Below are 57671 nucleotides of genomic sequence, written 5' to 3'. Positions count from 1 at the left end.
GCACCGTGTACGAGCGCGCCCTCGGGCGGGTACTGGGGTCGGACCCGGAGGTCGTCCACGCCGCCCGCGACGCCGCCCGCCGTCTGTACGTCACGCTCGCCCGCCGCATGGGAGCCGACGCCGCCGCCGGCGGCTTCCGCGTCGCCTCGGGGGCCGAGCTGGAACGGCTGCTCGGCGAGGACTCGGAGTGGACGCTCCAGGACGTCATGACCGGGATCCACGAGGCGGTCCACTACCACCACGCGGCCCTGACCGAACTGTGGAAGGACGTCCCGCACGCCCGGGAGCAGCGCAGCGACGAGTGGCGCACCGAGATGCGCGACGTCCGCGGCTACCAGGTGCATCTCCTGCCCCCCGACCAGACCGAATGGCTGCTCCGCGTCTACCGGCGGCTCGGCTTCGGACCGGAACACCGACGGCTGTTCCTCCAGGCGGCCATCTCCTGGGGCACGGCCACGTCGCAGCCGCTGTTCGACGTGCTGCGGGCCTGGCGCTGGGCGGGCCTCGGCGGTGACTCCCGCTCCACGGTGCCCAAGAAGGTGCTGTCCGGCGAGGCGGCGGACCAGTACGCCTGGACCGACGAGGAGTTCGGCCCACGCGAGCGCACCGATGACCGGGAGCTGCTCGCCGACCTGACACCGCCGCACCTGCTGACGTACGACGTGCCGGCTCCCGCCCCGGCCGAAGGCGCCGGCGAGCGGGACCTGACGACGCGGGCGTCCTGGACGCCGACCTCGCGCAGGCGGATCTTCACCGCCGCACCGGGCGAGGAACCGTGGCAGCGCATCACGGACTCCGACGGGGAACTCGTCGGGTTGCACCTCTTCCCGTCGTTCGACTGGTCCCTCCGCGCGTCGTTCTACGGCGGGCTGCGCGAGATGACCGGCATCGTCTGGCGCTGGTCGGAGGGACGGCTGCAGGGAGCGCGGTTCACCCCGCCGCTCACGAACCCGGGACGGACCGCGTTCACCGCGGGCCACGGCGTCGACCTGGCGTGGCGCGTGGACCTCGTCAAGGCGGCGGCGCGGCGGCTCGCGAGCCTGGGGTACACCGACAACGTGGTCCTGGTCTGCACTCCCGTGCGGACGGGCCGGGACGACCTCGACTCGACGGCCCACGAGACCGGCATGGTCATGCACCGGGTGACCCACGGCGTCGCGGTGACGGCGTCCGGGCACTTCCACCTCGCGCCGCAGGCCGATGGCCGGCCCAGCGCGTGGCGGGTCGTCCATCCCGACGGCCGTACGGAGGACTTCCCCGCGCAGGAGACGCTGACCTGGGACGTGCCGGCGTCGGAGTATCCGGACGCGCCCTACTTCAATACGGCCGGCGGTGCGCCCGGCGGCGTGGGGACGTATGGGCCGCCGTCCGGGATTCCCTCGGGCTCCGAGGGGTCGGCCGACGGTGGTCTCACACCACCCCACACCCTCACCGACGACGCGTTGCCCCCCGTATCCGCCGAGACCGACCGGGGGATGCTGCTGAGCTGGACCGACCCGACCGGCCGGCACCGGTTCTTCGGCCATGAGCCGGGTACGGGCGAGAGCACGGGGATCCCCGGGTTCGAGCGGGGCGCTCGCGCGGCGTGGGCGGCCGCGCACCGGGACACGCTCACCGCCCCGCACGAGAGCGCGCGGCCGGCCGGACCGAGGAATCCGATGGCGGCCCCGGGATACCGGCTGCGCACCGGCGAGGTCGTGCCGGCCCGCGACGGCGAGTCGTCCGGCGAGAGCCTGCCGGTCCACACCGGCGAGTCGTCCGGCGAGGTCGCGTCGGTCCATGAACGCGGTCCGGCCGGCCGGACCGCGCGCCCGGCGGCCGGGATCCGGAAGGGGTACGGGGCCGGCAACGCGATGACGTTCACCGACCTGTACTCGCGCGAGCAGGCGCCGGAGACCGGCGCGGTCTCCTCGCCCGGCCGGAGACTCGGCGGGAACGACGCGGACGCTCACCTCGCGGGCCTGGCCAAGACCTTCACCGACCCGGTGATCGCCGAGCGGCCCCGGCCGTCGAGGGACCCGTTCGCGGGCCCCGGCCACATGCTCGGCGAGGGGGACGGCAGGGGCGCGGGCATTCCGGGCCTGGACAACGACGTCCGCGCGGAGTCCCAGCGACTGCGGGCGGAACGCGGGCCTGCGAGGGTCCAGCCCCCTGCGCTGTTCGCCAAGGCCAGGATCGTCACCCTCGGACAGGTCACCGACACGCGGACCGAGGGCGGCGGCCGCGCGCCGTCGGCGGGCGGCACCGGCGGGCTGCTGGAGACGCGCTCCGGCGACGGCACCGTCACGATGCTCGAAGAGCCGACGCGGCCGACGTCCGCGCCGGAGACGAGCACGGAGGCGGACGCCTCCGTGACCGAGCGCCCGCCCGCGCCTCAGGGCACCACCGCCGAGCCCGAACCTCCGGCCACCGTCCCGCCGACCGAGCAGGCCGGGGGCGAGGTCGAACCGCCGGCCACCGTCCCGCCGACCTCGAGGATCGAGGCCGAGGAGACGGCCACCTCTCCCGCGTCCGCGGGGACGCTCACGCCTCCCGCGCCCGAGGAGTCGGTCACCTCTCCCGCGATCGAGGAGACGGTCACGCTCCCCGCCCCCGAGGAGACGGTCGTCCCTCCCGCGTCCGTCGCTCCGCCCGCGCCGACCACCGCGCTCGGCCGGGCGCGGGAGGTGCTGGCCGGGCTGTCGGAGGAACGGCGTGCCGAGGTCATGGCGCAGGCGTCGACGCTCGTGGGCGACCTGAGCGGCCGGGTGCCCTCGCTCCAGGACCCCGGGGGCCGGGTGCCGTGGGAGGACTGGGCCGGGCTGCGCGTCGCGGCCGAGATCGCCCGGTCCGGTCCGGAGGCCGGTGAGCGCCTGGCCCGCGACCTGGACGCCTCGTACCGCGAGCGCGCCCGGAGGGCGACCAACGCGGGGGAGACCGTGCCCTCGACCCCGCTCGGCCGCGCGCGGCAGGTCCTGGCCGGGCTGTCGGAGCGGAGCCGTGCCGAGGTCATGGGGCAGGCGTCGATGTTCGTGGGCGACCTGAGCGGCCGGGGCCCCTCGGTGCGGGACTCCGGTGGCGAGGTCTCGCGGGTCGACCAGGCGGGCCTGTTGGTGGCGGCCGAGATCGCCCGATCGGGCACGGCGGCCGGTGAGGCTCTGGCGCGGGACCTGATGCACGACCTCGACGAGCCGCTCGTGCCGCGGGTCCTCATCGACGAGGCCCGGGAGAACGTCGCCCGGACCACGGCCGGCCTGCTGCGGAACAACGAAGAGGCCGACCACCCGCGGATTCGCCACGAGGCCCGGCTCATCATCCGGCAGCTCACCGGGATCACCCTGGACGACGAGAGCGCGGCGGCGCGGGGCCTTCAGCGGGTCCTGCTGGTGACGGAGGCGGAGATCGCCTGGGCGGGTCACCGGGCCGCCGCCGACCTGGCGGCCGACATCCTCGGCCTGCCGCGCCTCCCGGACACCCGGCTCCTCGACGAGTTGACCGGCGCCGCCCGGTTCGATCTCGGCCGGGCACGCGCGACGCTCGGCCTGCTGTCCGACGTCCGGCGCGCGCAGCTCCGGCGGGAGACCGACGCCATCGTCCGGGCGGCGCTCAGCGGGTCGGCCCTCGAACGGGCGCCGCGGGAATGGCGGGAACTGGTCGCCGCCGAGATCGCCCGGTCCGGCCACACGGCGGGCGAGGACCTCGCGCGCGACCTCGTGCTGCGCGAGCAGTCGGCGGCCGAGACGGTCGCGAAGACCCGGTGGGGCAGGGCCGGCGACCGGACGGTGGCGCTGTGGCTGCCCGGCCAGGGCAGGTCCGCGCTGCCACGGGACGCCGAGACGCTCTCCCGGCTGAGCGAGGTCGTGCCCGAGGGGATGGTGCTGGTCGTCGGGGAAGCGCAGGACGGCCTGGCCACGGCCCGTGAGCAGGAGCTCAAGGCCTACGCGATGGCGAAGGCCGTCGAGCGGCTGGCACCCGGCCTGCACCCGCTCCTGGTCATGGACAACGGCGCGAGCCTCGCCGAGCCCGTGTCGCGGGCGCTGAACGGGCCGGTGGTGGCCACTCCGCACGAGGCGGTGTTCGACCGGGGGACCGGCGACCTGGTCTCGCGTCCCTCCGGAGACACCGGGACGGAGGAAACCCGCCGGGAGGCGTGGTTCCGGATGTTCATCCCGGGAGACCGGGAGGGCCTGCCGGTCACCCCGGGGCTGCTCACCTCGGTCGAGGGCGAGCATGAGATCACCCCGGAGCCGCTCACCTCGGTCGACAGCGGGCGCGAGGCGGAGTCCGTCGTCGAGCCGGATCCGCTGCCGTTCCCCCCGGACGCCGAGGCCGAGACCGAGGGCGAGGCGCCGCCCGCCCCGCCGGGACCGCCCGTGCCGACGGAGCCGTCGGATCCGCCGGCACCGGCGCGGTCGGCGGGGATGACCCCGGTCACCGTGGACCCGATGGTCGTCCGGGCCGGTGTTCCGCGCGAGGACCTCCCGCAGATTCTGGAGGTCGTCGCCCGTATCCGGCAGGAGCTGGACCGGGCCGGAGCGCGTTACACCCAGGAGGACGTCGACCTGCTCCCGCAGCGGCTGCTGGCCAACTTCCCGCACCTGCTCGGGGGGCTGCAGGTGCCGATGGGCGACGCCGAGGTGCTGGTCAGGCTCGACGCGACCGATCCACAGAAGGTGGAGAATCCGGCCGGTTCGACGCGGAAGGTGTCGAACCTGCCGCCGGTCGAGGGCGAGCACAAGGCCGGCGGCACGGTGAACTCGGTCTTCGCGACCGGCGCGCACACCCAGAGCGTGTCCGGGCAGACCGGCGCGACGCGTGGGGCGATCTCGCTGTCCTTCGGCATCGGCGCGACGCCCTTCGCGCTCCAGGTCGTCAGGGTCGGCGTCTCGCTGTCCGGCACCGCCAACCAGTCCAACCGGTCCACCACCCACATCGCCGACGCCGAGGGTGGTCACGTCGAGGTCGCCGACGGCGCCCACACGCTCCTCGCGTACACCGGGCAGTGGTCGTTCCAGGTCCGCGTCGGGTCGGCCCGAGGCTGGGACACCGTTCCGGTGCACCGGATCGACGACCCGACCGACGAGAAGCTGCTCGTGTGGGTTCCCGACAGCTACCTCGCGACCGCGCCGGCCCAGGTCACCGCGACCGGTGCCGCGGTGAAGACCGGGAGGCTGCCGGCCTTCTTCTTCGCCTCCGGCCTGTCGCACCTCCCCGAGGTGTTCGACGCGACAGTGGCGGAGCTGCGGCAGCGCGGACTGGACCTGCCGGTGGGCGGCCAACTGCGCAAGGAACTGCTCCAGAAGCTGTGGAACCTCAACATGCATCTGGACGCGGCCGTCAACAACGCCGACGGCGGGTACCAGTTCGACCTGCACAACGAGCACGGGCGGCCGGTGGCCACGGTGTCGGTCCGCTCCGAGCTGCCGGCCGGCGCGGTCCGGGTCGGTGCCACCAGCAAAGAGTCCGCCGTCGAGAACGTGCGGACCCTCATCTCCGGCTCCAGCGGCGGTCACGGCCTCACGAACAGCAGCACCCTGACGCTCCCGAGCCTCGACTTCGGCCTGCAGCCGTTCCACAACACCGACGTCGGCATGGGCGTGTCCGTCAACCTGTCCTACACGTCGTCGAACACGGACTCGATCTCGGCGGGCAAGGTCGGCCTCTACGTCGTGGTGCCGCGCTACGTCGGCCACACCGGCGCGTACCGGATGTCGTTCCGGCACCGGGTCACGGTCAGCGTCCGCGGCAGCGCCCAGCCGGGGACGACCCGCCCGATCGACGGGAACGCGCTGGTCCGGGTGCCGGAGCCGATGGCGTACGAGCACGGTCTGCCGGTGGACGCGGAGGCGCTGAAGGGGGCGCAGACGGGCGGCACCCGGCCGTACGTCGAGGGCGACATCCGCCGTCGCGGCCAGCGTGCGATGCCGGCGAATCCCGCCGATCACCCGGCGCCGCCGCCGTGGCTCGCGCAGGCCAAGGGCGTCGGGACGGGCCTGCCCTTCTGGTCCGAGGGCACCGTCCAGCGGGTGCGGAACGCGATCAAGACGGTGGCCCGCGCGCACGGGTTCCTGCCCGCCCGGGACGACCACCCGTTCGCCGACTACTCCCTGCTCGGCCACGGCAACAAGCTCGACAGCCAGGCCGACATCCGCCGGCAGATCGAGAAGTTCGCCTCCGACCGCGGCCTGAGCACCCACTTCGACCAGGTCCACCAGGACGGCATGGTCTTCACGCTGAAGAAGCGGCGTGGCGGCATGGGAGTCGACTGGGACGTCGACTCCATGAAGATCACTATCAAGGCGCGCGGGACCGGCTCGGCGCCGCGGTACCTCGGCACCGCGGAGGACTACCGCATCGTCAACCTGGTGATGGGCATGAGCAGCGCCGGCATGTCCGTCTCCCACTCGCGCAAGATCGCGCTGGGTTTCAAGGTGCGGGGCCTCTACCAGGTGCTCAAGGGCGCCGTCATGGGCCTGGAGTACCAGCGGAGCGCCGGCGCGAGCGACGCGATGAACGTCCTCACCAACCTTCCCCAGCTCATGGAGTTCGACGGGCCCACCCACGAGTTCGAGGTGACGCGGGACCTGGAGATCGGCTTCGAGCTCCAGCACTCGGGAAAGCAGGGCCGGGTCCTCGCGGGCCGGCGCAACCCGCCGCCGATCACGCTCCCGGGGGAGACCGCACGGGTGTTCACGCTGCCGGTCACCGAGGAGGGCGGCCCCACGTCGAGCGGTCCGACGCCGGCGCGCGTGCTGGAGCAGGGCGTCGTGACCTTCCTCGACACCACCGGCGTCCGCGACGCGGTCCAGGGGCTCGGCCACCTGACCGATCCGGCGGGAACGGCGTCCTCGCTGCGGGACACCTTCGCCGGCACGGACTCCATGCGGTCGTACTTCAAGGAGCTCCTGGGCGGTCAGTACACCACCGAGAACGCCTTCGAGTCCCGCCTGATCCGCGACCGGCTCGGCGCGATCGACATCCGCGGCAAGCTGGGACCCGCCAGCTTCGCGGGCGCCAGCGCCCACAAGGCGGTCACCGGCATCATCAAGCTCCAGCTGATGGAGGGCAAGGCCACCGCCACGAGCTCCCACGGCGTGACCTGGGAGCAGCTCGACCTCGCGGCCGGCGGGGACGCGGGGCCTGCCCACCTGACCGGGGAGACGGACCTCAACCGGCACTGGCAGTTCAACCGTTCGCGCACGAGTGGCCGCACGGGCGGCAAGGAGCTCCTGCAGCTCGATTTCAACCGGGTGTACTTCTTCCGGAGCACGGTGAACTTCGACGTGCGGAGCCGCCTGGAGAAGCACTCCAAACTGCTGCCCAGCGGCAGCACGCACCACAGTGAGACCGTGGGGCCCCGCCTGGTGGAGTTCGCGCTGCCCGAGCCGGAGGCCCTGACGCAGTACGCCGACGGTCACCTGCCGATCTCCGACCGCCAGCTCAGGGACGCCATGCTCCGCTGGCACATCGGCAGGCTGAAGCTCAGCGGGGACCTCGCGGCGAAGATCCTGATGCGCTGGCACAGCGAGGTGCCCACCCTCCCGAAGGACGCCAGGGTAGGGCGCGACAAGCTGGTCCGCACGCTCGTCCGGCTGCACGAGGTCGGCGCGGCCCCGATCCTGGACGAGCGGGTCCGGGACCGGTTCAACACCGCGTTCGGGCGGCGGCTCGGCGCCCCGCACGACCCGTTCACCGCGCCCGACATGCCGGAGGACGTCGTCGCGTACGCCGAGGACCGGGCGCCGCTCACCGACCAGCGGCTCGGCGAGGTGCTGAGGGGCTGGCTCGACGGCGATCTGCGGCTCAGCGGCGACGTGGTGGCGCGCCTCCTGATGCGCTGGCACGCCGAGGTCCCCGAGCCGCCCTCCGGGCTGCCGGTGAACCGGGCGCCGCTCGTGGGCATCCTGGCCGGCCTGCACACGGTCGGCGCGGTGCCGATCACGTCCCTGGAGATCCGCGACCGGTTCAACGCGACGTTCCGCCAGAAGCTGTCGCACCCGCGCCTTCCGTTCGACCGGATGACGCTGCCGGAGTACCTCACCAGGACGGACCCGGGCGGCTTCTTCCTCGGTCACCACGGCGTCCACCGCTGGACCCACGACGACGGCCGGACGACGGAGCAGATCGTCCGGCAGCAGATCGACCGGGCGGCCCCGGGCCTGCTGGGGGCCGACCCGCTCCTCTGGGACGGGAAGGGCCGCCGGATCGGCCGTATGCAGGGCGGGGTGGACCTGCTGCAGGCGATCCTGGCGGAGGGACGCGACCAGATGCTCTGGGAGGAACTGCCCTCCCAGAACGGCTTCACCTTCTACCTGGTCAACCCCGTCGGCCCGGTGCTGACCGACGTCGTCAGGGTCCGGCTGAGGGCCGAGCGCATCTCCGAGCCGGAGGTGCACGACTACCGGTGGAACACCGGCCTCGCGGTCTACTCGCACGGCTACGTCGGCACCGCCCAGTCCAGGTCAAGGGACGGTTCGCAGGCACTCGTCCTGCCCAAGTTCAGCGCCGGCGGCACCAACGCCAGCGGCTCGGCCGACATCAAGACGGCCGAAGGGCACCACCGTGGCACGACCCGCGCGGAGAACGCGGTCAGCGAGATGACCGACTACGACTGGGCGAACCACTACGGCGTACGGGTCCGTCAGCGGCTGATCGTGGAGGTCGACCGGCTCGACATGGCCGGCCGCCCCCTGGACAACCTGCTCCTCGGCGGACTGGACCGGTGGACGCACCACAGCGCGACCGCCCGGGCCACCGTGGACGGCACGCTGGACTTCCAGTTGCCGCACGCCCTCGCCGAGAGCGGCACGCTGCACGGCCCGGAGCAGGTGCGGAACCTCCTCCCGCTGCCGAAGCTGAACCGCAACCTGGCCGTCGTCGGCATGACGGCGGACGGCCTGCTGCCCGCCGCCCGGAAGCTGCTGGACGGCCTGCTGGGGCCGCGCTGGTACGAGAAGGCGCTCGGCGCCGAGGCCGGCGATCCCGGCGTACGGTCCTTCCAGTCGCTGCCGTTCCTGCTGTCGCGGTCGCACCTGGTCAACCACGTGCTCGAGGCCACCGGCGGCGGCAAGTACCGGCTGCCGCCCGACCTGTTCCGGGCCGGCGACTCCGACCTGCGCGCGGCGATGTCGCTGCAGGGGGAGCTGTTCGACGCGCAGGTCGTCATGCGGATGGCCGACGGCAGCGGCGTCGGCCGCTACATCAAGCACCAGAGCGGGACCACCGCGAACAACAGCAGCGACCTGACGCGCGGCACCGGCGACTACGGCCTCGGTGGCACCGACACGATCAACCCGCAGCCCGCTCCGCCGCCCGGCACCGAGGCGCCGCCGCACCGTCCGGACGACTCGTGGGCGCTGAACCACGGGGGCAGCCGTGTCACGTCGGCCAACCAGAACAGCGCCGGCACCGAGAACTACCGGCGCGAGCAGGACGTCAAGGAGTACGGCTCGAAGCTGCTGGTGCGCCTGCGCGGCCAGTTCCGGCTGGAGGCGCAGAAGATGCGCCACCACCTCCTCACGCCGAACAAGCCCAAGCCCGTCGGCGCCCCGGTCCGCAGCGACCCGGTCACCGGCGACGTGTACGTGGAGATGTTCGAGGCGCAGTACGAGGAGCTGCGCGCGGAGCTGGCCGCGAACGAGCGGCAGGCCCGGCAGGCGCTGCGCGACCGGGTCGACCCGAACGCCTGGGCCCGCCTGAACACCGCGCCCCGCTTCGACCTGGCCCCGCTGCTCGCCGACGCGGCCGTGTACCGCCCGGACCCGACCCACCCGCAGCCCGGGCCGCGGCCGAAGTACGCCGCCTCCCAGGCCCACCAGGCCCTGGTGAGCCACCTCCGGGAGCAGGGCGGCGCCCGCGGCCCGCTCGTGCTGACCCACGGCGCGAACACGCGGGTCCTGCACTACCGGGCGATCCTCGACTGGGCCGCGCGGACGATCCGCGACGACCTGGCCGCCGCGCGCGCGGCGGACCCGTACCTGCCGTCGCCGGCCGTCCCCGAGGTCTACGAGCAGCGGAGCGCCAGGCCGGACGCCCGCCTGTTCGACGGCCTGACCGGCTCGGTCGACGACGAGATCACCGCGATCATCAACGAGGTGAACCGGGTCCACGCGCTCCGCCCGGACAACCCCGCCGGCGCGCCCGCCGCGCTGCCGCCGGAGGCCGCGCTGCTCTCGCTCGACCCGGTCCACCTGGCCCGCGACGTGGCGCGGGAGCTGGCCACGCACGTCCGGCTGGACGTCACCCGGCCCGACGGCACGGTGCGCAGCCACTGGGCCGACCCGAGCGGCCGGCTGTACGCCTTCGACCCCACCACGTTCAACGATCTGACGCTGACCGCCGACGACGCGTCGAACGCCGGGCTCTGGACCGACGACACCCGGCAGGCCGCCGCCGACCACGGGCTCGACCCGATCGACCTCGCCCGGCTGTACCGCACCTCCTGGGCGCACCAGCGGACCTTCGAGCAGGCGGTGCTGGCCGAGATCGCCGAGCGCCAGGAGCGCATGGGCGCGGCGCACCCGGCGCTGCCCGGCCTGTTCGGCCGGGCCGTGCGGGCCGCCGCCGCCTGGCGGGGGATCGTCGCCCGGATCGAGACGGAGCACGCCGCGGCGGCCGGGGAGACGACCCGGGCCCAGCGGGTGCTCGACGACCTCCAGCGTGCCCTGGACGACCTCTACACGCAGCGGACGCGGCTGATCCTGGACCTGTCCCCGGACCGGACCGCGCTGGACGGCCTGCGGACCCGGATCTCGGATCTGGAGGCCCGGCAGGCCGAGCAGCGGGAGCTGCTGGAGCGGCACGAGGAGTCGACGGCCTACCTGACGCCGCTCCTCGAGGACGCGCGTCACGGGCACCGGGAGACGGAGGAGGTCCTCGCCGACCTGCGCGTCACCGGGCGGGGTGCCGGGGCCGGCGACGCGGCGCGCTGGACGGCGGAGGCCGTGCAGGAGGCCATGGACCGCCTCACCGCGTCGGAGTCCGCCCTGGACGGGCGGCGGGTGAACCTGGCGTACCGGCGGCGGCCGGCGCCGTCGATCGAGCAGGCGGTCCAGGGGCTGCACGACACGCTGTCGGCGGCCGGGGACGGCGCGGTCGCCCTGGCCGTCACCACACGCGCGGACGGCACCGCCGGGCGGTTCACCGTGGTCGCCGACCGAGGCGAGATCCGGTGGTTCGAGGCCGTGTCCGGACTCCCCGTGCGGCCCCCGGAGAACGCCGGGCGGCTGTACTCCCTCGACCTCGACCGGAACGGCCTGCTGCTCGACCCGCCCGCCGGGCTGGACGGGCCACGGTCACAGGTCAGGTCGTTCACCTCGGTGCGCGACCTCGCGCTCGCCTCCGTCACGGACCACCTGAGCTCCGGCCTGGCCGGGCAGGTCGCGCGGCGGACGGAGGCGCATTCGCGGCCCACGCTCGACCAGGCCCTGCTCGCGTTCGAGAACCGGCTCGTCGACCGGAGCGCGAGCATCGCCGCGCTGACGGACACCCCCCGGCCGCCCATCGTCAGCCTGGACACCGCGCGGCGCGGCGGCGTGCCGGACGACGCCTACCTCTACCGGAACGAGCAGGGCCACCACGGGATCGGGCCGTCCGACGCGGAGGTGGAGGGCTGGACGCCGCTGGGCCCGCTGGCGGACTTCATCCCGGTCTTCTGGCTCACCCACGGCGCGCCGGCCCGGCCCGTGACCGTTCAGGACGTCGCCCGCGGCGGGTTGGGCGCGGCGGTCCGGTTCCTGGCGGAGGCCGGCGACCGGACCTGGGAGGAAGACGTCCTGCGGGCGATCGAGGAACGACCCGACCGGCTGGCCGAGGAGGTCGACCGGATCCCCGACGACCTGCCGCCCGGGACGTGGATCTGGTTCATCGGCCCGTCCCGGATGGGGGCCGTGGCGGTGGTCTCGGACCCGGCGGGCGCCACCAGGTACCGCGTCCTCCTGGCAGGCTCGGCCGCCCCGCGCGAGACGCGTTCCCGGGTGGGACTGGCGCCGCTCGACAACGGCCGGCACACGCTCGTCGTCGCCCGGCCCCGCACCGCCGACGACGCTCAGCCGTCTTCGCCCTACCGGAGCCTGCGGCAGCGGACCGAGGTGTCCGACTTCCACGTCATCGAGGTCAACGCCGTCCTCCGCACCTTGGGGTACACCGGCGGCCCGGTGGATCGCGCCCGGGTCGAGCAGGCGCTGCGCGACCCCGAGCTGCCGCCCGGCCCCACGGACCCCAGGGGCCTGGCGAACGACCTCGCCCACTGGATCGCCTTCGACGGGGACCTGGCGAAGATGCCCAGGCTGCGGGGCGGCTCGGACGCCGCGGGAGGCATCCCGGGCGTGACCGGGATCTCGGGGGCGTCGTCGAGCGGCAACCCCATGCCGGTGACGGTGGTGCGGGGGCCGGTCGAGGAGATCTCCGAGGAGGAGCCGGCGGAGGACCTCTCCTCCGAGTCCTCCGAGGACGAGGTCGAGAGCGTGACCGGCGACCACCGGCAGGTCGCGCCGCCCGCCCCCGTGCGGCACGTCCGGTGGGCCGACCAGCAGGGCGACACCACCGCCTCGGAGGAGAGCGGCGCGGAGTTCGAATCGGAGGAGTCCGAGGACGAAGCGGAGCCGCTGTCCCTGGACGAGCTGCTCGGACAGGCGCGCGTGGGCGTGGTGGACGACCGCCCGGTGGCGCTCTGGCTGCCCGGAGCGCCCAGGGACGTGGCCTTCGACGAGGCGACGGTCGCGCTGCTGGGTGACCTGGTGCCGCCGCAGACGGTGTTCGTCCTGGGCCGGGTGGAGAACGGCGCGCTGATGGCCGGGGGCCGGCCGATCGAGCCGACCACGCTGATGGGGCTGCTGGCCGCCCGCGCCTCCGGGCATCAGCCGTTCCTGCTGATGCCCGGCTCCGGTGAGGTCGCCACGTCGCTGGCGGACCTGAGCGGCGGGCCGGTGCTGGCCGCGCCGCGCGGCGTGCGCTTCGACCCGGCCAAGGGCACGCTGACGGCCGTCGGCAGCGGCAAGGAGGCGATGCGGGGACCGGAGTCCGCGTCCTCCTCGCGTGACGGGGCCTACGTCGGGCGGTTCCGGATGTACCTGCCGGGCGAGTCCGCGAGCACGCCGATCCACTCGGAGCTGACCGGCCCGGCGGCCGGGGCGCACGGCACGCCTCCGGCCCCACCGGAGCGGGCGGTGATGCGGCCGGTGATGGTGGATCCGGCGGCCCGGTCCATCGGGGTGCCGCGGGTGGGCCTGCCGTACATGGCGCAGGTGCTCACGGCGGTCCGGCGCGCGCTCACCGCGTACGGGTTCCCCCCGTCCGAGAAGGACATGGCGGGGCTGGTGCAGCGGCTGGTGAGCAACTTCACGTACACGCTGGGCGACAGCGGCGACGACGCCAACACCAGCGGCCTGATGGTGCCGTTCGGGGACGTCGAGCTGCTGGTGACGTTCGACCCCACGGACCCGTACACCGTCGACAACATGGCGGGCTCCACGACCCGGCCGTCCACCCTGCCCGCGCCGGAGGGCGAGAACGTCGGCTACGAGACGATCAACGCCGCGTACGCGACCGGCGCGCACGTCGAGACCCACGCCGGCCAGACGGGGGCGACGCGAGGCGCGCTGTCGCTGACGTTCGGGATCGGCGCGGCGCCGTACCTCGTGCTGCAGGTCGTCAAGGTCGGCGTCGGGGTGTCGGGCGTCGCGAACCAGTCGAACCGCAGCACGAGCCACATCGCCGACGCCGAGGGCGGCCACGTGGAGGACGCCCGGATCGACTCGAACCTGGTGGCCTACACGCCGAACATCGCGCTCAAGATCCGGGCCAACCCGAAGAAGGGGCTGGCCCAGGACTGGGAGCACATCAGGCCGTTCCGGATCCAGGATCCGGGCACCGAGAAGCTGCTGCTGTGGATGCCCGAGCCGTACCTGAAGGCGACGGCGCCCGACCAGGTGACCGCGACCGGTGCGGGCGTGAAGTCGACCAAGCTGCCGCCGCACTTCTACGCCTCGGGCCTGACGAACCTGCCGAAGCTGTTCGACGAGGTCATCGGCGTCCTGGCGGCACAGGGGCTGCAGTTGAGGATCGGCAGTGAGCCACGCGCGGAACTGCTGCAGAAGCTGTGGAACCTGAACACCCACCTCGACAAGGCGATCAACGACCGGAAGCAGGGCTATCCGTTCACGCTGCACGACAAGCGCGGCTCGGTGCTCGCGGTCGTACGGCTCCACGGCGACCGGCTGCCCCAGGCGCGCCGGGTCGGCGCGACCAGCGACAAGGTCCACATCGAGAACGTCCGCACCGGCATCCGCGGCATGAGCAGCGGCCACAGCCTCTCCAACTCGACCAGGTGGACGGTGCCGAGCGTCGAGTTCGACCTGGCACCGCTGCCGCTGCAGGCCGACGAGTTCGGTCTGGGGATCAGCGTGGCGGCGCCGTTCACCGACGCGAACTCCGAGTCGCTCTCCGGCGGCCGCGTTGGCCTGAACGTCGTGGTGCCGAGGGCCACGGGGCACACCACCGGGAACGACATGCAGTTCGGTCTCTACGGCGTGGCCCACGTCCGCGGCGCCACGACGTCGCCCTCGAGCCTGACGAGGACGCCGGTGGTCCGCAGCCGCGCGCTCGTCCGGGCCACCGAGACGGAGGCGTTCGAGCACGGGTTGCCGGTCGACAGGGAGGCGTTCAAGACGGCGCCCGAGGGCAGGACGGTGCCCTACCGCGCCGACGCGCTCCGCGACACCGGCCGGCGGACGGAGGATCCCGAGACCAAGCGGCCACCGGCGTACCTGCTGAAGCGCACGGGCATCGGCACCGGCTGGGCGCAGCCCGAAGAGTCGACCGTCGAGGCCCTGTACGACGCGCTCGCGACGCGGCTCAAGGCCCACGGCTTCCTGCCGGAGAACGACGATGACCCGTTCGCCGGGGAGCACTTCTATACCCACGGCAACAAGGTGCTCAGCAGGCTGGACGGCCAGGACCAGCTCCGCAAGTGGATCTCGCTCTGGGGGCTGAGCTCCTACTGGGACGTGGCGCACCAGGACAAGTACACGTTCACCCTGCGCCTGCGCCGCGGCGGCGCGGGCATGGACCTCGACGTCGACTCGGCCAAGGTGACGATCGGGATCACGGAGCGGGTGGAGGCGCCGCCGAAGTACCTCCGGTCGACGGACGCCTACACGACGGCGAACCTGCCGATGGCCATGGACAGCGCCGGGCAGTCGGTGACCCACACGCGCAAGATCGCGATCGGCATCAAGTTCAAGACGCTGTTCCGGTTCCTGAAGACGGCCCTCCTAGGGGTGGAGTACCAGCGCACCGTCGGGGCCACCGACGCCGTGAGCTTCCTGAGCAACGTCCCGCAACTCCTCGAGATCCCCGGGCTGCTGGACGTGTGGGAGGTGACCTACGACCTCCACGCGAAGATCGAGTTCCAGCACTCCGGCCGGATCGGGAACATCGCCAAGGGACGGCGCGACGTCACCCTGCCGCCCCTGCGCGGGCAGAAGGCCACGGCGTACCTGATGCCGTTCACGGAGGCCGAACAGCCCTCGGCCACCGACCTGTCGCCCCGCGAGGTGATGCTCCGCGAGAAGTGGACGCCGGCCGAGGCCCTGGAGCAGGCCGTGGTCTTCCATCTGGACGCGACCGGCCTGACGCCGGCGGCGGCCGCGCTGCTGAAGGACTTCACCGGCCCGGCGGGAGTCGCGGACCGCGAGGTGAGCGCGTTCGCCGGCCTGTTCATGGTCAAGGCGCACCTCAAGGAGATCCTGAACGGCGAGTACACCACCGACGGGCCGTTCGATCCGGGGTGGCTCCGCGACCTCTTCGGCGCCCTGGACCTGTCCGGCGACCTCGGGCCGTCCCGGTTCATGGGCGCCACCTCCGATCCGTTCGTGCTCGGTCTCATCTACCTGTTCCTGCTGGAGAACAGGATCAGCACCAAGGACTCCCACGGTTTCGGCTGGGAACAGCTCGACCTGGCGTTCGGGAACGTGGCGGGGGAGGCGAGCCTCACCGGCGAGTGGGACTTCAGCCGGAGCTGGCAGTGGAACACCTCGCGAGGGTTCGGGCGCGGAGCCGCCAAGGAGCTCATCCAGATCAAGGTCGGGCGCGCGTTCCTCTACGTGGCGCCCGCGAACTTCACGGTGCGGGCGCGGCAGGAGGCGCACGCCAAGCTCCTGCCCTCCAGCCTTCACCGGCCGGCCCCGCGCCAGGTGAACGGCCGTGACGCCATCTACATCCTGGTCGAGCCGGACGGGCTGGCGCAGTACGCCGACACGGTCCTGCCCGTCTCCGACGCCCAGCTCACCGACTCGCTCACCCGTTGGAGCAGGGGTGAGCTGCGGCTGCCCGGCGACGTCGCCGCCGGCGTGCTGACCCGCTGGAAGAACGATCTGGCCGAGCGGCCGAGCCCGCCGAAGGACCTTCTGCGCTTCGTCGCCGCGCGGGCCACCGAGCTGGCCGACGTGCACGACTCCGGCGGTGTCCGGGTGACGGACCCGGGCGTCAGGCGCGCCTTCACCGACGCGTTCGAGCTGCCGCTGGCCGAACCCCGGGCCGCCGATCCGTACATCGAGATGCCCGATGACCTGGTCGCCTACGCGGAGGGCGGCGCGTCGCTGCCCGGGGAGCGCCTGGCCGAGGCGCTGAACTCCTGGCAGGCCGGCGACCTCGCGCTCAGCGGCGACGTGGCGGCGGGGATCCTGCACCGCTGGATGACCGACGGGTCGTACACCCCGGAGACGCTGCCGGGGGTGGACGGCGGCGAACTGGTACGAACGGTGGCCTTCCTGCACACCCAGGGGGCCGCGCCCGTACGGGACGGCGACGTGCGGACACGGTTCAAGGAGACCTTCGGGCAGGAGCTGGGGGAGCCGCCGATCCCGTTCGAGGAGATCGAGCTGCCGGAGTACCTGGAGCGGGAGGACCCCGGCCTCGGCTTCCACGGCGTCGAGAGCTTCCGCTTCGCGAACGGCAAGTCGACCTACCAGATCGTCCGGGAACAGGTCGACAAGGTCGCCCCCGGCCTGCTGACGGCCGGCGCCGCGCTGTGGGACGCCAAGCACCGGGTCATCGGGCGGATGCAGGGCGGAGTCGACGCCCTGCAGGGGCTGCTGGGCAAGGGCCGGGACCACGCGCTGCTGGCGAACCTGCTCGCCAAGGGCCGGGACCAGGCCCTCCTGGGACCCTCGCCGGCCGAGGACGGGTACTCCTTCTACCTGGTGAACCCGATCGGCTGGCTGCTGTCGGACATCGTCGAGATCAACCTCGACCTGCGCATCGCGTCGCCGAAGGTGCGGGACTTCGTGCCGAACACCGCGACCGAGGTGTACGAGCACCAGTACCGCACCACGGCCGAATCCCACTCCCGGGACGGATCGCAGTCCTTCACCTTCGCCAAGCTCGGCACCGGCGGGCAGCAGCAGACCACCGGTGGGGACGCCGTCGACGCGAAGACCTCCGAGGGCCACCACCGCGGAACGACCCGGACGGACCAGGGAGTCGTCGAGCAGACGGTCTACGGCGGCGCGCACTATCTGGTCGGGATGGAACACGAGCTGACCGTGACGGTCCGGCGGCTGGACCCGACCGGCCGACCGCTGGTCAAGACGCTGAACACGCAGTTCGACCACTTGACCCACCACAGCGCGACCAGCACCGTCACCGAGTCGGGCACGCTGGTGATCCAGATGCCGCGCTCCCTCGCCGAGGGCCGGCGCCTGCGGGGCCCGCATCCGCTGCCCGACCTGACGCGGCTTCCGGAACTGCCGGTCAACGCCTACATCACCGAGGCGATGATCGACGATGCCCTGCCGATCGGTCTGAAGCTGCTCAACCAGATGTTCCAGCCGGGCCGGATCGAGGTGCTCATGGGCGCCACCGCCGACGACCCTCGCACCCGCAAGAGCCTGTCCCTGCCCGTGCTGCTGTCCCGCCTGCACATCGTCAACAACGTCCGCGAGGCGTCCGGTGCGGCACCGCTCAAGCTGGCCGAGAACATGTTCGTTCCCGGCCATTCCGAGGAGCGGGCCGAGATGTGGCTGCACGGCGACCTGAGCGGGCTCGAGGTGATCGGGCGGATGAAGGAGGGGACCGGCACCGGCCGCTACAACAAGCACCAGAGCGGCACCACCGTCAGCGCGAGCAGCGACCACACGCGGGTCGTGGGGGACGCCTCGTTGAGCGTGCACGGCCCGATGGGGGACCACACGCCGGCCCACTCCTGGGAGACGGGGACCTCGAACAACCGCGTCACCTCGTTCAACGACGCGATGGCGGGCACCGAGAACTACCGCCGCGAGCAGCACGGCAAGGAACGCAGTCCGCTCTTCCTCGTTCGGATGCGCTTCCGCGGGCGCCTGTTCGCCGACCGGGCGGATCACCACCTGTTCCGCAGGCCGACGCCGACGGGGGAGTTCGTCAGCGATCCGTTCTTCGGCGACGTCTACGCGGAGATCTCCCAGGCGCAGATCGAGGACCTGCTCGCCCGGCGCGAGGAGGCACGGATCCGCCTCCAGGCCCGGCCGGAGTCGCTGAACTGGCCCTCGATGGACCAGGCGCCGCGGTTCGACCTCGCCCCGCTCCTGACCGACGCGGCGAGCCGACACACCGATCCGGTCCGGGCGTACCAGACCGTCGCCCGCCACATCCGCCGGCAGGCCGGCCCCGGCCGGCCGATCGTCCTCACCGCGGACGCGCCGGCCCTGGCCGCACAGACTCACGAGGCGGTGCTGCGCTGGGCGGTGCGGACGATGACCGCCGACCTGGCCGCGATCCGGCAGATCGACCCGATCGCGAAACCCGCCGCCCTCGCCCGCTACGAGCGGCAGGTCGACGGGGCCCGGCCGGTCACCGGTTCGGTCGACTCCATTCAGCAGGCCACGACCGACGTCATCAGGACCGTCAACGCGCTGCACGCCCAGCGGCCGGACAACCCCGAGGGCCGGCCCGCCGGACTTCCGCCCGCCGTCGCGGACCTGGGACTGCATCCCGTCTACGTCGGACGGGACACCGCCTACGCGCTCGCCGCGCACGTACGCGTGGACATCACCCGGGGCGACGGCTCGGTGCACCAGACCTGGATCGACCCGAACGGCGGCATGTACGCCTTCGACCCGGTCCTCACACGACCGGACTGGGGAACCCGCGCGACGCGCGTCTTCTCGCCGATCACCTCGCGGACCCACTTCTTCAGCGCCGCCGTCGCCGAGACCCACGGGCTGCTGTCGTCGGCGCAGCGGGCCGAGGCGGACGTGTACGGGCTGGACCGCGGCGAGATGGGCCGGATCTACCTGACCGCCCCGGTCCGCCAGCAGACGTTCGAGCAGGCGTTCAACGCCGAGATCACCGCCCGCCGGGAGCGCCTGGCCGACCTGAACCTCGAGCTGCCGGGACTGCTGCACGACGCGGCGGCCGTCCACGCGTTCTGGCGGCAGGAGACGGAGGCGCGCCGGCGGCGGCAGAACGCGGACGACCCGCTCGGCGGCCTCCTGGAGCTGTCCGAGCAGATCCACGAGGCCGAGTGGAACGAGGAGGACGCCGCCCGGATCGTCGAGTCGCTGCGCACCGCGGCCCGCGGCGGGCACGGTGGCCACGCCTGGACGCCGGAGGAGGTGTCGGAGCTCGGCGACCGGCTCGCCGCGCTGGCCGCCGCCCAGGAAGCCGCGACCTCCGTTGCGGACACGCGGACACCGGCCCCCGGGACCGGCACGACGAACCCGTCCGCGGGCACCGGCCGGACGAGCACGGTCATCGGTACCCCTCCCACGGGTACGGTCGTCCGCCCTGGTGGGACGGGTACCGTCGCGGACACCCGCCGGACGGGTACGGACGCCGGCACCGAACCGGCTCCTGGATTCCGCACGGCCGACCCGGTCCTGCGCACGAGCCGGACGGCTCCGGTCGCCGGCCGGTCGGACACGCGCAGCGCCGGCGGGCGGGAGATCGAGCGCGCGGCCGCGCGGGCACTGAGGACGGAGGCGGAGGCGTTCGACCAGGCGCGGCTGAACGCGGAGCTCAACGCCCGAAGCCTTCGGCCGATCGAGGTGCCCGCGGATGACAACTGCTTCTACCACAGCCTCATCGCCCTGGCCGGTCCGTACCTCGCCCGGGAGATCCCCGGCCTGCGGAGCACCCGGCCCGGCAGCCGCGAGGCCGTACAGGTGGTGCGGAACTGGCTGGCGGACCGGCTGGAGGCGGATCTCGCGGTGGCGGGCGAGGGCCTGCTCTCGCGGTACGCCGGCTTCTTCCACGAGTCGGGGGACGGGACCTCCTTCGCGGACTGGGGACGTGCGCTGGTGGACCAGATCCGCCGGATGGACGGCTGGCGCAACGAGACGGGCGACCTCGTCGCGCACCTGGCGGCGAACGAACTCGGCCTGCCCGTCACGGTGATCCAGGACCGGTACGTCACCCGGCTCGGGCCGGCCGGCGCCGCGCGGGTCAACTTCATCCGTACCCCGGGCCACTTCAGAGGCGCCGAGAGCACGGACGAGGACGCGCCGGAGATCCCGTGGGACCGGCTCCGCCCGGCGCCGCCGACGCCCGCCGACCGGTCGGCCCGCCAGTTCGAGGTCATCCGCGGGTCGGTGGAACGACGGGTCGATCGTGCGGGCACCGACTACCGGTATCTGCGGGAGCGCCTCGATCCGGACGTCAGGCCCGCGATCGACGCGCAGGCACGGGAGATGGTCGACCGCTTCTGGACCGCCCACGCGGCGGGCGGCCACGTCGACGTGCCGGCGCACCGCCGCGCACAGCACCGGCTCGACGGCATGCGGCGCGCGGCGGCCGACCTCGAAGGGCTGATCCGGAACCTCCGCGGGCAGCTCGGTGACCCGCCGGCTCCGGAACCGTCGAACCAGGGCGTACGGGCCGGCACCACCGTGTCGGACCAGCTCGTGAGCGAGGTCAACTCCCAGCTGGCCCGCCTCGGCGGCGCCTGGCTCGGCGGCCGGGTCGACCGCGGGGAGGTCGAACAGGCGCTGCGCGACGTCCCGCGCCACGGCCCCACGGACCACCGAGGACTGGCCACCGACCTCGCCCATCAGATCGCCCTCGATGAGGCACCCCGGGTGCTCGGGGGCGGACAGGGCACCGAGCATGAGCGGCCCTTCATCGTCCACGTCCACCGGGGCGGGCGGTTCGGGGACAGCAGAGAGGTCCTCGTCTACAACCGGAGGACCGGCGTCAAGGTGGAGACCGACACCGGCGGCATCTACATGGCCGGCGGTCGTTACCTCGCGTCGCGACAGTCGGCGCGGGCCTCGGGACGGGGACGGGTCAGGGACCAGAACGTCACGATCACCGAAGTGGTCACCGCGATCGAACGGGTGCTGCCGGGCGAGGAGAATCGCCACGACCCCGAGGTCGTGGACGCCGGGCTCCACGACGTGGAGCGTCGGCTGAACAACGCCGTGCGCCTCCGGGACGGCGAGGGCGGGCGCGATGCGCGCGGCAGCACCCTGAGGGAGCTGTTCGGCGACGATCCCGACTACGAGTACGGGCCCAGGGCGGACGACGTGACCATTCTCCGGCCACCCGGATCCGTCGAGACGGCCGGTCTGCACCTCACCGAGGGGGTACCGGTCGCGTTCACCCCCGCCTTCCTGGTCGAGGCCCAGAGGTTCGCGAACCACCGGGACATGACCGGCGCGCTGCGGGCCGGCCTGCGGTTCGGCGCCGAGGTGACGCGGGCCTACCTGAACGAAGACCTGGGGCAGCGCGTGGGCCGGTTCGCCGTGCCGGCGATGGAACACGTGCCGGGCGTCGCGGACGTGCGGACGGCGGCGATGCTGCTGAACACGCACGCGTACGCCGTGGCCCACGGGTTCCTTCGCGACGAGGAGCTGGCGAAGAACCTCGTGTACGGGGTCCTGCGCACGTCCTTCGCCGGCATCCGCGAATCATTCTGGGACGAGGTCCAGGAGTTCCTCGAGGGCGGCCGCGACCAGATCCGTGCCCGGCTGAAGGAGGACCTCAGGAAACGGCTCGCCTCGGCCATCAGCCGCTACGAGCGACGCCGACGCGCGTCGAACGAGCAGCCGCTCGACCTGTTCGACTACACGCTGAACGACAAGACGATGACCGTCGGCGACTACGCCGACAACATGCTGCTGCCGCAGAGCCGGGCCCGCGTCCTCGTCGAGCAGTACGACGCGATGAACGTCCGCACGGACTTCCGCAGCACGGACGACAACCGCGGCGCCCTCGCGATCGACCTGGCCGTGCTGGAGATGCGCGAGGTCGGTCCGCCGGGACCGAGCCTCCGGGTGGAGATGCGCACCGCCCGTGCGTTCGCCGCACTCGCACGGCGGTTCTACGCGTGGGCCGAGCGGGTGGACCGCAACATCCGGACCGCCGAGGGCCGGGCCTTCAACGATGACCTGGCCGAGGCGGTGCGGGCGGTCAGCGCTCACCATTCCTCCGGCGGGGACCTGGTGACGACCGTTCGTGACCTCCTCGACTCGATCGCGCGCAGGACCCCCGAGGTGGTCGTCGATCCGATCTTCCGCGGGAACGTGACCAGCAACCTGCAGGCCGACGCGGTCGTGGCGCTGCGCGACCTCATCCGCCATCCCGGCGCCGAGGCCGCCCGCGACGTACGGCACGCGCTCGCCGCGATCCGGAACGCCCTCGTCGACGAGCGGAACGCGGGCCCGGTGCGCGCCGGCCGCCGTGACCTGGAACACGTGCGCCGGGGCGTTGACGAGGTGATCGGGGACCTGCGCGCGTACGAACGCCGGCACCGGGTCCCGCGCTCGGAGTACGTGAACGACGCGGCGCTCACCGTCACCGAGCCCGTCCACGCCGATGGCCTCACCGGCCTCGGGACGGCCGTGCCGGCCGCGCCTGTGGGTCGGCCGCAGTGGCGGGAGATCCGCTCAACGGATGGGCGGGATGTCGGGCGCGCGTACTTCGGTGACGCGGATTGGCGGCTTCGCTCGCCGTTCTATGGCGGGTTGCAGGGCGCGGAGTTGCGGTCCTGGTCGGGGGAGCCGGGTGGTGAGGTGAGTGCGCCGGTGGAGGTTTCGGTCGGTGACCGTGCCGGCGTGTACGTCCTGGCGTGGCACGCCTCGCAGCCGCCGTCGGACGCGGCGGCCGTTGTCGCGACGACGGCGCGGGAGATCGTCGGTCGTGGTTTCACCACGTTGTTCCTTCTGCGGTGCACGGACGCCGGCGTGACCGCTTCGCCCGAGCTGGGGCGGGTGGCCCGGGACCACAGCCTGACGATCATCGAGGGGACGGGTCGGGTCGCGCCGACGCCGGGTGTGATCCACTTCCTGCCGGACGCCGCCGGTCGGGCCCTGCCGGTGCGCGTCTACCGCCCCGACGGAGGCGTCGACCACGGGATTCGCCTGGGAGCGGGCACCCCCGGGAGAGCTCTCGCGGCGAAACGTACGGAAGCCGTTGAGGACGCCTTCCGCGAGTACCTGAACGATGAGCCGCAGCCGGAGCCGGTGTCCTCGGAGGACGCGCGGTCCGGCGCGCTCACCGGCCGGCCGCCGGCGGACGATGAGCTGTACGCCGCTTACCGGACCTTCTGGGAGGCGCTGGAAGGTTCCGGCGATACGGAGGCGCGAGGCTCGGACGCGATACCGCTCGTGCCCTGGTACGTGGAGCAGGGCGGGCTCGGCGACGGTTCCGTGGCGTCGGTCGCCGAGGTGGTGGACAGGTCGCTGCCGGGCGGCCGACCGGACGAGTCGGTCACCCGCTGGATCGACGGCGTCACCTCCGGCCTGTCATCGTCCGTGGCGCGTGCGGTCCGCAAGAAGATCCTCGCGCTGCTGGCCGACAACGACCCCGTGCGGTGGGAGCGGCTGCTGCTCCACGGCACGTTGATCAAGGAGAAGGACGCACGGGTCAGGCTGTCCTTCTCGGTGGAGCAGACGGAGTTCGCGCCGCCGGAGGACGCGGGCACCGATCCGGGCCACCAGACGTACTTCAGCAAGTACGGCGACACGACGTACGCCGAGGAGGTCGCGCGCCAAACCCTGAGCGGGAGGAGCGCGCAGGTCGAGCCGATCCTGTTCCTCTCGGTGGGGCTGCAGGCAGGGCTGTCGCACGTCTCACCGGTGTTCAAGGCCGGGACGGAGCGCGGCCGCGGTTCCTGGCACACCATCCTGATGGAGGTCCAGTCGGGGAACCGGGTCATCGCCAACGCCACCCACGGTCACGCGGCACGGATCCGGGTGCGGGCCACCGTCAACCGGGCCGAGCGTCCGGATCTCCTGCTCCCGGGCAGGGCGCGACTGGCGTTCCCCACGGTCTACTCGTCCGCCGCCGAGGCCGCGGCCCTCGCGATGCGGCCCGGTGACGGCGGGCACCCGGTCGTGCGGGTCGTGGACCCGGCCGTGCTGGACGGCCTCGATCACGCGGTCACCGCGATCGTGCCCGAGGCGCTGCTGACGAGGCTGCGGAGCGTCCTCGACCGTCTCGGGCTCCCGGCGAAGGACGTCGATGAGATCGTGCAGGACATCGCCGAGGAGTACGTCAACGAGAAGACGTTCAAGGACCGCAGCCAGTGGTGGCTGACCGGCAGCTGGGTGACGGGCCTGATCGCCAAGAGGCTGTCCGCCCTGTCCACGTTCCAGGGACACCTGGAGGTCAGCGGCCGGCCGCACACCGTGCGTTACGTGACGACCACCAGCGAGGAGGTCCTGCTCCGCAACGACATCGCGGACACGGTGCGGATCGGCGACGGTGAGAAGCACAGCTCCGGGGCGAGCGCCACTCCGGGCGTCGCCTTCGGCATCGAGCTCGGCTCCCATCTGGCCACGCCCAGTGTGGATCTGCCGAAGCTGGGGTCCTCGCGCGAGTACGGGCGCACCCTGACCTCCGGAGGCCAGGTCAAGAACGCCACCATGCGCAAGGACCGGCTGGTCCGCTATCAGACCGAGTTCCTGGTGACGATCTCGGTCAAGTCCGACCACGGCGACGTCCCGTTCACCCTCCCGGTCGTCGGCGAGCTGGGCATCGGTCTCGCGCACGCCAAGGAGTTCGAGCGCGGCGCTTTGGGCGGAGTGCCCACCGGCTCCGGACTCATCCCCGCGGAGGAACTGAAGAAGTCGGAGGAGCCGCCGGAGGATCTCGAAGCGCCCGCCGGGTCGCACACGCTCGCTGAGGAGCCGCCGGCGGAGACGGAGGCGCTCGACGAGGGTGCGCCGGCCCGGTCGGAGATACCCGCCGGTCCGGAAGTGCGGGAGGCGGAGACGGTCGCCGTGCCGGAGCCCACGGCAGGGCGCTCGGTGCCGTCCTGGGCCGACTTCGGGCGGTGGCTGCGGTCGCGGTTCACGGACGGAGGCCCGCCCGAGCCCTTCCCCCGCGGCGGGGTGCGGGACGTCGGCGACCTCCTCGCGTTGGCCTCCCGAGGGCCGATCGAGATCGTCCTTCCTCCCGCGCTGCACGACGCGCTCGTCCCCCATTGGCTGGTCGCGGAGGACGGCTGGCGGGCCCTGTACGCGCACCCTGACATCACCTGGGTGCTGCCGGTGGACGAGCACGCGATCCTCGTCTCCAGGGAGGACTCCGGCGGCTCCGGCGGCGCGGTGTGGCGATACGTGCTGGACGAGGACGAACGGGTGGTCGGCGCCCTCCTCATGGACGAGCACGAGGGCGAGCGGGAGCCCCGCTGGTACGTCCCCAACCTGGCCAGAGAGCCGGTGACGGCCCAGGCGCCGCCGCCGTGGTACGAGGATCTGCTGGCGCCGCTGCGCGCGGCGGGGCTGACGGCCGTCACCGACTTCCTGGCCTCAGGGGGGACACCGCAGGTCCAGTTGACCGAGGCGCTGCGGACCCGGCTGGAGGAGCCGGGCGAGGACCGGGCTCTGCACGACGCCGTCGACGCGCTGATGGCGGAGCCGCGGATCCAGGTGGTGGCCGCCGACGGCAGGCGCGTCCAGGAGCAGGCCGGCGGAGAGAAGGCCGGCGAGAAGCGGTTCGTCATCGATGAGCGCGGTCAGGTCCATGGTCCGCTGCGGACCTGGCGTCATGTGGTGCATCCCCGTGAGCCGCTCGCGCTGGCCACCCGCACCGGCCTGGGCCGGGGCATCGTGCGGGAGATGCCGGGCCGGGAGAAGGTCTACCGCGAACTGGCGGACGAGCTCGCGCGGCAGATGCGCGCGGCCGGTGTCGTGGGCAAGATGTCCGCCGCCGTGCGTCAGCATCTGGCGCGGGCGCTGGCCATGAAGTTCGGGTTGCCCGGCGCCCGCGGCACGGTGGCGGACGGCATCGACGGCGACATCAGCCACGAGGTGACGATCGGCGGGTACGTGTTCACCGCCGTGCTCTACACCGAGTTGCGAGCGCTGCGCCGGGATCCGGTGGCCGAGGTGAACGTCAGCCTGGACACCCAGCGCAAGAACGTCGCGGGGCTGGACACCGAGGACAAGAAGGGCCGCACCATCGGCAGCGGGTTCAAGCTCAGCTTCCGGGTCAAACTGGCCCGGCTGTTCAGCCTGGATCTGCACCTGCTCGAACTGAAGGCCGAGCGCGCCCGGCACCACAAGATCGGTAACAGCACGGGGGTCAAGGAGTACCGCCGCGAACGGACGAACGGGAACGTCACCCGTTTTGAATACGAGACCGCGTACACGACGGCGGTCACGACGAGCCGTAAGTCCGGAGACCTGGTCGCGGCCCGGGTATGGGAGCAGTCCGGCGACGAGTACTGGACCGCCGTCACCGTCTCCGACGCGCACCTGCCCGCCAAGCCGCTCCCCGCCGACGAGATCCTGGCGTACGGCGAGGTCACGGTGAAGACCGGACCGATGGACGAGGAGGGTCTCCGGCGGCTGGCCGCCCCGCTCGGGAAGGACAGGGGCGAGGAGTTCGATCTCACCAGGGAGGGCCTGACCGGCATCCAGGTCAACCTGACCGGCGTCAGCGAGATCTCGGCGCACATGGCCGAGCTGGTGGCCGCGCACAACAGGACGCCGGGGTCCAGGCCCCAGGCCGACGCGTTCAAGCAGGTGCTCGCCGCGCTCGTACCGTCCGGTCGGCGGTACGGCGCGGCGGAGCGGATCCTGCGCACCGGCACGCACACATTCCTGGAGTCCAACGCCCGGCGCCTGCTGAGCCGCCGGGGCCTGCGGATTCCGCTGCCCTCGACCGCCGGCGGATGGCGGCAGGAGCTCAGAATCCGGATGTGGACCTTCAACGCCCGCCACGAGCAGACGGTCAAGGACGCCGCCCTGGAGCAGTACACCGAGGCCGATCTCCGGTTCGGTGAGGAGAGGGCCACCGGTTACGGTCTTGACGGTTCCGCTGGCCCGGGCGGTGTGGTGCGGCTCGGCCTGCCGTCCGCGGCGAGCCACAACGAGGGCGAAGGCCACCAGACGACCGGCCAGAAGGTGGGCAACCAGATCTCGGGCGGCGTCATGGGCGGCGGCGATGTGTCCTTCCCGAGCCGCAGCGTGACCGACATGGGCGGTGCGCTGGATCTGAACCTGGGCACCTACTCGGGCGACAGCGAGCGGCTCGGCACCGATCCCGTCTACACCATCCAGTACCGGCGCTGGCGACACGTGAGCGGGGCGCGCAAGCTGCGCCGCGCCTTCTTCCGGGGCAGGGGGACCCGGGTCTCCTACCGCGTCGAACGGCACGTGAAGATCACCCGGGGGGCCGAGCTCCTCGTCCCGTACGTCCGCGCCGCCGACCACGGCCTGCCCGTACCGGCACGGGAGGACCTGCCGTCCGCCCAGGGCGAGCGTCACTACCTCAACGACGACCTGGCCCTGGCCGCCGCGCACATCGAGGACGTCGACGCGGCCGACGTCGTCGACACGATCGAGACCTTGCTCGGCGGTGACCTGGATCCGGACCTGCTCGGCGCGATCGAGACGGCCTTCGACGAGGAGGCGATCCGCGGCCAGTACAAGATCGCGCGCCGAGGCGGGATCCACCGCGTCCTCACCAGCCCCGCCCAGACGTGGGGGGAGGGCCGTGTCTGGGACTACCTGAAGATGCCCGCCCGCACGGGCGGCACCCTGCACACTGGCATCCGCGTGACCGCCATCGAGGACTCGGTCTCCTACCGGCGGCCCAGGCCCGACGTGAAGGTGACGACCGGCGGCCAGGCGTTCGTCCAGGTCGGCGAGCACCGGAGCCGCGGCCACGCCTGGCGCGGTGGCGGCTACTTCCACGGCCGGTGGGCGACGGCGCCGCTGGGCCTGCGGCCGGCCGGCGGCGCGAGCGTCAAGTACGAGCGCAGATACGGGCTCAAGGTCGGCGTCGAGTCCACCGCGCGTGACGTCCGGCGCGCCACGGCCAAGGACACCGCACAAGAGTTCCGGCACGGCACGCGGTTCCGCGTCGAGGTGTTCCACCGGTACTCGCCGAGCGAGTTCGCCCGGCGGGCCGCGCAGGTGGCGAAGGCCGTGCCCACGCTCGTGGACATCCTCTCCCTGGGCGAGAGCCGGCGGATGTGGCGGCGCCTGTTCCCCGCCACCGTCCCGGCGGCCGCCACCGAGGAGGTGACCGGCCGGGCCACGGTCCTCGTGCCCACCCACCTGACCGCGGCCGGTGAGGCCGCGGCGTCGGCCGGACAGGCCTCGGCTTCGGCCGCGGCGTCGGTCCCGGTACGGCCGATGATCACGCGCACGCGGCCGCCGGCTCCCACGGCACTGGCCATCTCGCTCGCCGAGCACATGCACGCCATGGCGACGCCCGGAATCGAGCACCTGGCCCGCTGGGCGCCGGCCGCCGCGACGCCCCGGCGCCGGATCGACGGCGCGGAGGTGGCGCGCGGTGTCGCACCGACGGTCGAGGAGTTCGACCCGACCCACCAGGACGGCCTGACCGGCGACATCGCACTGGACGAACGCGACGCCTCCGCCAACATCGACAAGCTGCTGCGCGGCACTTACCGCATCCCGCTGGTCGGCGGCGAGTACCTCACGGTGCAGTTGGTGCCCACCCGGGGACGATGGCTGACCCGGGGCGGTTTCACCGGGCTCAACTTCCCCGAGCACTCCCAGGAACCCGCGCGGGAACACGAAGTCGAACGGGGGTGGAGCGTGGACGGCGAGTTCGACCTCGGCCACGCGTTCGCCCGGCCGCTCGAGGAGCACGCCGACCAGCCCCTGTTCGACCCCGGGATGTCCTCCGGCAAGGACAACCGGACCGCTCGTACGCACAAGAACTCGGCCGGCGACTACGTCGAGTCCAACCGGCAGCGCGACGACGACTACGACTACTACACCTTCGACGCCCGGTTCCACGTCAGCGGCCCGCACGGGCACTACGTCGTCCTGGACGTCCCCGACGGTCTCATCGGCATGCTCCCGGCCGCGGTGGTCCGGCGGCTGATCACCGACTTCGGCCTGGACCTGGAACGACCGCCACTGGGCGACGCCGAGCTACCGGCCCAGTGGGCCGAGAACGGCACTCTTGCTCCCGAGGCCACCGCCGAGGTCATCGACCGGGCGGGAGGCATGACCGCGCTCCGCGGCCGGACCCTGCGGCTGTGGACCTCCGCCGGCCACCTGGCGTCGGCCTCCGTGGCGGCGGACCGGATCACCGCTCAGACCGGCGTACCGGTCGATCTGCTCGTCCGCGACGCCGACGGAACGATCAGCCGGTACCCCCAGAACGCGCGTCAGGCCCTGCGGCCGACGACCATGTCCCCCGACGAGCCGGGTGATGCCCTCAAGCCGCCGGACGGCCGGCTCACGGGTCTGACGGATGAGGACCCGCCCACCTCCGCGCCCCTCATCGACGAAGACCAGCAGGTTCCCCTCGCCGACCTCGAACGCGCCGGGATCGACCTGACGACCGCGCAACGAAGCCAGGCCATCCTGAGCGGCGGCCTACGCGGCGCGGACCTCACGCGCGACCAGCGTTCCCGACTGGCCGCGCGGACCGAGCCCGTCGTTCCCGAGGCATCGGTGGTGAAGGCCGAGCCTGTCGTTCCCGAGGTATCGGCGGTGAAGACCGAGCCCGTCGTTCCCGAGGCGTTGTCGGCGGAGATGGCCGGGGCCCTTGTGCCTGTTCGCGCCGGTGGTCTCGTCGGCCCTGGGACGGCCGTTGCGGTCGTGCCTGCGGACCGGCCGCAGTGGCGTGACATCAGTTCTTCGGACGGGCGGGATGTCGGACGCGCGTACTTCAACGACGCGGATTGGCGGCTTCGCTTGCCGTTCTATGGCGCGTCGCAGGGTGCGGAGTTCCGGTCGTGGTCGGGGGAGCCGGGTCGTGAGGTGAGCGTGCCGGTGGAGGTGCCGGTCGGTGACCGCGCCGGCGTGTATCTCCTGGCGTGGCATGGCTCGCAGCCGCCGCCGGACGCGGCGGGCATCGTCGCGACGACGGCGCGGGAGATCGTCGGGCGTGGTTTCACCACGTTGTTCCTTCTGCGGTGTTCGGATGCCGGTGTGGCGCCGTCTCCTGAGTTGGGGCGGGTGGCCCGGGACCACAGCCTGACGATCATCGAGGGGACCGGTCGGGTCGCGCCGACGCCGGGGGCGATCGACCTCCTGCCGGACGCCGCCGGTCGGGCCCTGCCGGTGCGCGTCTACCGGCCCGACGGAGGCGTCGACCACTTCGGTCCCGCGTCGGAGCGCATCGCGGAACCGCTGCCGCAGGCGTCACCCGGAGGCGAGACCGTCGCAGCCCCCGGCTCCGAAGTGCCGGAGGAGTCCGGTGGAGGCCTGGCCGAACTGCCGGTCGTCCCGCAGGAGGGCGAGGCGTTCGGCAGGGCGCTGGCACGGGCGCTGGACCGTGGAGCGTCCATCCTGCGGACCGGGGACGAACCGTCTACGGCGGGTGAGCCGTCCACGGCGACGGGCTCCCCGTTCGACCGGTTGATGGCGGGCCTGACCGAGGAGAGCCTGCCCGCGTCCGCGCCGCTCTTCGGCGAGGACGGACCCGTCCGGGTCCACGACCTGAAGAACGCCGGGATCCCGCTGACGACCGTCCAGGACACCCAGGCGGTCCTGCAGGGGGGTGCCCTGCCCGTCGCGAGCCTCACCCGTGTCCAGCGGTTCCGGCTGGCGATGGAGGATCCGCTCGCCGGTCATGAGACGCGGGCGGAGATGCTGGCGGCCGTCGACTCCGCGGCCCGGGCGCTGGGCGTACGGCTGGTGCTCGGCGAGATCCCGCAGCCGCCCGAAGCGCCGGCCTTTCCGGACCCCGCCCTCCACAACGCGTCCACCGCCACGGGCACGGACGCGGGCCGGCTGACGGCCTACGTGGAGCGCCCCGAGTTCCAGGACGCGAACGAAGACCCGGAGTCGGTTCCCGACGGCTACGGTTGGCCCCTGCAGTACGCGGACGGCACCCGCGCTCCGCTGTTCGACGGGGTGCCGACGCGCCTGCAGATCAATCAGGGCGGCCTCGACGACTGCCAGCTGATCACCCTGATCGGCGCGGTCGCGGCGCGATACCCGCAGGTCATCGCCGGTCGCGTACGAGAGACCGGGGACGGCAACTACCAGGTGTCGTTGAACGAGGCGGAATACGTGGAGGAGGGCGACCTGTACCGGCCGACCGGAAGGCTCATCACCCTCACCGTGACGCCCGACCTTCCCGTCTTCGCCGACGACCCCGGGACGCCCGCCTTCGCGCGTGGAGGGGGAACGGCATGGGCGCCGATCATGGAGAAGGCGTTCGCCGGAATCGACCAGACCTGGAGCGCCGAACGATGGCAGCGATGGATCGACGGATGGACGGCGATGGGGGGAGACGACGAAGCCGTCCCGCAGGGGTACGTCCGCCTCCACCAGGGCAACCTCCAGGAGGAGGGCGCCGAGATGCTCACCCAGCTGACCGGCCTGCCTTCGTCGTTCCTCGAGATCCCCGGCTTCTACGAACCGCCCGGTCCCGACGCGGACCAGCGGCTCCTCGACGGCTTCCGTACGCTGCTCGCCGCGAACAAGCCGATCGTGGTGGGCACACAATCGCCGGAGGACGGCGGCGATCAGCTACTCGCCGCCGGCCTTCTCGAGGGCCACTACTACGACGTCGTCCTCGTGGACGACCAAGGCTTCATCCACCTGTACAACCCGTGGAACCGACTGCATCCCCCACCGCTCACGGCTCAGGGATTCAGGTCCGCCTTCTCGGGGTTCTACATCACCTGGTTGGAATCATGACGACGGACAACATGCCCCCGATCCCGGATTCGATCCGGGAGGCCGCCCGGCTCGCCCCGGACCACTGGCTCGGGATGGTCGACCCCGCCTGGACCGGGGAGGGGGAGCCACCCTCGTGGGCGATGGTCGGCCGGTGGCGGTCGAGCCCGGAGGGCGAGGTCGTCGAGTGGCGGGAGAACGAGGACTACCGGCCGTCGCCGGCCGCCCTCGGCTGGCCCGAGCCGGCCGATGACGTGGACGCGGCGGTACAGCTCGCGGCGACCGGCTACGGACCCGGCGAGGCGGTGCCCCGGGCGCTGGCCGCCGTGAAGGAGGTGGCGGTCCTCGTCACCCCCGCCGGCGACCCGCTGGCCGCGACGGCACCGGACGGAAAGACGCCGGTGGTCCCCGTGTTCACCTCGCCCGTCTACCTCCACGCCGCAGGCCGGCTGGCGTTCGAGCTGATGGACCTGTGGGAACTGGTCGACTCGCTGCCCGAGGAGCACGTCCTCTACCTCAACCCCTCGGCTCCGGTGAGCATGACGGTGGAGACCGACATGCTCCTGGAGGCGCTGGAAGAGACCGGCGCGGACGCCGGTGGTGACGAGGATGCGGACGCCGGCGAGGTCGATGATCAGAGTGCGGATGTCGGGCCGCCGGTGCGTCCGGCCACCGTGGGCGGCGGCCCGGCCGCCGAGGAGGCCTGATCCCGCGTTCCCGGCAGGTCAGGAGACCTGATCCGATTCCGCCCATCGGTGCCGCTGCGGCGCCTCGACCGTATAAAACGGTCGAGGCGGGTGCGACGGTAAAAATACGGTCGTCTGCGGTGAACCGAAAGCGCCATCGCGTCCGTATGCGTATGCGAGGCAACCTCTCGCCGAATCGCCTCCGTACGGACCGAGGGGTGGCCTCGGCTCGCTGTGCGTAACGCGAAGGAGGTGCGCGGTGACGGATCCGATGACCGGCAGGTCCTTCACCGCCACCGCCACCGCCACCGCCGCCGTCGCCGGAGGTGATTCGTGACCCGCTGGAGAAGGACGCCCATCCGCCGTCCCGGGCAGGGCAGGCAGGGCGCCGCCGCCTCGACCGGGCCGGGGAGCCGCGGCGCGGCCCGCGCGAGGAGCCGGGCGCCGGTGGTGGTCGACGAGTACGACGGCCTGATCCTGCTGCGCTCCTCTCCGGACGCGGCGCCGAGCCCCGCGGACATCGCCGAACTCGCCCGCGCCGTCGCCGGCGTGGACGAGTACTTCACCCTCGTGGTCGGCGCGGACGACGCGGGCGGCGAACTCTGGGCCCGGCTCGGCACCGTCCTCGACTCCCTGCGCGCCAAGGGGGTCACCACGGTTCGGCTCGTGTTGTCGGGCGCGGGCGGGGGACGCGCCGACCGCCCCGCCCTCGCGCAGCGGATCGCCGACGCCTGGGGGATCGAGGTGATCGCTCCGGACGCGGGCGTCCTCATCCTGCCCGGTGGCTCCCTGCTGGCCCGGGGCGCCGACGGGCCCGGCCTCGGCTGGCGGTCCTTCACCCCCGGGACGGAACCGTCGCCTCTCGGGCCGCGCAGTCCGGCGCCGGTCTGGCAGCCCGCGCTCGCGCGGCTGCCCGGCCGTACCGCGGGCGGGTACGTCGTGGAGCAGGTTCCCGCCGGCCTCCTCGTGCGGTCCGCGCGGGAGCCGAGAGCCTGGGCGGCGGAGCTCTGCTACTCGGTTCCGGTGGACGGCGACCACCTCACCGTCCTGGTCGGCGCGTCCCGGCTCAGCGGCGAAGCGGAGGTCCCGGCGGAGGAGATCGCCTCCCTGCTGACGGACCTGCCCGCTTCGACCCGTTCGGCGGTCCGGCTCGCTCCGTGCGGTCCCGTGGACCTGCTGTCCGTCGCTCAGGACACCGCCGAGATCCTGGGCGCCGACGTGGAGGTGTGGACCGGCCTGCCGCTGGTCGTCGGCTCCGACACCGAGGCCGGCGTCCGGCCGGTCCTCATCGGCGCCGACGCCGAGCCGACCTGGGCGCCGTTCGTCGAGGCCGTCGTCTGCCGCCCGTACGGCGCCGACGGCACGGACGGTCCCGCCGCGCCCCGGCTGCTCCGCTGGCGGTCGCCCCTGTCCGAGGGCGCCCGGACGGACGACGGCGTCATTCGTCTCTCGGACCGCTGGCAGGTCGCCGTGACGAGGTCCGGGCTGGAGGTGGGCCCCCACGGCGAGCCGTCCGCCGTCGCCGGGCGGCCGGTGTCACCGGAACAGCTGGCGATCGAGGTGAACCTCCGCGGCGCGCCGGCCGACGACGCGCTCTTCACCGGCCTGTCCCGCCTGCTGTCCGACCTGGGAACCGGGGTGCGTGAGTTCGCGGCCCTGCACCGGGTCGCACCGCCGGCGGAGGCGGACGACGCCGGATTCCGGCTGCTCCGGCTGGCCATCGAGCACAACGTGTCGCTGGTGGAGCCGCGACCGGTCGAGGCCGCGCCCGCTCCCGCGCCGCCCACCGTACGGACCGTCGCGACGCCGCGCTCCGCCTGGTCTCAGGCGGAGCGGGCCGGCGAGCCGCCGGCCGCACCACCGGCCGCACCACCGGGGCAGAGAACGGACGCTCCCGCCCACGCGACCGATCACCCGGAACCCGCGCGAGCGAACTCCGCCGGACCCGTGGCCGACGCTTTCGCGCCTCCCGCGCGCGTCGACCTTCCCGATCACGTGGCCGCGCAGCCGAGTCGGCCCATGCCCGGGCACGAAGCACCAACGCCCTCCGTACCCGCGAATCCTCCCGGAGACATGACGGAGGGCTCGGCTCCGCGCCGAGGCGATGAGCCGTCGCACGCGCCGGAGCATCCGGCCCCACCGGCCTCAGCGGCGGAGGACCGTACCGGTGCGACGCCGTCGACCGGACCGGGGGAGGGAGGCGGCGCGGAACCGCTCTCGCCGGACCCGGCGAGGACCCCGCCCGTGTCCGCCACGTCCGGCGAACCGGAGGCACCCGAGGCCCCCGGCGCGCCCACGGAACCGCCGTCCGCTCCAGGGGCCCCGACCGCGCCTGAGGCCGCGGCCCCTCCGGAGCCCTCGGAGCTCCCGGGCCATTCGGAGGCGACGAGCCCGGCCCTTGTGGACCGCCCCGAACCTCCGGCCGTCCCGGAGTCCCTGGCCGCGCCGGGGCCGCCGGTCGCCCCTGGATCCCTGGTCGCTCCGGGGCCTCCGGTCACGCCGCAGCCTCCGGTCACGCCGCAGCCTCCGGGCGTTGCGCAGCCTCCGGCCGCCGTCGAGGCCCGGGTGTCTCCTCCGCTCCCGCCCGCCGAGCACCGGGCCGGTCCCGCCCCCGCCACCGGGGGAGTACGGCCCGGACCCGTCGTGAAACCGCTCCGCCGCAGCACGGAGGCGGAGCGAGCGGAGTTCCGGTCCCTCGTGCAACGGATCTGGGAGCGGCATGGCGCCGCGGTGAATCGCGCGATGACCCGGATGCCGGCGCTGCGCGGCGGGCAGGTGGACGCGGCACGGACCGACCTCGTCGCGGTGCACATCCACCTGTCGGGCGGGCTCGGCGAGCCGGACGGCCAGGAGCCGGGGTCACCGGGCGGCGCCGGGCTGCCCGACTCGTACCTCGCCTGCCTCGCCTCCGGCCTGAGCCGCCTGCCGTCCTACCGGGGGGCCGCCGTGCGCGGCGGGCTGCCCGCAGACGGCGACCTGGAGCGGTTCGTGGCGGGAACGGTGCTGCGCGGGCCGGGACCGGTCAGCGCGCTGCCGATCGGGGGCGCGGTGGGGCTGTCCGCCGCGACGGGTGGATACGTCATCTGGTCCTCGACCGGTCGGCGGGTGCGCCCGCTGCTCGGTTCCGGATCCGGCGCCGCGTCGGACGAGATCGTCTTCCCTCCCGGCACCGCCTTCCGCGTGCTCGGCGTACGGTCCGCCGGGCAGGCCCCGATCGTCCTGCTGAGCGAGATCCTCCGCACGGGATCGGAGACCGGCGACCGGCCCGGCGTGCTCGGTGACGCCGATCAGACCGCTCTGGAAAGGCTCGACGAAGCGCTGCGCCGACAGGCGCCCTCGGCCGAAGGAACGTCCCCGGCCGTCTGGCCCGCCCGCTGCGCCGAGCCACTGGATGGAGCCACGGGATGGCAGGAGGCCTCGAGACCAGGCTGACCACCGGCCCCATCCGCGAACTGACAAGAACATCAAAGGAGAAACATCGTGGCTTCCCAGCCGGGATCCGATGACCGTACGAAGCCGCTCGGTATCCGCCGACCGGTCGAATTGCCCGAAGCGGACATGGAGGGGGCGGCGGGACTGGCGCCGGTCCCCGGCCCCAGTCCTGCGGACGAGCCGGCGTCGGCCTCCGCTCCCGCGTCGGCGGACGAGCAGGCTGCCGACCCCACCTCCACGCCCGAGGAGGAGCAGACCCCGGCCACCGGATCCGCGTCCGAACCGGAGGGCGAACGGTCCGCTCCCGCCGGAGGGGAGAGCGCCGACACCGGTGCGGCCTCGCCCACGTCCGAGGGGGGTTCCGAGGGCTCCGAGGGCGCTCCGGAGCAGGCGGCGTCACCGGCTGAGACCACGGAGCCGGTGGCCGACGACAAGGCCGCCAAGAAGGACGACAAGAAGGACGACAAGGCCGCCAAGAAGGAGAAGCGCACCGCGTGGTTGCGGAACGTCGCGGTGGCGCCGGCGGCGTCGGACGGCACCGCGGCGGCAGGCGACGAGATGCCGCCGGACCGGCCGCGCAAACCCGTACTCGCCGCCGTGGCGATCGGCGGGGTCGTCCTGCTCTCGATCCCGATCCTGCTGGTCGGGACGGGGCACCACGACGGCAAGAAGCAGCGCACCATCGCGGCGGCGGACAGGGTGATGGCCGGCGACGGCCAGGCGGCGCCGGGCGCGTACGTCTCCACCTCGCCGACCCCCACCGCGTCACCGTCGCCGTCGGCGTCCGCGACCCCGAAGAAGGGCACGAAGGCCGCGGCCGCCGCCTCCAAGGCCGCGGCAGCCGACGGCAAACACGGGACCAAGGCGGACAACGGCAAGGTCGGCGTGACGAGCACCGGCGGACGCGGCCCGACCGGGCCGAAGTTCTCCACAGTCACGCGCGTCCTGCTGCACAACACGATGACGGGCCTGTGCGCCGACGTCCCCGGCTACGGCAACGGCACCAATGATGGTCCGATCAACCAGTTCACCTGCACCCGCTCAAATGGCGACAACCAACTCTGGGATCTCGTCGTCAATATGAAGGGCGCCGGACCGCACGGGGCCGACCTGTTCACCATCCGCAACAGCAAGGACAACCTCTGCTTCGACGTGGGCGGTTCTGGCGCCGACGGCCCCAGGACCCCAGTGTCGGAGCACTACTGCCTGCCTGGGAAGGGCGACAACCAGATGTGGTACCTCCAGAAGCGGTACAACCGCCACTTCTGGATCCGCAACTACGCCAGCCACGGCCTGTGCCTCGACGTGTCGGGCTACTACGGATCCGGCGGGAAGGACGCCCGGCTCACCCTCTTCCCATGCGACCCCAAGGACGACCACGTCTGGTCCTTCGACTGATCGACCACCGGCCTTGCCGATCTCCGACAAGCCATGCCCCGAGCCGGCGGAGCAGGCGACCGCGGTTGTGGAAGGCGAACGATTGAGCGAGCACCTGAGGTTCGTGCTGTTGGGCCCGCTGGAGGTCTGGTCGGGTGACGCCCGGCTCGACCTCGGCCCGCCCAAACGGCGTGTCCTCCTTGCCCGGCTGCTGATCGCCGACAGCCGTCCGGTGTCGGCGGATCGCCTGGGCGAGGACCTGTGGGAAGGGAGTCCGCCCGCGGGCGCCCTGTCCTCCATCCACTCGCACATCAGTCGGCTGCGCGCCGTGCTGGAGCCGGACCGTACGCGGCGGGGAGGGCACACCGTCCTGCTCAGCGGGTCGGCGGGGTACACGCTCAACACGCCGCCCCAGACCCGGGACTCGACCCGGTTCGAGGAGACGGTCAACCACGCGCGCGGGCTGCTGACCCGCGGACGGCTCGCCGAGGCCCGCCGGGAGGTGCAGCGCGGTCTGGCCCTGTGGCGCGGCACCGCGCTGGCCGACGCCGCCAACTACGCCTTCGCCGAGAGGGAGATCGCCCGGCTGGAGGAGATCCGGCTGGCGGCGGGTGAACTGCACGCCACCGTTCTCCTCCAGGAGGGCCGTCCCGATGAGGCGGCCGTCATCGCCGAGGAGCTCACCACGCGGTCTCCGCTGCGCGAGGCCGCGTGGGCGCTGCTGCTGCGCGCCCTGTACCTGGCGGGCCGGCCCGCGGAGGCGCTACGGCGTTTCGAGGCGATCCGTACGCTGCTCGCCGAGGAACTGGGCACCGTGCCGGGACCCGAGCTCAGCGACGTCCACGTGGCGGTGCTCCGCCAGGACGTGCCGGCTCTCGCTCCGTTCCGCTCGCATGCGGCACCTGCCCCGCTCGTGGGACGCCCGGCGGCCACGACCTCGTCCATCGTCGGCCGGACCGGCGAACTGGCCCGGTTCGAGGAGATCCTGAGCGACGCGGGCCAGGGCCGTCCCCGCTGGGTGGTGCTGTCCGGGGAAGGGGGCATCGGCAAGACGCGGCTGGCCGAGGAGTTCGCGTCCCGGGCCGCGGACGCCGGGTTCAAGACCGTGTGGGTCCGGTGCGGCATCGACATCGGTTCGGAGGCGGACGGGGCGGACCCCATGGGCCGGCTCATCTCGATGGCGTACCCGGACATCCGTCTGGACGGTGGATCCGAGGCCGTCGTCGGTGAACTCGCGGAACGGCTGACCCGACAGCCGACGATCTGCCTGATCGAGGATCTGCACCGGGCCGGCCCGCGCTTCCGGCGCCTGCTCGCCAGCTACGCCGCGCTGCTGCGGGACGTGCCGCTCATCGTCGTCTGCACGACGCAGGACACCGACGACGCGGGCCTGCGCGAGCTCCTGGCGCTGCTCGTCCGGCAGACCCGCGCCACCCTCCTGCCGCTGGACCCGCTCACCGTCGCGGACGTCCACGAGCTGATGCAACGCCGGGCCACCCCGTTCAACCCGAGCGCCCCGGGCAGCGAGCTCCATCAGCGAGAGGCGGCCGAGCTGCACCGGCGCGGCGAGGGGAACCCCTTCCTCATCACCGAGATCCTCGAGCTGCCCAGTGAGGAACGGACGGGACCGGGGGCGCGGCTTCCCGCGTCCGTCAGCAGGGTGCTGCGCGCGCGCATGGACCTGCTGGACGAACGCGTGCTCACGATGTTGCAGGCCATCGCGGTGACGGGCGGAGAGCTCGACCCCGAGCTCCTGCTCCGGATCCGGACGATCAGCCGCGAGGAGCTGCTGTCCCTCATCGACGCGGCCGTCACCGCACGGGTGCTGAACTGGGAGGACGGCACCGGTCCCGGCCGCCCCGGGCGGTACCTCATGCCCGACCTCGTTCGCGAGCTGGTGCTGCAGGACCTCACCCCGGCCCGCCGGCAGTTGCTGCACGCGGCCGCGGCCCGCGCGCTGGCCGAGTTGCCGCACCGCCATCCCGTGCACATCGCCCGCCACCTCATGGCCGCCGGCCCGCTCATCGCCCGTGAGGACCTGGTCGACGCGGCGTTCGCGGCCGGCAACCGCTGCGCCAAGGACGACCAGCACGCCGAGGCGGCGCTCTGGTTCGACCACGCCGCCGCGCTGGCCGACGATCCCGGCGTACGGGCGGAGGCCCGGCACGCGGCGGCCACGGCCCGCCGGCAGCTCGATCAGCTCGAGCAGTGGATCGGCCATCCGTGCGATCCCGCCGATCTGCCCGGCGGCCCCGCGTGGCCGACGGATCCCGAACCCCGTGCCGGCTGACGCCCGTGACAACGTTGTCGCCTGCCTCGCCCGGCAGTGGCCGGGGGCTCAGTTCATCTGACAGGGGGCCGCGATCAGTGAACCCGGGCCGACGCAGACGGGTGCGCCCGCCTGGCGGAGCAGCCTCGTGGCGTCGTCACCGGCGAGGAAGGTGAGGAACGCCGCGGCGGCGCTGCCGTTCGGCGGCGGCCCGTAGGTGTAGAAGACCTCCGGGGCGACGAACGGGTAGCGGTCCATCGTCGGGGACGCCGTCGGCATCCTGCCGTCCAGGGCGATGATGCGCACGTTGGGATGGCGGCGGGTGTCCGAGGCGACGTGCACCTCGGCGTACCCGATCGTGCCGGGGACCGTGTCGACCGTGTCGAGGACCTGCGCCTGGCTGCTGCGTTCGCAGCGGATGACGTGCAGCGCGGCGCGGAGGTCGTCCTTGCGCCGGCAGTCGCTGGACGACAGGTCCGGTTCCGGCCCCCTCAGCACGTGCTCCTCGAAGATGCCCCGGGTCCCCGACCCCTCGGTCCGGCTGACCAGCCGGATCGGCAGGTCCCTGCCGCCCTTGATCGACTTCCAATTGGTAGGGCCGTCCGGCGTGTAGATCGAGCGCAGGTCCTGGAGGGACAGGCCGGTCACGTTCGTGCTCTTGTCGACGATGACGGCGAACGCCACCAGCGCGACCGGAAAGCCCCGGAAACCCCGGAGCCGCACCTCGTCGGAGTCGGACGCGAGATAGCCGTCGTGCATCGCGATGGTCGAGGCGGCGTTGCCCGTGGTGAGGGCGCGTACTCCCTCGTTGGACCCGATGGCGCTCACCTCGATCCGGGCGTCCCGGCACCGGGCCTCGTAGCCCCGCCGGATGATGTCGGCCGTCCGCTCGAACGCGGTCGAGCCGACCAGGTGGAGCGTTCCGGAGAAGCACAGGGCACGGTCCGCCGGCGACGTGGCGACGCCGGCCAGCCGCCCCGCCCCGGCACCGGCGGCGAACACCAGCGCGGCGGCGGCGACCGACAGTGACCGCCGCCTGCGGGAGAACCACCGCTCCCCCGGGGGCGTCCTTCTAACCGGGGCGGCCTCCTGTTCGGTGCGCGGCCGGCTCTCGACCGCGGCCGGGCGATCCGCGAGCCCCTCCGCTGCGGCCACGCGTTCGCGGGTCTCACCCGCCTCCGCCGGGCGTTCCCGGAGCTCCTCCGCATCCGCCGGGCGGTCGCGAAGCGTCTCCGCCTCCGCTAGGCGTTCGCGGAGCGTCTCCGCCTCGGCCTGGGCCGCCGCGAGGCGCCGGCGCAGTTCGGCTCCTTCGGCGCGGGCGCGGGCCAGGTCGTCCGTTGGGGGGAGGTGCCGGAGACGCTCGTACGCCTCGACCCAGCGCGCGACCTCCGCGGCCGGCAGCCCGCAGGCCCGCGCGAAATGCCCGACCCTGACGCGCTCCCGGTCGCTGGTGGTGCGCCAGCGGTCCTTCTGAAGCATCGCGCTGATCGTGGCGTCGGGGAGCGTGCCCCACGAGCGCTTCTCGATCTCGGTCTGCCGCGGCGAGCCCGCCCATCCCCGCAGCTCCGCCAGGAGCAGGTAGAAGTCCCGGATGTCGCCCGCCGCCGACGGATCGGGCAGCCGCCGCTCGGCGGCGAACGTCGGCTCGGTCCAGGGCTTGAAGGTCACCGGGTACCGCTCGGTCAGCTGCCGCCACGGGACCTTCTCCCGGTACGCCTCGACCGCCTTCGTCGGCTTGCCGTGGCCGTTCCGCTCGAACGCCGCGCGCAGCTCGTCGCCCCATTCGTCCCAGAGGGCGTGCTCGGCCGCACTCCACCGGCCGCGCGCCTCGCCCACCTCGACGCCGTCGGCGCCCGCCGCGGCGAGGCACGCGCTGACGACCTCCCACGACATCAGCTCGCCGTCGCCGGACGACACCGCCTTGACCGTCTCCTCCAGCAGACCCGTGCGCTGGGCCAGTACGGCCGGCTCGGTCCCGGCCAGACGGACGGCCAGGTCGCGGGTGAACTCCGCCCTCCGGTCGACATGGGAGTCCAACACCCGCTCCGTCCGTCTCGCGCTCTTCGCCGCGGGCGCGCATCGCGCGGCGCTCTCCACAGTGCCGCCGGGACCGGTGTCGAACCTGCCAGTTATCCAGAAGTTCGCGTTCTCGTACCCGTTTGTACGGCCGGGGACTCCGGCCGGGAGGGTTCCAGGAACGCACCAGGAATTCCGGGAGAGCACCTGGAAACGGCGAATCGCACCAGGTCATCCGCCGATCGGGGCTACGGTCCGGTATTCCGCCACTCTGGCATCCATGAGCGCAGGACACCGCCCCATCTCGTACGCCGACCTGGTGATCGATCGATTCCAGAAGTGGCCGCTGACGGAATGCCGCGCCGACTGTCCACCCGGCCGGGCCCTGGCCCTGCACGGCCTGCAGATCGTTCATCTCCACGGAGGGGACCTGGCCGAGGTCCTCCTGACCGAGGACGTCATCTCCCGGCTCGGCACCGCCCTCACCGCCTCGGGCCGCGTCGACCTCCCTCCGGCCGCCGGCTGGGCGCAGGTCCACCTGGACACCGACGGCGATCTGTTCCTCCTGCAGTCCCTGGTGAGCCTCGCGATCCAGGCCAATGACCCCGGGTCCCATCCGCTGCGCCGTACGGTCACGGCCTGTCCGAGGTACGTCTCGGCGGCCGAGTCCGGGCCGTCCTGGCGGCGGCATCGCGGCCGGACGCGCCGGAGCAGGGCGAACGTGCCCGCCTGACCGAACGTCACCCCCGGGAGGCGGGGAAGGGTCCCTTCATGGCACGCTTTGCCGAAGCGGCCGAAAAAAGGGGGGATCCGGATCGTGGACTCTGAGCAGGCAGGCGTACCGCAGCCGGTGCTGAGCCCGCTGACGACCGCCGCCGTCTTCCTCGTGCTGACGGTCGATCCCGGCGGCGAATGCACGGCACGGGACCTGCTGGCCGACCTCGCGGGACTGACGAGGTCGGTCGGTTTCCGGGTGCCGGACGGCAGGTTGAGCTGCGTCGCCGGTATCGGATCGGAGGTCTGGGACCGTCTGTTCGACGGTCCGCGGCCCGCCGAGCTGCACCCCTTCCGTGAGGTGGCCGGAGCCGTGCACCGCGCGGTCGCCACCCCGGGCGACCTGCTCTTCCACATCCGCGCCGAGAAGCTCGACCTCTGCTTCGAACTGGCCTCCCAGATCATGAACCGGCTGCGGGGAGCGGTCACCGTCGAGGACGAGGTGCAGGGGTTCATGTACTTCGACGTGCGCGACCTGCTCGGCTTCGTCGACGGCACCGAGAACCCGGTGGGCCCCGCCGCGGCGGCCGCCGTCCTGATCGGCGACGAGGATCCCGCCTTCGCGGGCGGCAGCTATGTGATCGTGCAGAAGTACCTGCACGATCTGGAGGCGTGGAACGCCCTCCCGGTGGGGGAGCAGGAGCGGGTCATCGGCCGTACCAAGCTGGAGAACGTCGAGCTGGACGACGCCGTCAAGCCGTCCAACTCCCACGTCGCCCTGACCACCATCACCGACCCCGACGGCACCGAGCGCCAGATCCTGCGCGACAACATGCCGTTCGGCAACGTCGGCCGCGGGGAGTTCGGCACCTACTTCATCGGCTACGCCCGCACCCCGGCCGTCACCGAGAAGATGCTGGAGAACATGTTCATCGGCGATCCGCCGGGCAACCACGACCGGATCCTCGACTTCTCCACCCCGGTGACCGGGACGCTGTTCTTCGCGCCGACCGCCGACTTCCTCGACGACCTCCCGCCGGAGGCCACCGAAGGCGCCGCCGTGACCGCCGTCCTCGGCACGGACACCGACGTGGTCACGGCGGGGACGGCCTCCGACAGGCCGGCAAGCCCACACGACGGTTCCCTGGGAATCGGCGGACTGAAGAGGAGCAGCATCCGTTGAACAACCTGCACCGCGAACTCGCGCCCATCTCCGACGCCGCGTGGGCCGACCTGGAGGAGGAGGCGCGGCGGACCTTCCGGCGCCACGTCGCCGGCCGTCGCGTCGTCGACGTCCCGGAGCCGGGCGGGATCGAACTGTCCGCCGTCTCCACCGGGCATGTCGACCCGATCGCGGCGCCCGCCGAAGGGATCACCGCGTACGCGCGACGGTCGCAGCCGCTCGTCGAGCTGCGGGTGCCGTTCACCGTCGACCGCCGGCAGGTCGACGCGGTCGAGCGCGGCGCCCGGGACGCCGACTGGCAGCCGGTGAAGGACGCGGCGCGGAAGATCGCGTTCGCCGAGGACCGTGCGATCTTCCAGGGGTACGCCGCCGGGGCCATCGCCGGGCTCGGGGAGAGCTCCGCCAATCCGGCGCTGTCCCTGCCCGCCGACGTGCGCGACTATCCGGACGCCGTCAGCCGGGCGGTGAGCGCCCTGCGGCTGGCGGGCGTCGGCGGGCCGTACGCGCTGGTGCTCAGCGCCGACGCCTACACCGCCGTGAACGAGACCTCCGACCACGGCTACCCGATCCACGAGCACATCGCCCGGGTCCTGGACGGGGAGATCATCTGGGCGCCCGCCATCGATGGAGCGTTCCTGCTGTCGACGCGCGGCGGCGACTTCGAACTCCGCATCGGCCAGGACCTGTCGATCGGCTACCTGTCCCACGACGCCGACACGGTCCAGCTCTACTTCCAGGAGACCCTGACGTTCCTCGTCTACACCGACGAGGCCACCGTGACGTTCACGGCGTAGCCGCCGGGCGGACGCGGGGATCAGCGAAAGGCGCCGACGCGCTCTGGCGCAGCAGGGCCAGGGAGGTGTCCAGGGCGGCCTCCAGGTGGGTGGTCCGTCCCGTCGACATCAGGATGGTCACCCCGCCCTGCACCGCGGCGAGCAGCGCGGCCGCCGTACGGTCGGGGTCGAGCCGCCGGTCGACCTCGCCGGTCTCCTGCATGCCCGCGATGCCGGCCCGCAGGGCCGCCTGCCACTGTTCGATCAGCCGGGCGGTGAGCGCCTGCGCCGCCGGCGTGCTACGGCCCAGCTCGGTCATCAGCACCCCGAGCGGGCAGTTGACGCCCTGCTGCTCGTAGCGCCGGACGACCGCGTCCCGCCAGTCCTGCCACGCCTGCCAGGTGGTCAGGTCGCCGAGGTGCGGCTGCTGGTCCTCGATGACGCGGTCGGCCTCACGGGCGGCGACGGCGAGCAGGAGCTCCTCCTTGCCGCCGGGGAAGTAGTGGAAGATCTGGCTCTTGCTGGTCGAGGTGCGGGCACGGATGTCGTCCAGCGTGAGCGCCGCGATCCCGTTCTCCCGGATCTCGGCGGCCGCGCCCTCGACGATGCGGCGCCGAGTCGCGGCCCCTTTGGCGGTCAGCATGGCGCCCCTCCAGTTTGGACTTGCAGGTCCACTTTATCGGGACGGCAAGCTCCTGCTGCTGCCCTGGCCCCGGCCGCCGGCTCCCGGAGCCGGTGGTGCCCGGTGCGGAGGCGCCGCCTCCGCACCGGGTGGCTCGCCGGTGGCTAGGCCCAGGGCTGGTCGACGACCCAGCTCACGTCGTCGGCCCAGGACGTGGCGCTGTCGAAGGAGTTCGAGCCACCGTCGCTGGCGATGTAGACGACGTTGTCGTAGTGGCGGATGAACCGGTCCGGGTAGTTGTAGGAGGCCAGTGAGGTGCCCTGGCCGTTCTTGCCGGTCTGCGGGCAGAAGGTGGCGTCCGCGGCGAACAGCGTGCTGCCGTCATTGGTCTGCCGGTACAGATGGAAGTTCTGGTGCCGCAGGTAGTCGCCGGGGTAGTTCTTCGACTCGAACGACACGCAGGAGCTGTCGGCCAGACCGTTGTGAACGATCCACGTGGCGTCGTTCTTATCGAGCGACGAGCTGGAGGAATTGATCACCGAGGTGACGGCCTGGTCGTTCTGGTGCCGGATGTAGCGGTCGGTGCAGCAGGCCGTCGTCGCGCGCAGCGAGATCGACGAGCCGGGGGTGAGCGTTCCGCCGGTGCCGCCGCCGGTCGACGTCGAGTATCCGGCGGAGGTGATGTTGGCCTGCACGGAGTTCTCGGTGGCGTCCGAGGGGTAGCCGGAGGTCATCACGCCTTCGTAGAAGGTGCCGGCGGAGCCCTTGCTGTTGTCGCCGCCGATGCCGAGGATGATGGCCCCTTCCTTGTGCATCGGGTTGTAGCCCGAGACGCTGGGTCGCACCCCGTTGTAGTAGGTGGACAGGCCGCCCGACTGCGCGTTGCCGCCGCGGATGGACCAGTGGTTCGGCTCGCCCTTGACGATGGCGGTCAGGTACCGGTAGTTCACGGTCGGGTCGTTCGCGTTGTAGTGCTGATTGACGCCGGAGAACAGGCCGTTCTCCAGGTCCGCCATGACCCACGGGCCGTTGCCCGCGCCATAACCCCAGACCTTGATGTTCCCGAAATAGATGGCCTCCATGTGGCCGTTTCCGGTGTCGTTGCTGCTCGTTTCGGCGTTGCCGTAGTCGAAGCAGCAGCCGCCGTTGTAATGGGTGCCGTCGAAGATGGCGTACATCCCCTCCGGCTGGTCTCCGGTCGCGATCCCGCTGGTGTGGTTGTTGCGGTACCCGGTGCCGGGGGCGACGTAGACGCCGTAGGCCTTGTGGCCGCCCACCATGGTGGGCGCGGCGGTCGCGACCGCGAGGTTGTCGGGGCCGCCCGCGGCGCCGCCACCGGGGGCCTGGGTGAGGTTGTTGCCCCGGCCGGACTGGTCGTAGATGACGGTGATCAGGCAGGTGGTGCCGGAGCAGAAGGAGTCCTGGGCCGCCGCGTTCGCGTATCCGCCGGCGCTGAGCACGCCGATGTCGCGGGTGGTGTTGTCCGAGGAACGGCGTACCTGGTACAGCGGGCCGTTGTAGGAGGCGTACAGGGCGCGGGTCGTGCTGTGCGCCGCCACGCACGGCGTGCCGCCCGCCGCGTAAATGTCACACGGCAGGGAGGCCGCGGCGTTCGAGGGAGTGGAGACGCCGGCCAGCAGGCCGGCGGCGAGCGCGCTCGCCGCGCCCACCGACATCAGTCTTCTTCGCACATGGCGAAGCCGGGACAGGAAATTCATGGCGGGCCTCTCGTCCTATTGTTCGGCATACCGAACAATGTTCGAAAGTGGTCGCCTGGACGTTAAGACGCCTCTTGCGGCCTGTCAACGGCCTTTCATCGATTACCTGACAGCCGATTTACGGCCGGGCCGATCGGTGCTCTCACGCCGACCGGCCCGGCCGTAATGCGACATGACCCGTGGGGACGTCGCCCCGTGGCCGTCAGTCCCGGTGCCCGCCGCGGCGCTTGCGGAGCACGAAACGGTCCAGCTCCTGGTAGTCGGCGGAGCCCAGGTCGGCGCCGTAGTGCGTGACGGTGATCTGGGTGTTCCCGCCCGGGGCGTGCGGCTCGAAGTCGAACGCGGCGAAGCCGTACGGCCGCTGCAGGTCGCGGTACGCCGACCAGGGAGCGGGCTCGGTGGTGAGCTTGGACGCGCGCTGGGTCGTCGGGTCGCCGGGGCCCACGTCGTAGATCACCACGCCGTCGTGCGGGGAGTCGAACGCCGACCACGGCGTCGCGGACGAGTGCCCGCCCCCGCCGATGATCATGTGCACGGCGCCCTTGGTGGTGTCGATGACGGAGGCGTCACCGGCCTGCGGCGCCGGCGTGAGCAGCGAACTGCCCGGCAGCACCCCCTTGACCGGGAACGTCCGCTCGAAGTGATGCTCGTGTCCGGCGACGACGAGGTCCACGCCGTACTTGTCGAAGAGCGGCAGGAACTCCTGGCGGATCCCGAGGTCGGCGCCGTTGAAATGCGCGGAGGACATCGCCACCTGGTGCATGCAGACGATGATCCAGTCGATGGCCGGGTCCTCGCTCGCCGCGCGGAGCGTCCGCTCCAGCCAGGCCTTCTGCGCGCCGTGGCTGTATCCGCGGATGTAGGGGTCGTACCCCTTCGCCTTGTAGCCGGGGACGTTGTCGCGCCGGTACGCGCTGAACGCGCCGTCCTGCAGGCACACGTCGTCGTTGTTGATGGAGATCACCCGGATCGGGCCGACCGTGAAGGCGTACCAGTTGCCGGCGAACTCCCGTGATCCGTTGCCCGGGAGCGTGAAGCGGGTCTGGTACGACAGGTAGCCCTCCGGGCCGTTGCCGACCTCGTTCTCGTGGTTGCCCGCGCAGGGCATCCAGGGGCGGTTGCGCGCCGAGCGCTGGTTGTTGTTGAAGAAGGACTGCCAGGTCTGCACGGGCGCGTCGCTGACGTTGGCGTAGCACAGGTCGCCGTTCAGCAGGTGGAACAGCGGGTCGAGCCGCTCCACGGCGTCGACGATGTAGCCGGCGTTCGGCGTCGCGGGCCCGAGCCCCTTGCCGACCTTGGCGGGGACGGCCTGGTCGCCGAAGCTGGTGAACCGGAAGCCCTTGGACCGGCCGTGCGGCGCCGTGCGGAACGACCCGCTGAGCGGCTCCGCGCCGCGGTGCGCCACGTGGTACTCGTAGCGGGTGTCGGCCGCGAGCCGGGGCAGGACGGCGTGGTACGTGAAGACGGTCTCCCCGGTGAGGGCCTCGGTGTAGACGCGCTCCTCGGCCGGGATCTCCGAACCGAGGCCGTGACCCCGCCTGCCGAGCCGGACGACCGGACGGCGGACCCGCTGCGGCGCGGCCCAGGACACCGCCATCTCGTGGGCGGCGTCCGCGCCGAACTGCAGGTGCAACTGTTCGGGTGCGGGCGCCCCGGCCTGGTCCGGGGTGGTCACCAGGGCCGCGGCGCTGCCCGCCCGGCCCAGGACAGGCCCGGCGACGGCCAACCCGCCCAGTCCGCGCAGGACCTGTCGCCTGGCGACCCGGTTGGGTGACTCGTTCGGGGACTCGGCCATCAGGTACTCCTTGTCGATCGATACCGGGGAGCACGATCGCCGTTGCCGGTGATGGATGAGTGAACCGATCATCTCGGCTACATGAACAGTGTGCCGTTCCCGTGCCGCAGTCCGGCGGGAGACACATCATTCGCCCGTGATCAGGCGATGACCGTGCCCGCTCCGATCCAGGTCGGCGGCGCGTGATCCGCTCATCGCCGTCGGCACGCGGTACCGGCTGCCGGACGCTCCCGAGATCAGAGCGGGCATAGGGCGGGCGTTTGGGCGCTCATTGTGGTGTTATGAATGGGACATGAAGGCAGCTTTCCGGCATCTCCGGAAGCCTTCCCGCCAGTCGCCCGGCGGGCGTCCGCGCGATCGCCGGGTGTCTCTGCTGAGCCTGCGCAGCGTCGCCGGGCAGGTGTTCCTTCTGCAGGTCGTGATCGTGGTCCTGCTGGTGGCGGCCGCAGTGGCGATGGAGGTGTATCAGGCGGCGCATGACGCTCTGCGGCAGGGGCGTCGGGAGTCGCTCGTGGCCGCCGAGGCGTTCGCGAACGCGCCGGGGGTGGTGCAGGCGCTGCGCGGTCCGAACCCGACGGCGGTGCTGCAGCCGCGTGCCGAGGCGGCCCGCAAGAGGTCGGGCGTCCACTTCATCGTGGTGATGAACACCCACGGCATCCGCTACACGTACCCCTATCCGAGCGAGATAGGGAAGCACTTCGTCGGCACCATCGAACCGTCGCTGCACGGCCACATCACCATCGAGAATCGGGCAGGCGGGCCGTCCACCCCCGCGGGTGGCGGGATGTTCGTCCAGGCCGTGGTCCCGGTGTTCGACGAGCACGGTGCGGTGGTGGGCATGGTGTCCGCCGGGAAGACGGTCCAGGGTGTGACGCGCCAGTGGGTCTCGGACCTGCCGATCACCGTGGGCAGTGGTGTGGCGGCGCTGGTGCTGGCCGCGGCCGGGACGGCACTGGTGTCCCGGCGGCTGCGGCGGCAGACGCACGGTGTCGGTCCGGCGGAGATGACGCGGATGTACGAGCATCATGACGCGGTGCTGCACGCGGTGCGGGAGGGAGTGCTGATCACCGGCGCGGGTGGGCGGTTGATACTGGCCAACGACGAGGCACAGCGGTTGCTGGGCCTGCCGGCGGACGCACAGGGGCGGGATGTACGGGAGTTGGGGCTGCCGGAGCACATGACACGCGTGCTGGTGTCCGGTGAGCCGGTGACCGATGAGGTGCATCTGGCGCAGGACCGGCTGCTGGCGGTGAACAAACGGCCGACGTTCCCGGGCAGGGCGCAGACGGGCAGCGTGGTGACGTTGCGGGACACCACGGAACTGGCGGCGGTCTCGGGGCGGGCACAGGCGACGCGGGAGCGCCTGAAGCTGCTCTACGAGGCGGGGGTACGGATCGGGACGACGCTGGACGTGGTCCGTGAGGCGCGGGAACTGGCCGAAGTGGCCGGGGCGGGGTTCGCCGACGTGGTCATGGTGGATCTGATCGACGCGACGTTGCGCGGGGAGGAGCCGGCGGCGGGGCGATGGCGGCTGCGGCGTGTGGCGATCGGCGGTGATCAGCGGATCACGCCGCTGTGGCCGGTGGGCGAGCAGGTGTGGTTCTCACCGGCGGCGCCGCAGAACCGGGCGTTGGAGCAGGGGTACGGCCTGCTGCAGGCGGACCTGAGGCAGGCCCGAGGCTGGCAGGAGGAGGCGCCCGAGCGCGCCGGCGAAGCGCTGGAGCAGGGGTTGCGCTCGCTGGTGGCCGTGCCGTTGCAGGCGCGGGGTGTCCCGCTGGGCGTGGCGAGCTTCTACCGGGTGCGGGAGAGCCCGGCGTTCGACAACGAGGACCTGCTGCTGGCGGAGGAGTTGACCGCGCGGGCGGCGGTGGCCATCGACAACGCGCGGCGCTTCACCCGGGAGCACGCGATGGCGGTGACGCTGCAGCGGAGCCTGCTGCCGCGCAGGCAGCCGGAGCAGGACGCGCTGGAGGTGGCCTGGCGGTACCTTCCCGCCGAGACGGGCGTGGGCGGGGACTGGTTCGACCTGATCCCGCTGCCGGGAGCACGCGTGGCGCTGGTGATGGGCGACGTCATCGGCCACGGGATGCACGCCGCGGTGACGATGGGACGACTGCGCACCGCCGCCCACAACTTCGCCACCCTGGACCTGCCGGTGGAGGAGGTCCTGTGGCACCTGGACGAACTGGTCGCCTCCATGGACGGTGAGGAGCACATCGGCCCGGACCTCGAAGGTCGCACCAGAAACGAGGTGATCGGAGCCACCTGCCTGTACGGGATCTATGACCCGGTGGCGGGGACCTGCACGATCGCCCGCGCCGGACACCCCGGCCCGGCGGTGGTGTATCAGGACGGAACAGTCACTTTTCCGGACGTACCGGCCTCGCCTCCGCTCGGGCTCGGCGGCTACCCCTTCGAGACCACCGAGCTGCACCTGCCGGAGGGCTCACGACTGGTGTTGTACACCGACGGGCTCATCGAGGACCGCACCCGCGACATCGACACCGGGCTGGAACAACTGCGCCGCACGCTGCAGCACAGCGACGGACGCACCCCCGAACAGACCTGCCAGGCGGTGATCGACTCCGTCGCGCCGGCCCACCCCGCCGATGACGTCGCCCTGCTGGTCGCCCGGACCCGGCTGCTCCCACGCTCGCACCTGGCCGAGTGGGACGTTCCGGCCGACGCGGCGGCGGTCCCCGCTGTGCGGGCCGAGTGCGCGGCGAAGGTACGGGAGTGGGGGCTGGAGGAGATCGCCTTCACCACCGAACTGATCCTCAGCGAACTGGTCACGAACGCGATCCGGTACGGAGCGTCGCCGATCAAGGTGCGGCTGCTCCATGGGCGCACCCTGACCTGCGAAGTCTCCGACAGCAGCAGCACCTCACCACGACTTCGGCGCGCCGCCACCACCGACGAAGGCGGCCGCGGCCTGTTCCTCGTGGCGCAGCTCGCCGAACGCTGGGGAACCCGCTACACGACCAACGGCAAGGTCATCTGGGCCGACCAGGCCCTCGATGGACGCGAGCCCACCACCGAGGGCGGAACACTGGCCGACGTCCTGCTCGAGCAGTTCGACGCCGCCTCCCTCTGAACGCCCACGTTCCGGCGGGGACCGCGGCACGGTCCGGCGGCGGCCCTCAGCGCGGTGGCCAGGGCCACGAGCCGCCGTGGACGATCGCCCGAGTGAGTTCCTCGGGGTCGAGCGCCTCGACCAGCCGCCATCCTGCCGGAGGCGGGAGCATCGCCCACCAGGAGCCGGTGGACCGGCCGTACCAGAACACCAGCCCCGGGAAGCGCCTCCGCAGGATCGCGGTGGCGTCCGTGGTCACGGCCTCCTGCCCGGCCGATCGTCCCGCTTCTTCAGATACGCCGCGATCCGGTCGGCCGCGCCCACCGGATCGTCGACCGGGTGGTGGTCGTGGTCGTCACGACGCCACACGAAGGACGCGCGGGAAACGTCGACCGAGATCCACAATTTGCGGCCGGTAACCCCATTTCGGACTGATATGGCGGGACGCGCGTCGCTCATCCCGACGTTGAGCCCGAAAGCGGCGAGCTGTCGGCAGAGCTCGACCAGTGCGGTGATCTCTTCCGGTGCATTCCGATTCTGCTGCATGGGAAAAGCGTGGATGGTGCCCGGCGAAACGCCCTATCGCCCGGGGTCATCCCATCGAGGGATATATGCTTCGCGGTGCGCGGCATTTCGAATCAGGGATGGTGGATCTTGAAGGCGTTGACGATTCCCCCGTCGCTGTGGAATCGGCCCGATGTCACAGCCGCATTAAGTCGGCGTGATATCGGGCAGTTGTTCCGTCTTGTGCGGCAGTATGCCGGTGCGAGCCAGACCCAGCTCGCGATCGCCTGTGGCATGACCCAGGGAAAGATCAGCGAGTACATGAAACGAGGCGGCCGGCAGGTGCTCGCCCTGGACGTCTTCGAGCGCATCGCCGACGGCCTGGAGATGCCGGACGACGCGCGCATGACCCTCGGCCTCGCTCCGCGATCCTTCACGCGATTCCAACCCTGCGGATGGTTGGCTGATCCCCGACTTTTGGGTTCACTTGGGGGGAGTCAGGACGCAACCGACGAGGATGGCGAATCCGTGCAGAGGCGTACGTTCCACCGTCTCGCAGCAGCAGGTCTCTTCGAGGCCGTCCTCGGTGACGTTTCCGAGAACGCTCCGTCCGTCGACCACACCGAACCCCTCGTCATGGCCCTGACCGGCCATTCCGATGCCCCCGGGCGGCTCGCCGATCCGGCCGCTCAGGATCTGAGTACCTTATGGGCACGCGTCGCATCGGTGAAGCGCGACTTCCAGGAATGTCGCTACTCGACCTTGCCCGACGCGCTCACCGGCCTGCTCTCCGACATCGCGGCCACCTGCGAGACGCTGCAGGGGGACGACAAGCGCCGCGTGTACACGTTCTCGGCAGAGACGTATCAGGTCGCGGCCGGCGTCCTGAGCAAGCTCGGCGAAGAGGGGCTCGCCTGGCTTGCGGCGGATCAGAGCATGCGGGCCGCCCGCCGGAGCGAAGATCCCGTCACCGTGGGCTCCAGCGCGCGTTCCATCGCGAACAGGCTGGTCCAGGGCGGTCACTTCGGCGCCGCCGCCACGATGACCGCCTCATCCGCCGCCCGGCTGGATCGCGAGATCGGCGAGCACACGCCCGAGTCCCTGTCGGTGTACGGGATGCTGCTCCTCCGTAGCGCCGAGGCGGCCGGGCTTCGCAACGATCGCGCAACCGTCGCCACGATGCTCGACGAGGCGGAGTCCGCGGCCCGCCGCCTCGGCGGAGATCACAACTACCGCTGGACCGCGTTCGGGCCGACCAACGTGCGGCTGCACCGGGTCAACATCTCCGCATCCCTCGGCGACGCGGGGCAGGCGCTTGCCGAAGCACGCCGCGTCGACCTGCACCGAATCCCCACCAAAGAACGTAAGGCGGTGCTGCTGCTCGATACGTCGCGTGCTCTCCTGCAGTGGGGCAGGCACGAGAAGGCGTACGAGATCCTGCGGGCGGCCGAGCGGCTCGCGCCCGAGGAGGTCTCGGCGCGGCCCGTCGTACACCGTCTCGTCCGTGACCTGCACGCCGCGTCGCCGCCGACCGTACGGAGACGGCTTGGTGAGTTCGCCACGCGGATCGGAGTTGCGCTGTGACCGAGGAGCGGCGGAGCCGGGTTCTCTCGATCGTGGTCTGCGGCGCGGGCCCCGCCGGTGAGGTCGGGCGGCTGGTCGACCTGGCGTACGAGCGGGCCTGGGACGTCCAGGTCATCGCGACCCCGGCGGCGCTGGAGTTCATCGATGTGGCCGGCCTCGAGGCGCGGACCGGGCGACCCGTCCGCAGCCGGTACCGGAGCCCGGGACAACCTCGCTCGCCTCGGGCCGACGCCGTCATCGTCGCCCCCGCGACGTTCAACACGATCAACAAGCTGGCGGCCGGGATCAGCGACACCTATGCGCTCGGCGTCCTCGCCGAAGCCCCGGGCCTCGGCGTGCCCGTCGTCATCCTCCCCTTCGTGAACAGCGCGCTGGCGGCACGCGGGCCGTTCCGGCGAAGCGTCGAGGAACTGCGCGCCGACGGGTACCGCGTCCTGTTCGGCCCCGGCGGGTTCGAACCGCACCCTCCGGGTACGGGCGGCGAGCGCATCGAGCGATTCCCCTGGCGGTCGGCCCTCCTGGCGGCCGAGGAACTGCTCGCGGGCGCGGTGGCATGACACGGCTGCCGGGCTTCTCCTGCGTGGCTCGGTCCGTACGCCCGACGTTGCCCCGTTTAGCCGCACGGCCCGACCGAGATCCGGGAGACTGATCGCGATGACGACCATCGACGCGGAGCTCGCCGCGACCATCGCCGCGTACCGGACCTGCGAGTTCACCACCCTGGGGCGGGACGGCACCCCGCTGACCTGGCCGACCGCCGCCTGGTTCCATGACGACGGGACCTTCCTGGTCACGACCTCGCTGGCGTTCGCGCAGAAGGCGCTCAACGTACGCCGCGACGGACGTGTGGCCCTGCTGTTCTCCGACCCGACGGGCAGTGGGCGCCCCGACGCGCCGCAGGTCTTCGTCGCGGGGACGGCCGTCTGCCCGGAGGACATCAGAACCGGTCCGGAGGGCGCGGAGGACTACTGGCGGATGCTGTTCGAACGGCAGCCGCACAGCCGCGGGTACCTCAGGCCGCCGGCCCGCTGGTTCATGGACTGGTACTACCTGCGGCTGCTCATCACCGTCACGCCGACCCAGGTGAGCGTCCGGCCGCCGCTGGCCGAACTCGCGCCGCCGGAGCCGGCCGGATCGGCGGAGCCGGTCGCGCTGCCCGGTGCCGACCTGCTCGCAGGCTTCCCGAGCGCCGTCCTCGGCGCCCGGGACGCCTCCGGGGCGCCGCAACTCGCGCGTACGCGGGTGACGGCGACGGCCGGTGGCTTCGCGGTCGGGCCGCCGCCGGAGTGCGCGGTCGTCCCGGGCCCCGCCAGCCTGCTGGTGCACCGGCACGACGACCACCTGAACGCCGTACGGAACGTCCTCGTACGCGGCGAGCTGCGCGCGGACGGCGACGACTGGCTGCTGGTCCCGGACCGGGTCGTCGAGCCCGGCAATGTGGAGAAGCCGCGCGAGGCGATCCGCACTCTGCGCAACGTCCGCCGGGCGACCCGGAGGTACCTGGAGCGGCGCTCACTGTCCCGGCCCCGGGTGGAGTGGGACCGGTTCCGCGAGCTGGCTCGCTAGCGGTAGTAGCAGCCGCTGTCGAGGTCCTCCATCAGGGTGGGGCCGGTGGGCGTCCAGCCGAGGAGCGTGCGGGTGGCCGCGCTGTCGGTGGCCATGTCCGTTCCTCCACCGGCACGGCCTGGCCGGTGCGGTGCGCCCGTCTCACGGGTAGCGCGTATCTTCTGCGGCGGTCAGCCGACCGGGAGCTCGAAGCGTCCGAACACCCAGGTGCCGGGCGCCTCCGGGTGGTCGCCGGCCCAGAAGTCCGTCCACAGCCGGACGAACTCCTCCCTGGAGAGGTGGCCGTCGCCGTTCAGGTCGAGGAGAGGGAAGATCTCGTCGGTGTCGGTCGGGCGGCCGTTCCACGCCTCGATGAGCCGGTTGTACTCCTCTGCGGAGACGCGCCCGTCCCCGTTCTCGTCGACGGCCTCGAACATCGCCTCGGCGGTGCCGGTGACCGCGTCGGGCATGGCGCCGAGCCGGTCGACGACCGACACTCACCATCATGAAGCTGGCCTTCACCCCAACACCGGACGTACCCGAAGGACGATGTGACGATCCGTGCGCAAATCGCCACATGGTGCGACATTGATTCCGTGGAGTAACTGAAGCGTCACCGAAAGTAGGGCGGGCGTCACGCCACGCAGACGTCGGCCCCGCCTCGACGCGGCGCGTCGAGGCGGGCCGACGGAGGAGCATCCATAGGGGCAGACGGGGCCTCACCGCGCGCGGGGGAGGGCCTGGACCAGGGCCGCGACCAGTGTGTCCAGGACGATCAGCAGGATCAGGCCGGCGGCGAAGGCGTGCGGGAAGGTGCCGAGCGCGCCGTAGAAGATCACGCCGATCAGGGCCACCCCGATCGCGCCGCCGGCCTGCTGGGCGGTGCTCAGCACACCGGACGCGGTGGCGGCGTGCGCGGGCTCGACCCCGCCCAGCACCAGCGCGGGGAGCGGTGCCATGACCAGGCCCATCCCGGCGCCCGCGACCACCAGGCCGGGGATGATCCAGCCGACGGCACCGTGCTCGCCGAGCTCCAAGGCGGTCAGCGCGAGCACCACGTACCCGAGCGCCGTGCCCAGCGCGCCGACGGCGATGACCTGACGTCCGAGCCTCGCGGCGACCGCGGCGGCGCGCGTGGAGGACAGGAAGTAGCCGAGGCCCAGCGGGAGGAAGATCAGCCCGGACTCCAGGGCGGACAGTCCACGTCCCTGCTGCAGGTAGAGGGCCAGCACGAGGAAGAACGAGCCCATCGTCATCGCGTACAGCAGGCTGACGGTCGCGCCGACGGTGAACGAGCGGTTCCGGAACAGGGCCGGGGTCACCAGGGGTGCTGCGGCCCGCCGCTGGTACAGGGCGAACGCCGTCAGCAGGACGACCGCCGCTCCCAGGCACTCCCACGTCCATATCGGCCAGCCCTGCGCGCGGCCCTGCACCAGGGGAAAGACGATCGCGACCAGGCCGAGCGAGACGAGCACGGTGCCGACCAGGTCCAGCCGGGCGCCGGCCGCGGCGCGGGACTCGGGCACCAGCCGGGGGACCAGCGCGAGCGCGGCCACGCCCACCGGCACGTTGATCAGGAAGATGGTGCGCCAGCCGAGACCGGCGATGTCCGCCTTGATCAGGATGCCGCCGATGAGCTGCCCGAACACGCCGCCGAAGCCCATCGCGACGCCATAGGCGTTGAAGGCCTTGGCCCGGTGCTCGCCGGTGTAGACGGTGTTGATGATCGCCAGGACCTGGGGCATCAGCAGCGCCGCGCCCAGTCCCTGCGCGACCCGCGCGCCGATGAGGAACCCGGCGGTCGGGGCCTCCCCGCAGGCCGCCGAGGCCAGCGTGAACACGGCGAGCCCGATCGCGAACATCCGCCGCCGCCCGTACAGGTCGCCGAGCCGCCCGGCGGTGATCAGCCCGGCTGCCAGTGCCACCCCGAAGCCCGCGACGAGGAACTGGACCTGCGACGGGGTCGCGTTCAGGTCCCGCTGCGTGGCGGGGATCGCCACGTTGACGATGAAGAAGTCGAGGGTGGTGATGAAGACCCCGGTGAGGAGGACCAGCAGGGTCCCCCAGCCGGGGGCGGCCGTCACCCGTACGGGGACGGCCGCGGGCGCCTTGATGGCGGTCATGTCGTTGTCTCCTGCTCTGCTCGGCGGCTGCGAGATCGAGATTGCCGCCTGGGCCCGCACCGCGACGATTACGTGAGAGGTCATGAAACGTCCGCGCCCCTCGGAATCGAGCCGGGTCGTCCGCGCACGCAGGAGGTGGACACGAGGCCGGGTGTCCTACTCGGTGACCGGCTCCAGCCGCGCGTTGAAGTGCCGCAGGATCGGGGGCGACTCGACGACGCGGTAGCCCGGCACGA

21 protein-coding genes (2 of these 21 cut by a window edge) are annotated in these 57671 nt (G+C 72.4%); 12 read left to right on the top strand and 9 right to left on the bottom strand.

All coding sequences use genetic code 11. The features are described from left to right. From AB0K82_RS14990 to AB0K82_RS14970, 5 genes are all read left to right on the top strand, one after another. A protein-coding gene (locus AB0K82_RS14990; RefSeq protein WP_364396976.1) for a protein-glutamine glutaminase family protein crosses the window boundary here: on the top strand, positions 1-32042 show its 3' portion. It extends 16174 nt beyond the left edge of the window; the window shows 32042 of its 48216 coding nt (coding positions 16175-48216); the start codon falls outside the window, past its left edge; the stop codon is at positions 32040-32042. Next, positions 32039-32728 (top strand): type VII secretion system-associated protein, encoded by a 690-nt coding sequence (locus AB0K82_RS14985; protein ID WP_364396973.1) that lies wholly within the window; start codon positions 32039-32041, stop codon positions 32726-32728. The genes AB0K82_RS14990 and AB0K82_RS14985 overlap by 4 nt, the downstream gene beginning before the upstream one ends. A 312-nt stretch (positions 32729-33040) precedes the next feature. Then, a complete protein-coding gene (locus tag AB0K82_RS14980; RefSeq protein WP_364396970.1) occupies positions 33041-36139 on the top strand; it encodes a hypothetical protein in 3099 nt (1032 codons plus the stop codon). 48 nt (positions 36140-36187) lie between these two features. Then, complete coding sequence (locus AB0K82_RS14975; protein WP_364396967.1) at positions 36188-37537, top strand: RICIN domain-containing protein; 1350 nt, start codon at positions 36188-36190, stop codon at positions 37535-37537. An 82-nt stretch (positions 37538-37619) separates the two neighbouring features. Further along, positions 37620-39806: a BTAD domain-containing putative transcriptional regulator gene (locus tag AB0K82_RS14970; protein WP_364396965.1), complete on the top strand. Its 2187-nt coding sequence runs from the start codon at positions 37620-37622 to the stop codon at positions 39804-39806. 48 nt (positions 39807-39854) lie between these two features. On the opposite strand, the gene AB0K82_RS14965 is transcribed toward AB0K82_RS14970, so the two are convergent. Next, positions 39855-41822, bottom strand: a complete 1968-nt coding sequence (locus AB0K82_RS14965) for a substrate-binding domain-containing protein (RefSeq protein ID WP_364396962.1) — start codon at positions 41820-41822, stop codon at positions 39855-39857. A gap of 259 nt (positions 41823-42081) precedes the next feature. Here AB0K82_RS14965 and AB0K82_RS14960 point away from each other — a divergent pair, with 259 nt between their 5' ends. The 3 genes from AB0K82_RS14960 to AB0K82_RS14950 all read left to right on the top strand — a co-directional run bounded on the left by AB0K82_RS14960 (position 42082) and on the right by AB0K82_RS14950 (position 44492). Further along, complete coding sequence (locus AB0K82_RS14960) at positions 42082-42534, top strand: luciferase family protein (protein ID WP_364396959.1); 453 nt, start codon at positions 42082-42084, stop codon at positions 42532-42534. Between the two features lie 84 nt (positions 42535-42618). Beyond that, positions 42619-43698 (top strand): Dyp-type peroxidase, encoded by a 1080-nt coding sequence (locus AB0K82_RS14955; RefSeq protein ID WP_364396956.1) that lies wholly within the window; start codon positions 42619-42621, stop codon positions 43696-43698. After that, entirely contained in the window at positions 43695-44492 is a 798-nt protein-coding gene (locus tag AB0K82_RS14950) for a family 1 encapsulin nanocompartment shell protein (RefSeq protein WP_364396953.1), read from the top strand. Before AB0K82_RS14955 ends, AB0K82_RS14950 begins: the two co-directional genes overlap by 4 nt. Here the strand turns inward: AB0K82_RS14950 and AB0K82_RS14945 are convergent. The 3 genes from AB0K82_RS14945 to AB0K82_RS14935 all read right to left on the bottom strand — a co-directional run bounded on the left by AB0K82_RS14945 (position 44482) and on the right by AB0K82_RS14935 (position 48606). Next, positions 44482-45114: a TetR/AcrR family transcriptional regulator gene (locus AB0K82_RS14945; protein ID WP_364396950.1), complete on the bottom strand. Its 633-nt coding sequence runs from the start codon at positions 45112-45114 to the stop codon at positions 44482-44484. The genes AB0K82_RS14950 and AB0K82_RS14945 overlap by 11 nt on opposite strands. A gap of 143 nt (positions 45115-45257) precedes the next feature. After that, positions 45258-46769 (bottom strand): alpha-L-arabinofuranosidase B, encoded by a 1512-nt coding sequence (locus AB0K82_RS14940; protein ID WP_364396947.1) that lies wholly within the window; start codon positions 46767-46769, stop codon positions 45258-45260. A gap of 244 nt (positions 46770-47013) precedes the next feature. Then, positions 47014-48606, bottom strand: coding sequence for a metallophosphoesterase family protein (locus tag AB0K82_RS14935; RefSeq protein WP_364396944.1), 1593 nt, complete (start codon positions 48604-48606; stop codon positions 47014-47016). Between the two features lie 364 nt (positions 48607-48970). Between AB0K82_RS14935 and AB0K82_RS14930 the strand changes: the two genes are divergently transcribed. After that, positions 48971-51700, top strand: a complete 2730-nt coding sequence (locus AB0K82_RS14930) for a SpoIIE family protein phosphatase (RefSeq protein WP_364396941.1) — start codon at positions 48971-48973, stop codon at positions 51698-51700. A gap of 46 nt (positions 51701-51746) precedes the next feature. On the opposite strand, the gene AB0K82_RS14925 is transcribed toward AB0K82_RS14930, so the two are convergent. Both AB0K82_RS14925 and AB0K82_RS14920 read right to left on the bottom strand, forming a co-directional pair. Then, the gene (locus AB0K82_RS14925; protein WP_364396938.1) at positions 51747-51938 is read right to left on the bottom strand and encodes a hypothetical protein; all 192 of its coding nucleotides are present in this window, start codon (positions 51936-51938) and stop codon (positions 51747-51749) included. Next, entirely contained in the window at positions 51935-52225 is a 291-nt protein-coding gene (locus AB0K82_RS14920) for a hypothetical protein (protein WP_364396935.1), read from the bottom strand. Before AB0K82_RS14920 ends, AB0K82_RS14925 begins: the two co-directional genes overlap by 4 nt. Positions 52226-52333: 108 nt before the next feature. On the opposite strand from AB0K82_RS14920, the gene AB0K82_RS14915 reads away from it, so the two are divergent. The 3 genes from AB0K82_RS14915 to AB0K82_RS14905 all read left to right on the top strand — a co-directional run bounded on the left by AB0K82_RS14915 (position 52334) and on the right by AB0K82_RS14905 (position 55333). Further along, positions 52334-53767, top strand: coding sequence for a helix-turn-helix transcriptional regulator (locus AB0K82_RS14915; RefSeq protein ID WP_364396932.1), 1434 nt, complete (start codon positions 52334-52336; stop codon positions 53765-53767). After that, positions 53764-54324, top strand: coding sequence for a flavoprotein (locus tag AB0K82_RS14910; protein WP_364396929.1), 561 nt, complete (start codon positions 53764-53766; stop codon positions 54322-54324). Before AB0K82_RS14915 ends, AB0K82_RS14910 begins: the two co-directional genes overlap by 4 nt. Before the next feature lie 97 nt (positions 54325-54421). Next, positions 54422-55333 (top strand): pyridoxamine 5'-phosphate oxidase family protein, encoded by a 912-nt coding sequence (locus AB0K82_RS14905; protein ID WP_364396926.1) that lies wholly within the window; start codon positions 54422-54424, stop codon positions 55331-55333. Between the two features lie 170 nt (positions 55334-55503). Here the strand turns inward: AB0K82_RS14905 and AB0K82_RS14900 are convergent, their stop codons facing one another. The 3 genes from AB0K82_RS14900 to AB0K82_RS14890 form a co-directional block, all read right to left on the bottom strand. Continuing rightward, a complete protein-coding gene (locus tag AB0K82_RS14900; RefSeq protein WP_364396924.1) occupies positions 55504-55809 on the bottom strand; it encodes an EF-hand domain-containing protein in 306 nt (101 codons plus the stop codon). Positions 55810-56031: 222 nt separating this feature from the next. Then, on the bottom strand, positions 56032-57519 hold the full coding sequence (locus AB0K82_RS14895) for an MFS transporter (RefSeq protein WP_364396921.1): 1488 nt from the start codon (positions 57517-57519) through the stop codon (positions 56032-56034). Between the two features lie 72 nt (positions 57520-57591). Next, positions 57592-57671, bottom strand: the 3' end of a protein-coding gene (locus tag AB0K82_RS14890) for a tryptophanase (protein ID WP_364396918.1). 1297 nt of this gene lie beyond the right edge of the window; the window shows 80 of its 1377 coding nt (coding positions 1298-1377); its start codon lies beyond the right edge, outside the window — the gene reads right to left on this strand; it ends in the stop codon at positions 57592-57594.

It is taken from the genome of Actinoallomurus sp. NPDC052274 (genome assembly GCF_040679475.1).
GTDB classification, from domain to species: domain Bacteria; phylum Actinomycetota; class Actinomycetes; order Streptosporangiales; family Streptosporangiaceae; genus Actinoallomurus; species Actinoallomurus liliacearum.
The sequence above is the reverse complement of the archived record's forward strand: the minus strand, read 5'-3'. Positions and strand labels throughout refer to the sequence as shown.

What these genes read in the sequence shown, in the direction of transcription:
- AB0K82_RS14985 (WP_364396973.1), top strand. Translation starts at nt 32,039, where the DNA reads ATGACGACGGACAACATGCCCCCGATCCCGGATTCGATCCGGGAGGCC.
- AB0K82_RS14960 (WP_364396959.1), top strand. Translation starts at nt 42,082, where the DNA reads ATGAGCGCAGGACACCGCCCCATCTCGTACGCCGACCTGGTGATCGAT.
- AB0K82_RS14945 (WP_364396950.1), bottom strand. Translation starts at nt 45,114, where the DNA reads ATGCTGACCGCCAAAGGGGCCGCGACTCGGCGCCGCATCGTCGAGGGC.
- AB0K82_RS14940 (WP_364396947.1), bottom strand. Translation starts at nt 46,769, where the DNA reads ATGTCGGTGGGCGCGGCGAGCGCGCTCGCCGCCGGCCTGCTGGCCGGC.
- AB0K82_RS14935 (WP_364396944.1), bottom strand. Translation starts at nt 48,606, where the DNA reads ATGGCCGAGTCCCCGAACGAGTCACCCAACCGGGTCGCCAGGCGACAG.
- AB0K82_RS14920 (WP_364396935.1), bottom strand. Translation starts at nt 52,225, where the DNA reads ATGCAGCAGAATCGGAATGCACCGGAAGAGATCACCGCACTGGTCGAG.
- AB0K82_RS14905 (WP_364396926.1), top strand. Translation starts at nt 54,422, where the DNA reads ATGACGACCATCGACGCGGAGCTCGCCGCGACCATCGCCGCGTACCGG.
- AB0K82_RS14895 (WP_364396921.1), bottom strand. Translation starts at nt 57,519, where the DNA reads ATGACCTCTCACGTAATCGTCGCGGTGCGGGCCCAGGCGGCAATCTCG.